General features: G+C 61.3%; 52 protein-coding genes and 1 tRNA gene (1 of these 53 only partly in view). 45 read left to right on the top strand and 8 right to left on the bottom strand.

Going from position 1 to position 57671, the window contains the following annotated elements; genetic code table 11:
* The 5 genes in view from aroC to aroF are tightly spaced (at most 36 nt apart) and all read right to left on the bottom strand, a layout consistent with a single transcriptional unit that may run on beyond the window.
* Positions 1-623 carry the 5' portion of a chorismate synthase gene (gene aroC / locus DXD56_RS03015; RefSeq protein ID WP_117639967.1) on the bottom strand. Its footprint begins 475 nt before the window's first position, so the window shows 623 of its 1098 coding nt (coding positions 1-623); its start codon is at positions 621-623; the stop codon falls past the left edge of the window.
* A gap of 1 nt (position 624) precedes the next feature.
* The gene (gene aroA, locus DXD56_RS03010) at positions 625-1944 is read right to left on the bottom strand and encodes a 3-phosphoshikimate 1-carboxyvinyltransferase (RefSeq protein WP_117639965.1); all 1320 of its coding nucleotides are present in this window, start codon (positions 1942-1944) and stop codon (positions 625-627) included.
* Positions 1938-3044, bottom strand: coding sequence for a 3-dehydroquinate synthase (gene aroB, locus DXD56_RS03005; protein WP_117639963.1), 1107 nt, complete (start codon positions 3042-3044; stop codon positions 1938-1940). The genes aroA and aroB overlap by 7 nt, the downstream gene beginning before the upstream one ends.
* 36 nt (positions 3045-3080) lie before the next feature.
* Entirely contained in the window at positions 3081-3995 is a 915-nt protein-coding gene (locus DXD56_RS03000; RefSeq protein WP_117564237.1) for a prephenate dehydrogenase/arogenate dehydrogenase family protein, read from the bottom strand.
* Positions 3996-3998: 3 nt separating this feature from the next.
* Entirely contained in the window at positions 3999-5021 is a 1023-nt protein-coding gene (aroF, locus tag DXD56_RS02995) for a 3-deoxy-7-phosphoheptulonate synthase (RefSeq protein ID WP_117639961.1), read from the bottom strand.
* Positions 5022-5225: 204 nt separating this feature from the next.
* Between aroF and DXD56_RS02990 the strand changes: the two genes are divergently transcribed.
* The 19 genes from DXD56_RS02990 (at position 5226) to rsfS (ending at position 25104) form a co-directional block, all read left to right on the top strand.
* A tRNA-Arg gene (locus DXD56_RS02990) sits at positions 5226-5302 on the top strand.
* Between the two features lie 76 nt (positions 5303-5378).
* Positions 5379-8102 (top strand): HAD-IC family P-type ATPase, encoded by a 2724-nt coding sequence (locus DXD56_RS02985; protein ID WP_117639959.1) that lies wholly within the window; start codon positions 5379-5381, stop codon positions 8100-8102.
* A gap of 103 nt (positions 8103-8205) precedes the next feature.
* A complete protein-coding gene (locus DXD56_RS02980) occupies positions 8206-9348 on the top strand; it encodes a zinc ribbon domain-containing protein (RefSeq protein WP_158549290.1) in 1143 nt (380 codons plus the stop codon).
* A 107-nt stretch (positions 9349-9455) separates the two neighbouring features.
* Entirely contained in the window at positions 9456-9998 is a 543-nt protein-coding gene (locus tag DXD56_RS02975) for a peptidylprolyl isomerase (protein ID WP_055249980.1), read from the top strand.
* Positions 9999-10009: 11 nt separating this feature from the next.
* A complete protein-coding gene (locus DXD56_RS02970) occupies positions 10010-11314 on the top strand; it encodes a tetratricopeptide repeat protein (RefSeq protein WP_233524911.1) in 1305 nt (434 codons plus the stop codon).
* Positions 11315-11441: 127 nt separating this feature from the next.
* Entirely contained in the window at positions 11442-12473 is a 1032-nt protein-coding gene (locus DXD56_RS02965) for a rod shape-determining protein (protein WP_006236061.1), read from the top strand.
* A 78-nt stretch (positions 12474-12551) separates the two neighbouring features.
* Positions 12552-13493, top strand: a complete 942-nt coding sequence (gene mreC / locus DXD56_RS02960; RefSeq protein ID WP_117639955.1) for a rod shape-determining protein MreC — start codon at positions 12552-12554, stop codon at positions 13491-13493.
* A gap of 11 nt (positions 13494-13504) precedes the next feature.
* Complete coding sequence (locus DXD56_RS02955; protein ID WP_117583249.1) at positions 13505-14071, top strand: hypothetical protein; 567 nt, start codon at positions 13505-13507, stop codon at positions 14069-14071.
* A 13-nt stretch (positions 14072-14084) separates the two neighbouring features.
* Positions 14085-16154, top strand: a complete 2070-nt coding sequence (gene mrdA / locus DXD56_RS02950) for a penicillin-binding protein 2 (protein WP_117639953.1) — start codon at positions 14085-14087, stop codon at positions 16152-16154.
* Between the two features lie 9 nt (positions 16155-16163).
* Complete coding sequence (locus DXD56_RS02945; protein ID WP_055249988.1) at positions 16164-17390, top strand: FtsW/RodA/SpoVE family cell cycle protein; 1227 nt, start codon at positions 16164-16166, stop codon at positions 17388-17390.
* An 18-nt stretch (positions 17391-17408) separates the two neighbouring features.
* Positions 17409-18338 carry a YcjF family protein gene (locus tag DXD56_RS02940; protein WP_006236071.1) on the top strand — a complete coding sequence of 310 codons (930 nt, stop codon included), beginning with the start codon at positions 17409-17411 and terminating at the stop codon, positions 18336-18338.
* Between the two features lie 10 nt (positions 18339-18348).
* Complete coding sequence (locus tag DXD56_RS02935; RefSeq protein WP_117629156.1) at positions 18349-20226, top strand: TIGR03960 family B12-binding radical SAM protein; 1878 nt, start codon at positions 18349-18351, stop codon at positions 20224-20226.
* The gene (locus DXD56_RS02930) at positions 20223-21035 is read left to right on the top strand and encodes a TIGR03936 family radical SAM-associated protein (RefSeq protein WP_099431827.1); all 813 of its coding nucleotides are present in this window, start codon (positions 20223-20225) and stop codon (positions 21033-21035) included. The genes DXD56_RS02935 and DXD56_RS02930 overlap by 4 nt, the downstream gene beginning before the upstream one ends.
* Positions 21036-21102: 67 nt before the next feature.
* The gene (gene rplU / locus DXD56_RS02925) at positions 21103-21477 is read left to right on the top strand and encodes a 50S ribosomal protein L21 (protein ID WP_035138585.1); all 375 of its coding nucleotides are present in this window, start codon (positions 21103-21105) and stop codon (positions 21475-21477) included.
* Between the two features lie 33 nt (positions 21478-21510).
* A complete protein-coding gene (gene rpmA, locus DXD56_RS02920; RefSeq protein ID WP_006236075.1) occupies positions 21511-21768 on the top strand; it encodes a 50S ribosomal protein L27 in 258 nt (85 codons plus the stop codon).
* An 84-nt stretch (positions 21769-21852) separates the two neighbouring features.
* Positions 21853-23319, top strand: coding sequence for a GTPase ObgE (obgE, locus tag DXD56_RS02915; protein WP_187365006.1), 1467 nt, complete (start codon positions 21853-21855; stop codon positions 23317-23319).
* Positions 23320-23322: 3 nt separating this feature from the next.
* The gene (gene nadD / locus DXD56_RS02910; protein WP_117637231.1) at positions 23323-24000 is read left to right on the top strand and encodes a nicotinate-nucleotide adenylyltransferase; all 678 of its coding nucleotides are present in this window, start codon (positions 23323-23325) and stop codon (positions 23998-24000) included.
* An 86-nt stretch (positions 24001-24086) separates the two neighbouring features.
* The gene (gene yqeK, locus DXD56_RS02905) at positions 24087-24620 is read left to right on the top strand and encodes a bis(5'-nucleosyl)-tetraphosphatase (symmetrical) YqeK (protein WP_199411533.1); all 534 of its coding nucleotides are present in this window, start codon (positions 24087-24089) and stop codon (positions 24618-24620) included.
* Positions 24621-24648: 28 nt separating this feature from the next.
* Positions 24649-25104 (top strand): ribosome silencing factor, encoded by a 456-nt coding sequence (gene rsfS, locus DXD56_RS02900; RefSeq protein ID WP_055250002.1) that lies wholly within the window; start codon positions 24649-24651, stop codon positions 25102-25104.
* A 98-nt stretch (positions 25105-25202) separates the two neighbouring features.
* On the opposite strand, the gene dinB is transcribed toward rsfS, so the two are convergent.
* Positions 25203-26456 (bottom strand): DNA polymerase IV, encoded by a 1254-nt coding sequence (gene dinB, locus DXD56_RS02895; protein WP_187365005.1) that lies wholly within the window; start codon positions 26454-26456, stop codon positions 25203-25205.
* A 201-nt stretch (positions 26457-26657) separates the two neighbouring features.
* Here dinB and rpsP point away from each other — a divergent pair, with 201 nt between their 5' ends.
* From rpsP to DXD56_RS02765, 26 genes are all read left to right on the top strand, one after another.
* Positions 26658-26999 carry a 30S ribosomal protein S16 gene (gene rpsP, locus DXD56_RS02890; RefSeq protein ID WP_022094749.1) on the top strand — a complete coding sequence of 114 codons (342 nt, stop codon included), beginning with the start codon at positions 26658-26660 and terminating at the stop codon, positions 26997-26999.
* Between the two features lie 42 nt (positions 27000-27041).
* Positions 27042-27287 carry a KH domain-containing protein gene (locus DXD56_RS02885; RefSeq protein WP_171021534.1) on the top strand — a complete coding sequence of 82 codons (246 nt, stop codon included), beginning with the start codon at positions 27042-27044 and terminating at the stop codon, positions 27285-27287.
* Positions 27288-27291: 4 nt separating this feature from the next.
* Complete coding sequence (gene rimM / locus DXD56_RS02880) at positions 27292-27813, top strand: ribosome maturation factor RimM (RefSeq protein ID WP_117639944.1); 522 nt, start codon at positions 27292-27294, stop codon at positions 27811-27813.
* A gap of 10 nt (positions 27814-27823) precedes the next feature.
* Positions 27824-28582 (top strand): tRNA (guanosine(37)-N1)-methyltransferase TrmD, encoded by a 759-nt coding sequence (gene trmD / locus DXD56_RS02875; protein ID WP_117639941.1) that lies wholly within the window; start codon positions 27824-27826, stop codon positions 28580-28582.
* Between the two features lie 2 nt (positions 28583-28584).
* On the top strand, positions 28585-29148 hold the full coding sequence (gene lepB / locus DXD56_RS02870) for a signal peptidase I (protein WP_117639939.1): 564 nt from the start codon (positions 28585-28587) through the stop codon (positions 29146-29148).
* Between the two features lie 59 nt (positions 29149-29207).
* Positions 29208-30119, top strand: a complete 912-nt coding sequence (locus DXD56_RS02865) for a glycine--tRNA ligase subunit alpha (RefSeq protein WP_117639937.1) — start codon at positions 29208-29210, stop codon at positions 30117-30119.
* A gap of 3 nt (positions 30120-30122) precedes the next feature.
* Entirely contained in the window at positions 30123-32219 is a 2097-nt protein-coding gene (gene glyS / locus DXD56_RS02860; protein WP_117639935.1) for a glycine--tRNA ligase subunit beta, read from the top strand.
* 34 nt (positions 32220-32253) lie between these two features.
* Positions 32254-33117, top strand: coding sequence for a pyruvate, water dikinase regulatory protein (locus DXD56_RS02855; RefSeq protein WP_117639933.1), 864 nt, complete (start codon positions 32254-32256; stop codon positions 33115-33117).
* Positions 33118-33443: 326 nt separating this feature from the next.
* Positions 33444-36194: a pyruvate, phosphate dikinase gene (ppdK, locus tag DXD56_RS02850; RefSeq protein ID WP_117639931.1), complete on the top strand. Its 2751-nt coding sequence runs from the start codon at positions 33444-33446 to the stop codon at positions 36192-36194.
* 209 nt (positions 36195-36403) lie between these two features.
* Positions 36404-36745: a 50S ribosomal protein L19 gene (rplS, locus tag DXD56_RS02845; protein WP_006236098.1), complete on the top strand. Its 342-nt coding sequence runs from the start codon at positions 36404-36406 to the stop codon at positions 36743-36745.
* A gap of 93 nt (positions 36746-36838) precedes the next feature.
* The gene (locus DXD56_RS02840; protein WP_117639929.1) at positions 36839-37627 is read left to right on the top strand and encodes a ribonuclease HII; all 789 of its coding nucleotides are present in this window, start codon (positions 36839-36841) and stop codon (positions 37625-37627) included.
* Positions 37628-37816: 189 nt separating this feature from the next.
* Positions 37817-38302, top strand: coding sequence for a YraN family protein (locus DXD56_RS02835; RefSeq protein WP_035138570.1), 486 nt, complete (start codon positions 37817-37819; stop codon positions 38300-38302).
* Positions 38302-39825, top strand: a complete 1524-nt coding sequence (locus DXD56_RS02830; protein ID WP_117639927.1) for a YifB family Mg chelatase-like AAA ATPase — start codon at positions 38302-38304, stop codon at positions 39823-39825. The genes DXD56_RS02835 and DXD56_RS02830 overlap by 1 nt, the downstream gene beginning before the upstream one ends.
* The gene (locus tag DXD56_RS02825; RefSeq protein ID WP_316242814.1) at positions 39822-40757 is read left to right on the top strand and encodes a DNA-processing protein DprA; all 936 of its coding nucleotides are present in this window, start codon (positions 39822-39824) and stop codon (positions 40755-40757) included. Before DXD56_RS02830 ends, DXD56_RS02825 begins: the two co-directional genes overlap by 4 nt.
* Positions 40758-40771: 14 nt before the next feature.
* Entirely contained in the window at positions 40772-42109 is a 1338-nt protein-coding gene (gene trmFO / locus DXD56_RS02820) for a methylenetetrahydrofolate--tRNA-(uracil(54)-C(5))-methyltransferase (FADH(2)-oxidizing) TrmFO (RefSeq protein ID WP_117639925.1), read from the top strand.
* Positions 42106-43026 carry a tyrosine recombinase XerC gene (locus DXD56_RS02815; protein WP_117639923.1) on the top strand — a complete coding sequence of 307 codons (921 nt, stop codon included), beginning with the start codon at positions 42106-42108 and terminating at the stop codon, positions 43024-43026. The genes trmFO and DXD56_RS02815 overlap by 4 nt, the downstream gene beginning before the upstream one ends.
* Before the next feature lie 219 nt (positions 43027-43245).
* Positions 43246-43974 (top strand): 30S ribosomal protein S2, encoded by a 729-nt coding sequence (gene rpsB / locus DXD56_RS02810; protein WP_006236109.1) that lies wholly within the window; start codon positions 43246-43248, stop codon positions 43972-43974.
* A 45-nt stretch (positions 43975-44019) separates the two neighbouring features.
* A complete protein-coding gene (tsf, locus tag DXD56_RS02805) occupies positions 44020-44889 on the top strand; it encodes a translation elongation factor Ts (RefSeq protein ID WP_022094736.1) in 870 nt (289 codons plus the stop codon).
* 117 nt (positions 44890-45006) lie between these two features.
* Entirely contained in the window at positions 45007-45729 is a 723-nt protein-coding gene (gene pyrH / locus DXD56_RS02800) for a UMP kinase (protein ID WP_040359955.1), read from the top strand.
* 2 nt (positions 45730-45731) lie between these two features.
* Positions 45732-46268 carry a ribosome recycling factor gene (frr, locus tag DXD56_RS02795; protein ID WP_006236112.1) on the top strand — a complete coding sequence of 179 codons (537 nt, stop codon included), beginning with the start codon at positions 45732-45734 and terminating at the stop codon, positions 46266-46268.
* A 1-nt stretch (position 46269) separates the two neighbouring features.
* Positions 46270-47064 (top strand): isoprenyl transferase, encoded by a 795-nt coding sequence (locus DXD56_RS02790; RefSeq protein WP_089573403.1) that lies wholly within the window; start codon positions 46270-46272, stop codon positions 47062-47064.
* A 2-nt stretch (positions 47065-47066) separates the two neighbouring features.
* Positions 47067-47966, top strand: coding sequence for a phosphatidate cytidylyltransferase (locus DXD56_RS02785; RefSeq protein ID WP_233524910.1), 900 nt, complete (start codon positions 47067-47069; stop codon positions 47964-47966).
* A complete protein-coding gene (dxr, locus tag DXD56_RS02780; protein WP_117639921.1) occupies positions 47966-49153 on the top strand; it encodes a 1-deoxy-D-xylulose-5-phosphate reductoisomerase in 1188 nt (395 codons plus the stop codon). The genes DXD56_RS02785 and dxr overlap by 1 nt, the downstream gene beginning before the upstream one ends.
* Before the next feature lie 25 nt (positions 49154-49178).
* Positions 49179-50540 (top strand): RIP metalloprotease, encoded by a 1362-nt coding sequence (locus tag DXD56_RS02775; protein WP_117639919.1) that lies wholly within the window; start codon positions 49179-49181, stop codon positions 50538-50540.
* Positions 50541-50553: 13 nt separating this feature from the next.
* Positions 50554-51636, top strand: a complete 1083-nt coding sequence (gene ispG / locus DXD56_RS02770) for a flavodoxin-dependent (E)-4-hydroxy-3-methylbut-2-enyl-diphosphate synthase (RefSeq protein ID WP_117639917.1) — start codon at positions 50554-50556, stop codon at positions 51634-51636.
* A complete protein-coding gene (locus tag DXD56_RS02765) occupies positions 51637-53358 on the top strand; it encodes a proline--tRNA ligase (protein WP_233524909.1) in 1722 nt (573 codons plus the stop codon).
* Between the two features lie 179 nt (positions 53359-53537).
* On the opposite strand, the gene DXD56_RS02760 is transcribed toward DXD56_RS02765, so the two are convergent.
* Together DXD56_RS02760 and adhE are read right to left on the bottom strand one after the other, a co-directional pair.
* On the bottom strand, positions 53538-54302 hold the full coding sequence (locus DXD56_RS02760; protein ID WP_006236119.1) for an aminoglycoside phosphotransferase family protein: 765 nt from the start codon (positions 54300-54302) through the stop codon (positions 53538-53540).
* Positions 54303-54390: 88 nt separating this feature from the next.
* On the bottom strand, positions 54391-57039 hold the full coding sequence (gene adhE, locus DXD56_RS02755; protein ID WP_117639915.1) for a bifunctional acetaldehyde-CoA/alcohol dehydrogenase: 2649 nt from the start codon (positions 57037-57039) through the stop codon (positions 54391-54393).
* Positions 57040-57671: the final 632 nt, after the last annotated feature.

The following is a 57671-nucleotide window of genomic DNA, read 5'->3' as shown; positions in this document are numbered from 1 at the left end:
TCGAGTTCGTCACGCGCGGCTAGGATTTCCTCGCGCATGCGGCCGGCTGCGGCGGCATCAATGCACGGCAGATCGTTCGTAAGGATCGCCTTGCGGTCGGCCTCGCGATAGACTATGTCGTCCATCGGCAGGTCGGAGATGCCGCCGATCTGCGCCACATGCGCCATCACTTTAATGCCGCGGGCCTCGAGCGCCTGCAGCGCAATGCCGCCGGCGATGCACAGGGGTGCCGTCAGGCGGCCGGAGAAATGCCCGCCACCGGCGACATCGTGCATGTTGTGATACTTCACGCGCGCAGGGAAGTCCGCATGTCCCGGACGGGGCTTGCGGCGCAGCTCGGAGTAATCCTTGGAGCGCGTGTTGGTGTTCTCGATAATCGCAGCGATGGGCGCGCCGGTGGTATGTCCATCGACCACACCGGCGATGATATGCGCGGCGTCGGCCTCGCGGCGCTTGGTCGCGGTCTCGTCGCGACCGGGGGCGCGACGGTCCAAAAAGGCCTGCAGCTGCTCCTGATCCACGGCAATACCAGCGGGGATGCCGTCGAGCGAGCAACCGATAGCGGGGGAGTGCGACTGGCCGAAGATGCTCAGGTGCAATACGTTGCCAAAGGTCGAGGACATGCTATTCCTCCTCGAGCGTGGCCTTGCCGCCCAGCAGACGGTAGTGGTCGAAGAAATCGGGATAGGATTTGTTGACTGCCTCGGCGCCGTGGATCACAACTTCGCCGGTGGCACGGCTCGCGGCGATAGCGGCCATCATGGCGATGCGATGGTCGTTGTGCGAATCGACCTCGCCGCCGGTTAAGGCATCGACACCCTTGATGATGAGGTCATCGCCGGCAATGCGCACCTGCGCGCCCAGCGCGGTGAGCTCGCGGGTGGTCGTGACCAGGCGGTCGGATTCCTTGATGCGCAGACGGGCGCAATCGCGGATAAAGGTGCGGCCCTGCGCCAGCGAGGCTACGGCCGAGATGACGGGCACCAGGTCAGGAATGTCGTGGGCGCTCATCTCAAAGCCGGCGAGCTTGTCGGACTGCACGGTGGCGGCGTTGGTGGAGCGCACGATGCGGGCGCCAAAGCGCGAAAGCGCGGCGAGCACGTTTCGGTCGCCCTGCGCGGAGCTCAGGGATACGCCCTCCACGGTGATGGGGTCGGCGCCGATAGCGCCGGCGCACAGCCAAAAGGCGGCGTTGGACCAGTCGCCCTCGACAGCAACGCTGCCGGGCGTGCGGTACGAGCCGCTGCTCACGCGGAAGTTCGTGACCTCGGGCTGGCCGTCCTTGGCCGGAATACGCTCGACGTTGACCTCGACGCCAAAGGCCTTCATGGCCTGGATCGTCAGGTTGATGTAGGGGCGGCTCTCGATGAGGCCGGTTACCTGCACGCAGGAGGGCTGGGCCAGCAGCGGGGCTGCCAGCAGCAGGCCCGAGATGTACTGCGAGCTCACGTTGCCCGGAAGCACAAAGGTGCCCGGGCGCATGCGGCCGCTCGTCTTGAGCGGAAAACCGCCCAGACCCTGTAGGTCGCAGCCGGCGGCGATGATCTCGTCCGAGAGCGGGGAGAGCGGGCGGGCGCCCAAGCGCCCCTGACCCACAAAAGTTGCTTCTGCACCCAGCGCGCAGGCGACAGGCAGCATAAAGCGCAGCGTGGAGCCACTTTCACCGCAGTCAAGCGTGCCGCCGGCAAGGGCCTTGAGCAGGCCAAACTCAACACTCTTCATGGTGGGGTGGACCTGGAAGCCGTCCTCGACGGTCTCGATGCGAGCACCCAGTGCCGTAAGGCAGCGCACCGTGGCCTCGATGTCGGCGCAGGTGGTGTTGCAGGTGACGTGCGTCTCGCCGTTGGCAAGCGCGGCGCAGATGATGAGGCGATGCGCCATCGACTTGGACGCGATGGCGGGAACGGTGCCCTTAAGCGGGGACGGGGTGATGCGGGCTAGCATGCGGATGCGTCTCCCTTCTGGCCGAGGCCCTCGGCAATGAGTTCGTGGAAAGTGGAAAGCGGCGTGCGGTCGATGCTGCAGCGGCCAATGCCGTGCGGAATCACCAAGTCGATAGTGTCACCGGCGCGTTTTTTGTCGTGCAGCGCCTCGGCAAAGATGGCGTCGGCCGAAAGCTCGCAGCGAGTCTTGAGGCCATGACGGGCGCAGAGCTCTTCGATGCGGCCGGGAAGTTCGACATCACAAATACCGTGCAGGGCCGCGGCGCGCGTGATGATGCCCATGCCGATCGACACGCAGTTGCCGTGTCCGAGCTCAAAGTGCTCGCAGGCCTCGACGGCGTGTCCGGCGCTGTGTCCAAAGTTGAGGAGCTTGCGCTGGTTGGTTTCGCGCTCGTCGGCGACGACCACGGCGCGCTTGATGTCGATATTGCGGGCGATGATGAGCGCTACGCGGGCCACATCGCGGTTGAGCAGCTCCAGCGTGAGCGGGGTCTTCTCCAGCTCGGCGAAAAGCTCCGGGTCGGCGATCACGGCGTGCTTGACGACCTCGCCGCAGCCGTCGGCGAACTGCTCGGGCGTGAGGGTGGCCAGACACCCCACGTCGGCGATAACCACGCTCGGCTGCCAAAAGGCGCCGGCCAAGTTCTTGCCGGCAGCCAGGTCTATGGCGGTCTTGCCTCCCACCGACGAATCCACCATGGCGAGCAGGCTCGTGGGGATCTGCACAAACTTGCAGCCGCGCATGTAGGTGGCGGCTACAAAGCCCGCCACGTCGCCCACGACGCCGCCGCCGAGTGCCACGATCACGTCGGAGCGCGAAAGCTCGTGCTCGGCCACAAACTCCAAAATGGCAACGTAGGTCTCGGCGCGCTTATGGGCCTCGCCGGCCTCGAAGGTGCAGATGCTCACCTCGTAGCCTGACGCCTCCAGGCTCTGCTTAACGGGCATCTGGTAGAGCGGGCCCACGTTGGTGTCCGTCACGATGACGGCCTTGGTGCCGCCGGCGGTGGCGCGCACGAGCGGCCCCGCCTGCTCCAGCAAAAACGTGCCAACATGCACCTGGTAGGGGCGTGCAGTGTCGATATCGATGGTAATCGCCATAAGCTTCGGTCCTTTCGACCTGGCGTGATGGGTTGTCTAGTGGGAGGCCTCGTCGTCGAGTGCGCGCTTAATGCGGTCGCCCTCGGCAAGGAGATTCTCCAGATAGCGCTGGTCGCGGTCCTTGAGCGCGCGGCTGTAGGCGCCAAGCGATTCGATCAGATGGTCGATCTCGAAGGCGAGCGCGTCGGCGTCGTCGATCATGAGCTCGGACCACATCTGGGGGTTGAGGTGCGCCACGCGGGTGAGATCGCGGTAGCTGCCGGCCGAAAAGCCGTGGTGGACCTGGGCAGTGGGGCTTTTGACGTAGGCGTTGGATACCACGTGCGCAAGCTGGCTCGTGAAGGCGATGACACGGTCGTGCTCGGCGGCGCTGGTCACGCTGAACTTGCCAAAGCCCAAGGGGCGCACCATCTCGCGCACCTGGCCCAAAAGCTCCAGCTTGAGCGCATCGTCCACCGCGGGCGGTACGAGCACCAGCGGGGCGCCCTGGAACAGGTCGGCGCGGGAGTGTGCATAGCCCGAGTACTGCGTGCCCGCCATGGGGTGCGCGCCCACAAAGTAAAAGCCGTGCTCGCGGGCAAGCTCAAAGGCGCGCTCGCACACGATACCCTTGACGCCCACCGTGTCAATTACCACGGGGCCCATGATGGCCTCGGTATCGGTGGCGTCGGCGAGTGCCTGGGCGTGTGCCTCGAGCCATTCGATGCAGGCTTCGGGGTAGCAAGCCAGGACGATGATGTCGCATTCGCCGAGTGTCTTGTCGTTGAGCTCTCCGGCGACGGTGCCCATGCTGGCGGCGGTCATGACATCGTCATCGGGATCCCAGGCCAGCACGCGAACGCCCGCCTGCGCATAGCCGCGGGCAAAGCTGCCGCCGATGAGGCCAAGGCCGACGATGCCGGCGCACTTGGGGCCGCCCTGGTTAACGCGCGCGTTTCTCACTGTACCCATGGGCTACTCCATGGTCTCTTGGCAGACGACCTCGCGGATGGCTCGGATGCGACGCATGGTGTCGTCGAACTGATCGGGGGTGAGGGCCTGAGCGCCGTCGGACCATGCGCGGCTGGGCTCGTCGTGGACCTCGATCTCCAGGCCGTTGGCACCGCAGGCGGTCGCGGCGAGCGCCATGGGCTCAACGTAGCGGGTGTAGCCGGTGGCGTGGCTGGGGTCGGCGACGACGGGCAGGTGCGACAGGTGGTGCAGCACCGGCACGGCGTTGAGGTCGAATGTGTTGCGAGTACGGGTCTCGAAGGTGCGGATGCCGCGCTCGCACAGGATGACGTTGTCGTTGCCCTCGCTCATGATGTACTCGGCGGCCATGAGCAGCTCATCGATCGTGCCGGACATGCCGCGCTTAAGCAAGATCGGAGTCTTGGTCTTGCCGACCTCTTTGAGCAGGGGGAAGTTCTGGGCGTTGCGGGCGCCGATCTGCATGACGTCGATCTTCTTGTCCAGGAAGACCTGCACGTCGCGTGGGTCCATGATCTCGGTGACGATCGGCATGTCGAGCTCAGCAGACGCCTCGCACAGCAGGTCCAGACCGGCGGGGCCCATGCCCTGGTAGGCGTACGGGGAAGTGCGGGGCTTGTAGGCACCGCCGCGCAGCATCGTGGCACCGGCGGCCTTCACGCGGCGGGCGATGCGGATGAGGTTCTCGCCCTCGACGGAGCACGGGCCGGCAATGACTTGGAACTGATCGCCGCCGATCTTGACGCCGTGGCCGCAGTCGATGACGGAGTCCTCGGGGTGGAACTTGCGGTTGGCGCGCTTGAACGGCTCGGAGACGCGCTGCACGCGCTCGACGACATCCATGGACTCGAGCAGGAACGGGTCGATCTTGGTCGTATCGCCCACCAGGCCGATGACCGTCTCATTCTCGCCGCGCGAGACATCGGTCTTCAGGCCCTTTTTCTCAATCCAGCTGACGATATGGCTGACGGCCTCGTCGCTGGCGCTCTCTTTTAAAATTGCAATCATGGTGTGCCTCTCACCTCGATGGATAACCCTTGCAAAAACGGCCCGCATCGCGAGCCGTGTATATATGGTGCATGAGAGTTTATACTATCTGATTCGCTTTTGCCTTCTAAAGTGAGCCGTTGCGCCGCGTCTTCCCCGGAATTGCAAAGCTTTTTCTTTTATTTTGATAGCCCGTGGTGCACTTGGGTATAATGCCAAACGTTGGCCCTATTAGCTCAGGGGATTAGAGCGTCTGCCTCCGGAGCAGAAGGCCGTTGGTTCGAATCCAACATGGGGCACCATCGAACGTGAGACCGTCCGAACCTCGCATGGTCCGGGCAGTTTTTCTTATACCGACGCGACGTGATGGGACGTGGTATGGCAGCAACGGATATCGAGCGCGGACTCTCGACCGCCGAGGTCGAGGAGCGCATCGCCGTCGGTAAGATCAACCGCAACATGGAGCTCAAGACCAAGTCGGTCAAAGAGCTCATCATCGAGAACCTCTGCACGCTGTTCAATTTGATCAACGTGATCTTGGCGCTCCTGGTCATTGTGACCGGGTCGTTTAAGAACCTGACGTTTTTGTTCGTGGTGTTTCTCAATACCGCCATCGGTGTCATCCAGTCCATGCGCTCTAAGAAGATGGTCGATAAACTCACGCTGCTGACCTCCAAGAAGGCCATCGCGGTGCGCGACGGCGCCGAGGTGGAGCTCGACCTGGACCAGATCGTGCTCGATGACATCATCCGCTTGGGGCGCGGCGACCAGATCCCCGCTGACGCCGTGGTGGTTTCGGGCGAGGCGCTCGTGAATGAGAGCCTGCTGACGGGCGAGAGCGATCTTATTAAGAAACAGCCTGGTTCTGAGCTCATGAGCGGCAGCTTTATCGACTCGGGCCTGCTGCGCGCCCGCGTGATCCATGTCGGCGCCGACAACTACGTAGCCAAAATTAATAACGAGGCCAAGTACGTCAAAAAGGTCAATTCTGAGATCATGAACGCGCTTAACGCCATCGTGCGGTTTGCGAGCATCATCATGATCCCGCTCGGTTTGGCGTTGTTTTCCTCGAGTGTGAGCGAGCTGTGGGATGCCGCGGGAACCCCGGGCGATAGCGCGCTTTCGTGGTGCTTCTCCGAGCTGCTGGCCGGCCGCGTGCCCTCGTCGGCGCTGCTGTCCACGGTGGGCGCCCTGCTGGGCATGATCCCGCAAGGCCTGGTGCTGCTGACCTCGTCGGTGCTCGCCATCGCCACGGTGCGCCTGGCCCGCCGCAAGGTGCTGGCGCAGCAGCTCTACTGCATCGAGACGCTCGCGCGCGTCGACGTGCTGTGCCTGGACAAGACAGGCACCATCACGTCGGGTCGCATGGAGGTCGAGGGCACGTATCCGCTGCCGATCGAGGGCTTTGGCATGGGCGCGGGGGAGGGCGAAGCCGCCGTTCCCGTCGATACCACGGTGCTCGATTTTGCGCTGGCTAACGTGGCGCGTGCGACTTCGGCCGATGCCAATGAGACCTGCCAGGCGCTGCTCAACTATTACGCAGATCGCCCGGTCGAGGTGTCTGAGCCGCTGTCGGTCATTCCGTTCTCGTCCTCCAAAAAGTGGAGCGGCGCGTCGTTTGCGCAGGGCTCCTATGTGATGGGTGCGGCGCAGTTTGTGCTCTCTGATCGTGCGTTTGCCCAGGTCGAGAACCGTGTCGCCGAGCTTGCCGATACCTGCCGCGTGCTCGTGGTGGCGCGCGTGGACGGCTTTACGCCCGATGGCGATATGGCGGGCGAGGCCGAGCCCGTGGGCTTTGTGACCATCCGCGACGAGATTCGTACCTCGGCGGCCGAGACCATCGGCTACTTTAACGAGCAGGGCGTGACCCTCAACGTGATCAGTGGCGACGACCCGCGTACGGTGTCGTCGATCGCTCGCGTGGTGGGCGTGCCGGGGGCGGACGCTTATGTGGACGCCACGACGCTCGATACGCCGGCCAAGCTCGATGCCGCAGTGGACCGCTACCATGTCTTTGGTCGTGTGACCCCGCAGCAGAAGCGCGAGCTCGTGCAGGCACTCAAGCGCCGCGAGCACACCGTGGCCATGACAGGCGACGGCGTCAACGACGTGCTGGCGCTCAAGGAGGCCGACTGCTCCGTGGCCATGGCGGCCGGCTCCGATGCCGCGCGTAACGTGGCCGAGATCGAACTCGTCGACAACGACTTTGCCTCGATGCCCGCCGTGGTGGCCGAGGGCCGTCGCTCCATCAACAACCTGCAGCGTTCGGCTTCGCTGTTCTTGACCAAGACGCTGTTCTCGATGGGCCTGGCGGCGCTGTGCATCGCGCTGCCGCCGTACCCCTTCGAGCCCATCCAGATGACGCTCATTAGCTTCTTCTGCATCGGCGCGCCGGGCTTTGTGTTGGGCCTGGAGCCCAACAATGCTCGCGTGAAGGGTGCGTTTTTGACCAACGTGCTCAAGCGTGCGCTGCCGGCGTCGCTTGCGGTCATTATGGCCGCGGCGCTCGATATCTTTGTGGCGCGCGTGTTTGGCTTTAGCCAGCTCACGCTGTCTACGATGTGCCTGCTTACGTCGTGCGCGGCGAGCGTCAGCCTGATCTGGCGTATCTCGCAGCCCCTCACACCCTTGCGCGTGGCGCTCTTTGTGTTTGTAGTCGCCAGCATCCTGGTGGGCGTTATCGGATTCCCGGAGCTGCTGTCTATTGCCAACCTGTCGATGGGCCAGATGGTTATCTTGGCTGTCATCGTGGCCTTTACCTGCTCGGTGTTCTTTAAGCTCGCCACGATGATGGATTCGCTTAAGCCGCGTCGTCGTCATGCCGCAACTGGTTTTGGCCGCGGTGTGCGCGTCCGCCTGGGTCGCGGTGGCGGTAAGGTGAGCTCGACGGGTTCGACGGCGGAGCGTTTTGCCATGCGCGTCGCCGCCGACATGGCGCAGCGCCGCGAAGCTCGCACCGTTCGCGAGGCCGAGGCCCGTGCACTCGAGGGCGTGGCGCAGACCCAACCCAAGAAAAAGAAGAGCGCCGGTGCCAAGCGCTCCCGCGTGACCAAATCGGCCCAGGGCATTAAGGTCTCGATGCCAAGCAAAAAGAAGAAGTAACTACGCGCCCTGGCGATGTTGAATTGGTGCCTTGCTCCTGTGGGGCCGTTGCGATGTTATGCTCTAACCTCGATTGTTTGAATTGCTTCGAAAAGAGGATGCCGTGATCTGTCCGCATTGCCTTAAGACCATCGAGGACGGCGCCTCGTTCTGCCCCTACTGCAACGCCTATGTGGGTCCGGGCGATGGTCCGGAGCACACCGAGTTCGTGTTCTGTGAGGGCTGCGGTGCCCGTCTTTCTCCGCATGATCGTACGTGCCCCAAATGCGGACGCCCCGCTCCGGGTATCCTCTCCGAGGACGCGGCAGCATCCGACCTGGCAGCGGGCCGCACGGCGGGCTTTCCGCGCCTAACGCAAGAGCAGATCGATACCGAGGTGCCGCATGCGCCGGCCTCTGCCGCTGCGGTGCTTTCAGACGCCGCCGACCCCAATGAGACCTGCGTGCTGCCGGCTTTTGATAAGGATTTCGGTATCCCCAAGGTCGATATTCCCATGCCCGTTTCCCTGCATGACGATGCTCAAAAACCCAAGCGCAAGGTGCACCCCGACGAGGACGCCTATCACAAGCACAAGCGTCATATTCCCAAGCCGCTTATCGTCATCGCGGTCCTTGCCGTCGTTTGCGGCGGTGCCTATTGGTTCGTGACGACCGATCCCATGGGTGTTATGCCCGGCTTCTACGACCAGTTTGGCCAAGCTGCACAAACCACCTTCCCCACGCGCCAAAAGGGCGAGGCGACTGAGGACGATACCAAGCAGGACGATTCTGCCGAGGTGGTCCAGGAAGAAACCGTGCTCACCGATGATCAGCTCTATACCAGGCTCGACGGTCTGTATCAGACCATCGTGTCCTACGCTGACGAAGACCAGATCGGCGAGGTCATCGATTCCTTTAACAACGGCTATCTCCGAACGCCGCTGTCCACCCGTCAGGAGCTGTCGCAGAGTGCCTACGCCCTGCGTGACCAGATAAAAAAGACGCAAGATGAGCTTAACAACCTGAAAGTACAGGACGATACGGTCTATGCGGATGACATCGCCCACTTAAAGCAGCTTGCCGAGTGGATGTATGAGCGCGTCGACGTGATCTGCCAGAGCTGGGACATCTCGCTGGCCATTCCCGATGGCGAGTCGATGAGTTCCCACCAAAGCGAGATCCTGGCGCCCATCGCGCAGGGTGGCAACAGCGCGCTGAACCAGTACGACGCCAATGTGGGTTCCTGGAAGCCGCAGCAGCGTTCCTAAAATTAGTTCGCCATAGTCGGCATAACCTACGTGCGCAATTGATGTAAGCCCGTGCTTATTGCTACAATTCGTACAAATATGCTTTAAACGCACGAGGAAGGAACCACATGTTTGGTTTTAAGAAAGAGCTCTACACGCCCGAGTATCAGCTTGTCGGCGACGAGTGCGCCGTAATCGAGACGTCGAAGGGTACCATCAAGGTCAAGTTTGACGGCGAGGGCGCTCCCATTCATGTCGCGAACTTCTGCGAGCTTTCCACGATGGGTTTCTATGATGGCCTTAAGTTCCATCGCTATGTGCCCGGCTTTGTCATTCAGGGCGGCGACCCCAATACCCGCGATATGTCCGGCGCCGACGTCGCTGCCGGCCTTGAGGGCCCCGACGGCATGCCCGGTACCGGTGGCCCCGGCTACTGCATCAAGGGCGAGTTTGCCACCAATCCGCGCAACAGCCATGTTGATGGTGCCCTTGCCATGGCACGCTCCATGGACCCCGATTCCGCGGGTTCGCAGTTTTACTTCTGCCTGGGTGCCCAGCATAACCTCGATTCCGGTTACACCGTCTTTGGTACCACGGTCGAGGGTCTCGATGTGATTTCGCAGCTGCGTGCCGGCGACGAGATCGTCCATGTCGAGATCGTTCACGAGTAAAGGGGACTTCCTTGAATAGCCAGCTGATCCAACAGGGCCGCGCCGCTTGCCGCGCGGGTGATTTTTCCGCTGCAGCCCAGATGCTTGGGGCGGCAAAGACTCCCGATGAGATTATGGGCGAGGCAGATCACCTTCGTGGCAACGCCTTGATGCACCTGGGCATGTATGCCGAGGCCGCCGAGGCCTATGCCGCCGCCCTCAACGACGGCACCTACGGCAAGCGCGGCGCGCTGCTCACCAACCGCGGCAAGGCGCTTGCCGCCGTGGGCGACTACACGACGGCCGCTCAGGCGTTCTCTGCTGCTACGCAGGATGCTTCCTATGCCACGCCGTTCAAGGCCTATCTGGGCCTGGGCAATGCGCTGTTCCAGTCGGGCGACTATGCCAACGCAGGAACTGCCTTCCGTCAGGCTGCCATCGACGGCGCCAATCCGGCTCCTGCCGCCGCACTCGGCGAGCTCGGTCGTTGCTTCATTAAGCTCGGCCGTCCGGCGGATGCCGTGGAGACCTACCGCACGGCTATCGACTTTGCCGGCCCCCGCGACGACACGCGTGCGCTCAACGCCGGCATGGGTCAGGCGCTTTCTGCCGCCGGCCGTCCCTCCGACGCACTCGACGCCTTTAACGCCGCTACTGCCGATGGCATCTACCAGCTCACCTCCGAGCAGGCCGATGAGCTTGCCCGCGTGCACGATTCGCTTGCCGCGCTGTCTGCCCAGACGGCTATGGCCACGGCTCCGGCGCCCGCGATGGACGCTCCTGCCGTCGATCCGCTCGATCCTACGGGCGCGACCGGTCAGTTTATGCCCGATCCCTCGGACACCGGCTTCTTTACGCTGTCCGAGTCCGAGATGGTCCAGCAGGACCGTCAGGATCGTAAGCAGGCCAAGGTCCGTCGTCGCCATCGCCACACGGGTCTTAAAGTCTTCATCGTGCTGCTTCTGCTCATTTTGATCGCCGCGGGCGGTCTGGGCTTTGCCTACACGCGCGGCTTTGGCTTCCCGTCTCAGGAGTCTGTCGTTACCGATCTGTTCCAGGCTGCCGGCGACGGTGACGCCGCAAAGGCCGAGTCTTGCCTGGCCTCGAGCCTGTCCGAGGACGCTAAGTCGATGATCATCTCCTCGATTCCGCAGGGTGCCACCGTGTCCGTCGAGGGCATGGATCAGTCCATGACCGAGACGACCGCCAAGGTGAAGGCATCGCTGTCCAAGGGCGGCGAGCAGGAGTACACCGTCAAATTCGTGCGCTCCGACAACCATATCGGCTGGGCCGTTTCTTCGCTTGATATGGATTTCTCGGCTGCTGACAACCAGTAGTGACCTTATGGGATTTAGCTTTGCCCGGCGCTTCACCGCAAGTGAGGCGCCGGGCTTGCCCTAGTATGATGAGCTAGTAGTTTTCCAGCAATCATCCAACACATCAGGAGTTGCGTTGTTTTCTTTGATGGATATGTTCTTCGGTAGCTATGCGGGCGATCTTGCCATCGACCTCGGCACCGCCAATACGCTTGTCTCCGTGCGCGGCAAGGGCATCGTCATTCGCGAGCCCTCTGTTGTCGCCATCGACAAGAACGACGAGCGCATCTTGGCGGTCGGTATCGAGGCAAAGCGCATGCTCGGCCGTACGCCCGGCAACATCGTGGCCGTTCGTCCCCTGAAGGACGGCGTCATCGCCGACTTCGATGTTACCGAGGCCATGCTTCGCTACTTTATCGACAAGGCGTCCGAGAAGCGCTATCCGTGGACTCCGCGTCCGCGTGTTGTCGTCTGCGTTCCCTCCGGTGTCACGTCGGTCGAGAAGCGCGCTGTCTTTGAGGCCACGATCCAGGCCGGTGCCCGCCAGGCCTATCTGATCGAAGAGCCCATGGCGGCTGCCATCGGCGCCGACCTGCCCGTCGAGGAACCCACCGGCTCCATGGTCATCGACATCGGTGGCGGTACCACCGAGGTTGCCGTTATCGCTATGGGCGGCATCGTCGTCTCGCAGTCCATCCGTATTGCCGGCGACGAGTTCGATCAGGCCATCCTCACGCACGTTCGTGATGCCTACAACCTGGCCATCGGCGAGCGTACGGCAGAGGACATCAAGATCAAGGTCGGCTCCGCCGTGCCGCTCAAGGATGAGCTCGACGTCGAGGTCAACGGCCGCGACGTGATCACCGGTCTGCCCAAGACCGTGCGCATCGAGAGCGAGGAGATTCGTCGCGCACTCAACAAGCCGCTCGACGAGATGGCCAAGGCCGTCAAGGACGCACTCGACGCTACGCCTCCCGATCTTGCCTCGGACCTTATGTACTATGGCATTTTGCTGACCGGTGGCGGCGCGCTGCTGCGCGGTCTCGATGTGCGCCTGCGCGATGAGACCGGCGTTTCGGTCAACGTCAGCCCCACGGCGCTCGATAACGTTGTTAACGGCTGTGCCCGCGTGCTCGAGGCCAATGCGTTTGATGGCGGCTTCGTCCAGACCAATGCTTAATTTCCAAAAGGTGGATTCCATTTGGCACGATCTTCGGGTTTCTCCACAAATCTGAATACCAAGCGACAATCAAATGGTATGCGCCCGTTGATTGTTTTCAGCCTGATTTCGGTGTTGCTGCTCACGTTTTACATCCGCGAGGGCGAGGCAGGACCGATTCATGCCGTGCGCTCGGGCGTGACGACGATTACCTCGCCGGTGCGCTTTGTGGGCTCGGCTGTGGCGGCTCCCTTCAATGCGATCGGTAACGTGTTCTCTAACCTTACGGCGTCGCAGGACACGCTTGACGAGCTTAAGAAGCAAAACGAGGAACTGACCTCTAAGGTTGCCGAGCTCTCCGAGGCTCAAAAGACCGCCGAGCGACTGGAGGGGCTGGTCGGCCTGCAGTCGACCTACAACCTCAAATCAACCGCAGCTCGTATCGTCGGCGCTTCGGGCGATGCCTGGACCTCGACCGTCACCATCGATAAGGGTTCTGCCGACGGTCTTACCATCAACATGCCTGTGACGAGTTCTGCCGGTGTCATAGGCCAGATTATCGAGGTCTCGGCCAAGACGTCCACCGTGCGCCTGATTGGCGATGAGAACTCGGGCGTGTCCGCTATGGTGCAGGACACGCGCGCCCAGGGCATGCTGCAGGGTCAGGCTGACGGCACGCTGCGTCTTGAGTACGTGAGCGTCGATTCCGACGTTAAGGTTGGCGACATCATCGTGACCTCGGGCATTGGCGGTGTGTTCCCCAAGGGTCTACCGCTCGGCACCGTCTCGTCTGTTGAGAAATCGGCTAACGACGTGTACTACACCATTGTGGTGCGCGCCCAGACGACGGCCGAGAACAACGAGGAAGTGCTGGTCATTACCTCGCTGACCGACGAACAGTCGGCCTCGGATGAGGACGTGAACACGGCCAACGGCACGCCGCAGGGAACGTCGCGCGATGCTGCGACCAAGACGAAGGACGAGAGCCCGGATGACAGTTCCGACACGTCCGAGACGACCGATTCCGGCTCGAGCGAATAGGGGGCATGTCCATGGATCTACACGAGCAGGGGATGAGCTCCCGCACGTTTGTAATCGCCGCCATTGTGTGCGTGCTGCTGCAGGCAGGCCTGGCACCGCAGATCTCCATTGCGGGCGGTCGCGTCAACTTTATGATTATCCTGGTGTGCCTAAGCGTGTTCTCGGGCGACCCGACCCGTGCCGTCGTGTGCGGTTTTTGCAGCGGCTTGTTCTATGACCTTTCCGCTGCCGTGCCGGTGGGCGTTATGTCGCTCCTGCTGACCGTGGGTTCTTTTGCCCTGGTGCATAGCGCTGCCGGTCAGACGGGCGGTGCCCCGAGTGCGCGCGGCATCACGGTGGGCGCCTTCGCGTTCGTCATTAATGTGATCTACAGCATCATCTTGCTGTTTATGGGTTTGGAGACGAGCTTTGTCGTGGCGATTTTCGGCCATGCGCTGCCGTCTTCGATCCTGACGGGTCTGGTTGCCATTCCGTTTTTGATGTCCGGCGTCGTGCCGCAGTCCGGTTATGGATTCTCCGCACGTGGCGGACGCCAGACGGGCATGCGCTTTAAGCCCAAGACCCGTAAGCTCAAATAGGGGAGGCTCGTAGATGTCTTCCCAGATGACGGTTATTATCGCCGGTATCGTGCTGGTTGTGGCCATCGTGGTCGCACTGGTCATTATGCGTCGCGGCGATTCTCGTTTTACATACGATACGCAGCATGGGACGGCCCCGCGCGCCACCGAGGGCGAGGGCAATACCGCGGCGACCGCCTTTAAGGGCCGCTTCTCCATCCTCACCACGGGTGCGGGCGCGATGTTCGCGGCGCTTGCCGTCAAGCTGTGGGGCATGCAGATGGTCTCGTCGGACTATTACGAAAAGCAGGCTAATAGCAATCAGACGCGCACCGTTACCACACCCGCTGTGCGCGGCCGCATCCTCGACCGCAATGGCGTGGCGCTTGTCCAGAACCGTCCCTCACTTGCTGTCGTGGCCTACCGCGACCTTGCCGAGGATGAGGTTCTGGTTCGCCATCTTGCCAACGTGCTCGGTATGCCCTACGTGGCGGTGCTGCGCAATATTCAGGACAATTCCGAGGGCGCCCAGAGCCTGCATACCATCGCGACGGACGTCCGTCGCTCCACGGTTGCCTATATTCAGGAGCACGCCGGCGAGTTCCCGGGCGTCAAGATTGCCGAGCGTACCGAGCGCCAGTATCCATATGGCGAGACGGCATGCCATATCTTGGGCTATACCGGCACCATTACCTCCGAGCAGCTCGAGGCCCAGAATAAGAAAACCTCTGGTGATGATGATGCTTCTGCTGGCCGGATTACGTACCAGTCGGGCGATATCGTGGGCCAGGCGGGTGTTGAGAGCTACTACGAAAACCTGCTGCAGGGTATTCGTGGCGAGCAGACCGTCAAGGTCGATGCCTCGGGCAATGTGACCGGTCAGGCCGGCGCCGTGCCCGCCAAGGCCGGCTCCGACATTAAGCTCACGCTCGACCTTAAGATCCAACAGGCCTGTGAGACGGCGCTGGCGAGCGCCATCGAGCTTGCCAAGACCACTGGCTACAGCAATGCCGGCAACGGCGCTGTGGTGTGTCTCGATCCCAACAATGGCGAGATCCTGGGCATGGCGAGCGAGCCCAAGTTCGATCCGTCCGTCTTTATCGGCGGCGTCTCAAATGACGTGTGGACCGAGCTCAATGATGACAAGGGTTCGCACCCGCTGCTCAACCGCGCCATTAGCGGACAGTACATGTCGGCCTCGACCATCAAGCCGCTCTCGGCACTGGCCGGTCTTGAGTTTGGAACCTACACTTCAACGCAGACAACCAACTGCACGGGCTATTGGACGGGCCTGGGCAAGGCTTGGGGCAAGCGCTGCTGGCTGACGTCTGGCCACGGCACCATGACGCTGCAGTCGGGTATCGCCAACTCGTGCGACCCCGTCTTCTACGACATGGGCAAGGCCTTCTTTTATGACGAGCAACATTCCGAGGGCCTGCAGGAGGTCTTTCGTCGCTGGGGCCTAGGCAAGACCTGCGGTATCGATCTGCCGAGTGAGGGCGCGGGCCGTATTCCCGATGCCGAGTGGAAAGAGTCGTACTTTACCGACGCCTCTGCCGAGGACCGCAAGTGGAATGCCGGCGATATGACCAACATTGCCATCGGCCAAGGCGACATCTTGGTGACGCCCCTGCAGATGGCGTGCGCCTATATGGGTCTTGCCAACGGCGGCAAACAGTACGTGCCTCACGTGTTTTTGTCTGCCGTGTCGCGCGATGGCGACGGCGATGCCTATAAGTACAACGGCAAGGGCAAGAAGAAGCGCCTGGAGGCCAAGATCAACAGCGATTCGGATTTGACTCTTGTTCGCAACGGCATGCACGACGTGATTTACACGGCATCGACGTCCCTGGCGGCTCACTTTGGCACCCTGACGCCGCAGGTGTACGGCAAGTCGGGCACGGGCGAGAAAAGCGGCGAGGACGAATACGCGTGGTTCTGCGCCTATGCACCGGCCGATGATCCCAAGTATGTCATCGCTACTGTCCTGGAGCAGGGCGGCGGTGGTTCGGATACCGCGATGCATGTCGTGCGCGACGTGCTCGGCGTGATTTATGACGAGCCCGATACCTCTTCGGCCTCGGGCGATTCTTCGGTTCGATAGGAGGTTGCGATGGATTTTTCTCCGGCGGATCTGTTCCGTTCAACCAAGACCGGCTCTCGCAGCAGCCTGGACCGCGTCAACAAGCAACTTTCGGCCTCGCGCGGTACGTTTCGCCAAAAGGTGCATATCGGTGTGCTGCTGGCTACCGTCGCGCTCGTTGCCTATGGCGCCATCATTATTTGGTCGGCGTCACAGTTTAAGGCCGACGCCTCATTCTCGCGCCACCTGCTGGGCATTGGCATTGGCGCGGTGCTTGCGGTGCTCGTCTGGCGTACCGATCTGCGCGGTATTTCCAATTTTTCGACGGCGTTGCTCGTCATCGACCTGATCGTGATCTTCTCGCCCAAGATTCCGGGTCTGTCCTATACGGGCGGTCTGGGCATGACAGGCTGGATCAAGATTCCCGGTATCGGCTTGACATTCCAGCCGGTCGAGCTTGCCAAGCTCATCACCATCTTCTTTATCGCCACGCTTGGCTCGCAGTATAACGGCCGCATCGATACCGTTCGCGACTACGTCAAGCTCTGCGGCATGCTGTCCATCCCGTTTTTGGCCGTCGTTGCCATGGGCGACCTGGGCTCGGGCCTGGTCGTGCTGGTCTCGGGCGCCATCGTCATCTGTATGAGCGGTGCACGCCGCGAATGGGTGCTGTCGACCCTGGCCCTGCTCGTGGGCCTGGTGGCCCTCGTTCTGGCGCTTGATTCGGTCTTTGATTCGTTGCTCGGCCACGATGTGCTCATCAAGCAGTACCAGATGAACCGTCTGACGGTCTTTATCGACCCCGATAATGCCGATTCGGACGATGCCTACAACCTGCAGCAGTCGCTAATCGCCGTTGGCTCGGGCGGCTTCTTTGGTAAGGGTTTGGGCCATGCGACGCAGTCGGCCGGCGGCTTTCTGCCTGAGTTCCACACCGACTTCGTCTTCGCCTTCCTGTCCGAGACCTTTGGCTTTTGCGGTTCCTTTTTGCTCCTGTGCCTCTACGTGCTGTTGATCTTTTCGACGATTCGCGTCGCCTTTAAATGCGAGTCCCTGTTTTTGCGTCTTTCGTGTGTTGGCATCGTTGGCATGTGGGCGTTCCAGACCTTCGAAAACATCGGCATGTGCATCGGCATGATGCCGATTACCGGTATTCCGCTACCGTTTATTAGCTTCGGTTCGTCTTCGATGATGATTCAGCTGCTGACGGTGGGTATCGTACAATCCATATGGCGGCATCGTTCGGGCGCCGCGTAACCGCTGGAGGGGTTTGCTATGAAAATTCCCGTAGATAAGCTGACCCGCGCTTTTAAGATGGGCGCGTCCGTTAAGAAGGATTCCGATACGCCGGTGCGCGTCTCGGTCTATCTGGATTCGTCCGCCTCGCGCTTTCTGGCCGAGACGGTGCGTGATGCCTTTGTGCCGCAGACGACCTCGGGCATTGTGCGCGTCGAGCGTCTGGGGGAGGAGCGAATTGCTCCAAAGACCGATACCGATGTGGTGCTGGTGCTCTCGTGTGGTTCCGACCGCTTGGAGAGTGCCGTGCAGGAGCTCGTGATCGCCGGCGCGCCCGTGTGCGTGCTTGCCGAGTCTGCTGTGGAGGTGCCGTTTATCGAGGAGTCCACGCCCATGCTTGGCGTGGTAGCGGCAACCGATAAGACGTATCTGCTCGAGACGCTTGCCCGCTGGATTCTCGATCGCACGGACAAGGAAACGGCTTTTGCGGCGAACTTTGCCTTCATGCGCATCGCGGCGGCCAACCGCATCATCACCTCGTGTGCGCTCACCAATATGGCGACCGGGGCTTTGGTGTTTTTGCCGGGCGCCGATTATCCCGTTATGGCGCTGGCGCAGGTGGGCATGCTCTTTGAGCTCGCTGCCGTCTTTGGACGCGGCATTAAGCCCGAGCGCGGCTACGAGGTCGCCGGCGTGCTTGCCGGCGGTCTTGTGATCCGCGCGGTCACCCGCGCGCTCGTCAAGCAGACGCCGCATATTGGGTTTGCCGTCAAGGCGCTCACTGCTGCCGCGGGCACCTATGGCATGGGCCGTGCGCTCGTTTCGCTCTACGAGCGCGATGTCGACTACAGCCGTGCCAACGAGGTGGTCACTGCCACGTTCTCCCGCGTTCGCGATCTGGTGACCACGGTCGCGGGCGCTACCCGTCCTATGGCGTCCTATCAGGACGCATCAGATCTCGCTGCTTAGGGGTTTTCCGTTGCGCGTTGCATACCAAGACTGTTTTCATTTAATTGAGCCGTTGCTCGCCAAGGTCGAGAAGCCGAGTCGCTATATCGATCACGAGTGGGGCACGCTTTCCAAGGCCGATGCCGACTACCGTTGCTGCCTGATCTACCCGGATGTGTACGAGGTTGGTCTGCCCAACCAGGGCATCGCCATCCTCTACAACATCCTTAACCAGGCCGAGGGCATCTCCTGTGAGCGCGGCTATGTGCCGTGGCCCGATATGGGTGACGCCATGCGCGAGGCGGGTATTCCGCTGTTGTCGCTCGAGGGTGCAGCGCCGGTCGCTTCGTTTGATATCGTCGGTCTGCATGTGCCGCATGAGATGGCGGTGACGAACTTCCTCGAGGCTCTCGACCTCGCTGGCATTCCGCTGTTGGCGGCCGACCGCACCGAGGACGACCCCATTATCATCGCCGGTGGTCCTTCGGTGTACAACCCCGAGCCGTACGCGGCCTTCTTCGATGCCATCCTCATCGGCGAGGGCGAGGAATCGCTGCTCGAGACCTGCCAGCTGCATCGCCGCCTGCGCGACGAAGGAGTCCCGCGCGAGCAGATTGTTGAGCAGCTTGCATCCATTGCCGGCAACTACGTGCCGTCGCTCTATGAGGTTCGTCACGACGAGCCCTGCTCGCCGCATGGCTACACCGTGCCGCGTGAGGGCAAGGATGCGCCGACCGTGGTCTACAAGCGCGTCGTCGAGGATTTCGGCGCCACGAATCCGCTGTCGCAGTCGTGCGTGCCCTATGCGCAGCTGGTTCACGACCGCCTGTCTATCGAGATCCTGCGCGGCTGCGCCCGCGGCTGTCGTTTTTGTCAGGCCGGCATGACGTATCGCCCGGTGCGCGAGCGCTCGGCCGACCAGATCGTCTCGTCGGTGATTCAGGGTCTGGAAAAGACCGGCTATGACGAGGTGTCGCTGACCTCGCTCTCCACGACCGACCACTCCTGCATTCGCGACGTGCTCGGCAGGCTCAACCGCCGCCTGGAGGATACGGGTATTCGCGTGTCTATTCCGTCGCAGCGCCTGGATTCGTTTGGCGTGGATATGGCCGAGTCGGTCGCCGGCGAAAAGAAGGGCGGCCTGACGTTCGCGCCCGAGGCCGGCAGCCAGCGCATGCGCGACATCATTAACAAGAACGTGACCGAGGAGGACCTGGACCGTGCGGCCAAGGCAGCCTTCGAGGCCGGCTGGAACCGCATGAAGCTCTACTTTATGATGGGCCTTCCCGGCGAGCGCGACGAGGACATCGTGGCCATCGCCAATCTGGCCGATCACGTGCTGGAGCTCGGTCGTTCCGTGGTGCCCAAGGCTCGTCGCGGCTCGATCTCGGTGTCCATCTCGGTTTCGGTCTTTATTCCCAAGGCTGCCACGCCGTTCCAGTGGTGCCCGCAGCTCGACTACGACGACGTCAAGCGCCGCCAGAAGCTGCTTGTCACGAGCGTTCGCAACCGTGCCGTCCGCGTGCATTACCACGATGCCGAGACCTCGCTCATCGAGGCCGCGCTGTCCCGCGCCGGTCGTGACATGACGCCCGTCATCATCGATGCTTGGCGCGCGGGCTCTCGCTTTGACGCTTGGGTAGAGCATTTCTCGCTCGATAACTGGAAGGAGGCTGCTGCCAAAAACGGCATCGACCTCAATGAGCTCGTGCACCTGCCCTACGAGTTGGACTGGCGCCTACCGTGGGAGCATGTGAGCCCCGGCTGCACGCGCGGCTTCCTCGAGCGCGAGTACCGTCGCTCGCTCGAGGGCGTCACGACTCCCGACTGCACCCGCACGTCGTGCACCGGCTGCGGAATCTGCCCCACGCTTCACGCCAAGAATGTATTGATGGGTGATCGCGCATGAGTGAGCGCCTGACCGACAACCCCACGCTCTTTAGACTTCGTGTTCGCTATGGCAAGCGCGATCGCCTTAAGTACCTGGGCCATCTCGAAGTAATCCATACCATTGAGCGCATCGTGCGCCGCGCGGGACTTCCCTATGCCGTCACACAGGGCTTCTCTCCGCACATGCGCGTGGGCTTCTCTTCGGCGCTACCGGTGGGTACGTCGTCGACCTGCGAGTGGTATGACCTGTTTATGACCGAGTTCGTGGCGCTCGACGAGGCGTTTGGGCGCCTGGCTGCGGCGTCTCCGGCCGATCTGGCGCCCATCGAGGCGGCGTACATCGACGTGCGCACGCCGGCGTTGACGGCGCAGCTCACGCGTCTGTCGTATCGCATCGACCTGCACTTGGATCCCGAGGCGCCCGTAAGCGCCGACGAGGTGCGTCGTGCGATCGACACGCTGCGCGCGGACCATGGCATCGACTACGCGCGCGGCAAAAAGAGCAAGCGCTTGGATTTGGATCACACGCTCGTGGGCTATGAGCTCACGGCGGGGGAGCGCCCTGACCATTTGGTGCTCATGCTCGACACCCATGCCGACAACGAGGGCTCCATGCGTCCGGAAATTTTGCTTTCCGCTGCTGATGTTTTGTTGCAGGGCTTGACCCCGGGCGTGGATGCACCTATTGTTTCCACTGGTATGCAAGACCTCGTGACCATCTGCTCCTACGATGTCGAGCGTCAGAATCAAGCATGCGAGGACGACGAGGGCCGACTCGTCAGCCCCATACCTGTGCGAACTTGTGGATTTGCTCCACATACTCGTTGACGGGGGTATTTTCGCCTGCTACTATATTCGGCTGTTGCACTAACTGATGCATGAAGGGCAAGTAAACATGTACGCAATCGTTAACACGGGCGGCAAGCAGTACAAGGTCGCCACCGACGATGTCATCACCGTCGAGAAGATCGAGGGCAATGAGGGCGACAAGGTCACCCTGCCGGTCATCTTCCTCAACGATGGTAAAAAGATCGTCACCGATCCCGACAAGCTGGCCAAGGCCAAGGTTACCGCTCAGATCGTTGAGCAGTTCAAGGGCGAGAAGCAGCTGGTCTTCAAGTTCCACAAGCGTAAGCGCTATCGTCGTCTGAAGGGTCACCGTCAGCAGCTCACCAAGCTGAAGATCGTGAAGGTCCAGGCTACGTCCCGCGCCAAGAAGGCTGTCAAGGCAGAGGCCGAGGCTGTTGCCGAGGCTCCCGTCGCCGAGTAGATTACACTCGTAACGAAAGAGTAGGTATACACAATGGCACACAAAAAAGGACTCGGTTCCTCCCGTAATGGCCGTGACTCCCGCGGTCAGCGCCTTGGCACGAAGCGCTATGCCGGCCAGACGGTAACCACGGGCACGATTCTCGTCCGTCAGCACGGCACGCACATCCACCCGGGTGAGAACGTTGGCCGTGGCAAGGACGACACGCTGTTCGCGCTGGTCGACGGTACCGTTGAGTTCCACAAGGGTATCAAGCACAGGGTCAGCGTACGCCCGCTCGCGAACGCGTAATTCACCCTTCATAGAGCACATATGTGGGAGGCACTTGAGTTTTAGGATTCAAGGGTCTCCCTCTTTTTGTAGGAGGCGATTCTGTTGTCACAGTTCACCGATATCAGCCGCATTAACGTGTGCGGCGGCGACGGCGGAGCCGGATGCATGTCGTTTAGGCGCGAGGCATTTGTCCCCAAGGGCGGCCCCGATGGCGGCGACGGCGGTCGTGGCGGCAATGTCGTCATCCAGGCCGATGCTCAGCTGTCTTCGCTGATCGATTACCGCTTTAAGCATCACTTCCGCGCCGAGCGCGGCACGCACGGGCAGGGTGCCCGTCGTAACGGTAAGAGCGGCGAGGACCTTATTCTCAAGGTTCCCATGGGTACCGTGGTGCGCGAGCTCGACCCCGAGACGCAGACCCCGATGTTCGAGATTGCCGACTTGGTGCATGATGGCGAGCGCGTCGTTGTGGCGCCCGGCGGTGCTGGCGGTCTGGGCAATACGCACTTTGTGACGTCGGTGCGCCGCGCGCCCGCATTCGCCCAGCTGGGCGAGCCGGCCGAGGAGCACTGGATTGAGCTCGAGATGAAGCTCATGGCTGATGCCGCGCTCGTGGGCTTCCCCTCGGTGGGCAAGTCCTCGCTTATCGCGCGCATGAGTGCCGCCCGACCCAAGATCGCCGACTATCCGTTTACCACGCTCGTGCCCAACCTGGGTATGGTGCGTGCCGGCGAGTACTCCTATGTCGTTGCCGACGTCCCCGGCCTCATCGAGGGCGCGAGCGAGGGCAAGGGCTTGGGCCACCAGTTCCTGCGCCACATCGAGCGTACGGCGCTCATCATGCATGTCGTCGACATGACGGGCGGTTTTGAGGATCGCGACCCGGTTGAGGATTACCGCATCATCAACCGTGAGCTCGAGCAGTATGGCGCCGAGCTTTCGGAGCGTCCGCAGATCGTCGTCGCCAACAAGTGCGATGCGCCGGGCACGGCCGACAAGATTGCCGACCTTAAGCGCGCCGCGCTCGACGATGGACATATGTTCTTTGCCGTGTCCGCCGTGACGGGCGCCGGCCTCAACACGCTGATGCTTGCCGTGGGCGAGCAGGTGGCTAAGCTGCGCGCCGAGCTGGCGGTCTCCGATGAGCCGGTCGATCTTCGCGACGAGGAGTGGGAGCGCCGTCGCCTGCAGCGCGAGAAGCGTTTCCGCATTGTTCAGGAAGAGCCCGGTGCCTTCCGCGTGGTCGGTCGCGCCATCGAGCGCATGGTTATCCAGACCGACTGGGAAAACGAGGAAGCCGTCATCTACCTGCAGCACAAGTTTGCGCGCATGGGTGTTGACGACGCGCTCGAGAAGGCCGGCTGCCGTGCGGGCGACGAGGTCCGCATTTGCCAGCGCGCCTTTGACTTTGAGGGCGCCGAGGACTTCTCGGAGTACGAGGAGCTCGAGGACGCTGGCGAGGACGTTGCCGTTGAGGCCCTTGACGTGACCGATGCTCCGGATGAGGGCGTCGAGGTTGTCGATGCGGCGGATGCCGCGGACGATGCCGAGACCTCGGAGGGCGAGTAAGCCATGTCGCTGCGCGGTGGAATCGGTTTGCCCGAGCTGCCCATAAAAGAGGGCAAAGAGTTTCGGCTTGGCATTATGGGCGGCACCTTCGACCCGATTCATTACGGGCACTTGGTGACTGCCGAGCAGGCGCGCGAGTCGCTCGACTTGGACGCTGTGCTCTTTATGCCGGCCGGCTCTCCTGCCTTTAAACTCGACAAACCGGTGACGCCTGCTGAGGACCGTTATGCCATGACGGTTCTCGCCACCGCCGCGAATCCGGCTTTTTTGGCGAGCCGGTTCGAGATTGACCGTCCGGGCGTAACCTATACGGCCGATACGCTTCATGCCCTTCGCGACTTTTATCCGCCGCAGGTAAAGCTCTACTTTATTACGGGCGCCGACGCGATTATTGATATTGTGACCTGGCATGATGCCGAGCGAATTGCTGAGCTTGCTACCTTTATTGCGGCGACGCGACCGGGCTTTGATATCGATACGGCGCGTGCCCGAATCAAAGAGTCGGGGCTGCCGTTCGACGTGCGCTATATTCAGATTCCGGCGCTGGCGATCAGCTCGACGAACATTCGTAAGCGAGTTGCCCGCGGCATGAGCGTGCGCTATCTTACGAGCGAGTCCGTGCTCGGCTACATTCGCAAGCGCAGGCTATATGCCGATTTGGGCCAAGAAGATTTTGAGTGATGGGGGCTACGTTGTCGGTAGAGGATCAGTTTGAGGGCGATGAGCGCGCGCTGCTCAAGCGCATTCAAGAGCTGCTCGATGTTCGCATGAAAGATAAGCGCAAGCGCTATGTGCATTCGCTGGGTGTTGCCGAGACCGCACTTCATCTGGCCGAGGTCTACGGCGTTGACCGCTTTGATGCGGCTGCCGCCGGCTTAATTCACGACTGGGACAAGGTGCTTTCCGATGACGAGCTCGTGGCCCGCGCGCTTCACTATGGCATCAAGGTTGCCGGCTCTCCTTCCGCCGCGACGCCGCTTTTGCATGGCCCTGTTGCCGCCTATGAGCTTCCGCAGCTTTTTCCCGAGCTGTCGCCGGCAGTCTTTCAGGCTGTCGACCGTCACACCGTGGGTGCTTGCGACATGACGCCGCTCGATATGGTGGTCTTTGTGGCAGATGCCATCGAGCCCAACCGCCACGGCGACTATGCCCATGCGCTGCGCAAGATGGTGGGGAAGTCCTCGCTCGACGAGTTGTTCTTCTCCTGTTTTGCGCAGGGTCTGGTCTATGTGATCCAGTCCGGGCGCTATCTTTATCCCACGGCTATTGCGATTTACAACCATTACGCCCAGCTGCGCTAGCTCGGGTGTGTCTAGAAAGAGGTATTCCATGGCCGACGAGACCATGACTGACGAGCAGATTCTTGAAGGTGTGGAGCACAAGAGTTTCGTTGCCACGTCCGACCGCACCGCCGCCTCGCTGTCCGCGAGCGGTGTCGCCGCCGAGGATGTCGCCCGCGCCGCCGCGCAGGCCGCCTACGACAAGAAGGGCGAGGACGTGCAGGTGCTCGACCTGACCGAGCTTTCCGACGTGTGCGACTACTTTGTGCTTGCCACCGGTACCAACAACCGCCAGGTCGATTCTATCGTCGACGAGATCGAGGAGAAGGTCGCCGCGGCTTGCGGCGAGCATCCGTTCTCCATCGAGGGCCGCGAGCAGAAGACCTGGATGCTCATGGACTACGGCTCGGTCGTCGTTCACGTCTTCACTCCCGAAGCCCGCGACTTCTACCGTCTAGAAAAGCTCTGGGGTGACGCCCCCCAGCTCCCCCTCGACCTCCTCTAGTGGCTCATTTGATACGGGGCTTTTAGTTAGCCTCGCGCATTTTGCCGGGCAGTTGCGGTTTTCCGTACCTGCCCAGCTTTCTTTTTGCCCAAAGGCGGTTAATCGTTGAAGCGGGATTGGCGGCCGAAGGATAGCGCGGTGTCGCCGAACTTGTCTCGGACGGCATCGATGGCGACGGAGAGGTCGCGGCGGTCGCTGGATTGGGCTCCGCGGTCATCGATCTCGCAGAACAGGTCGGTTTGGATGCCGCCTTGGTGGTCGAAGTCGCTCATGCCGATGCCTGCTAAGCGCACGTGCATTCCTTCCTGCCAGATGTTGTCGAGCAGTTCGAGTGCAACCGCCACGAAGATGTTCTCATCGTCGGTCGGATGAGGCAGCCGGCGCTGTGCCGAGCGACCGTTTCCATACGAATACTTGAGCTTGAGCGTCACCGTGGCGCCCGTTAGTCCCTGACGGCGCAGGCGGCGTCCCACTGACTCGCCCAGCAGCGCAATCGCCGCCTCAATATCCCCACGCTCAGTCAAATCTTTAGCAAAGGTGCGTTCATTGCTGACCGACTTGACCTCGCGCTCTTCATCGAGACTCGTGACTTCGGAGATTTCAAGTCCCAGCGCACGCTGACGCATACGTTCGCCGTTGACGCCAAAAATAGAGGCCAAGGTGGATTCCGGCGCGCGTGACAGCTCGCCGAGCGTGTAGATGCGCATACGGCGCAGTCGCTCCTCGGCCGAGCGCCCGATGCCGCTCATGGCAGATACCGGCAGCGCGGCCAAAAAGCGCTGCTCGGTTCCGGGGCGCACGATGGTCAGCCCAAACGGCTTATCCCGCTCGCTTGCGATCTTTGCGACCGTCTTGTTGCAGCCCACGCCAATGGAGCACGTCACTCCCAGCGCTGCCACACGGTCGCTTATACGCCGTGCAACCAGCAGTGGGTCCTCGGGCGCAAAGCGACCCGGTGTGATATCGATAAAGGCTTCGTCGATGGATACGCGCTCAACGCGCGGCGTCTCCTCGGCAAGAATCGCCATGACCTGCGCGCTCACCTCGCGGTAGCGATCAAAGTGCCCGTGCGTCCAAATGGCTTGCGGGCACAAGCGCCGCGCCTCGGCCGAGGCCATGGCAGAGTGCACGCCAAAGCGGCGCGCCTCATACGAACACGTGGACACGACGCCACGCGAATCGGCGTCTCCGCCCACGATGAGTGGCTTTCCGCGCCATTCGGGATGATCGAGCATCTCCACGCTCGCAAAAAACGCATCGAGGTCCATGAGGCCCACCGCCGGACCCGTCCAGGGAGGCGGCGTGACGCTCATGGCATCCTCATAACCGTATGTATGTTCGCGTCTTTCCATGTCATGAGTATACCGCGCAGCTCATGTGGGGTGCGTGTATGTGCTTGCAAATCCCGAATTCTTGTCTAAGATATGGATTTGCCCTCGACTACACCGAAGAAGTTGGTCTCACGGACTTCACCTGCCCGCGTCGATGGCGTATTATGTTCAACTGTTTGTTTGTAGTTGCAGCCTAAAGCTGCTTGGTTGGAGGAGTTTCCTTTGGCAGTCAAGATTCGCCTTGCTCGTCACGGCGCTAAGAAGCGTCCGTACTACCGTGTCGTCGTCGCCGATTCCCGCGCCCCGCGTGACGGTCGTATCATCGAGGAGGTTGGCCGCTACAACCCGATGACCGCCCCCAAGACCATCAACCTCGACCTCGAGAAGATCGCCGACTGGCAGTCCAAGGGCGCTCAGCTCACCGACGCCGTCGCCGCTCTGGTCAAGGCCGCCAACGAGGGCGAGAAGACCGAGACCGTCGTCAAGAAGTCCAAGAAGCAGCTCGCCAAAGAGGCCGAGGCCGCTAAGGCTGCCGCTGAGGCCGCTGAGGGCGCCGAGGAGTAAATCGTGCCTGAGGTTGACGCTGCACAGCTCGAGGGTGAGGCAATGCTCTCAGATCGCATCGCCGATCTCGTCGAATATCTCGTTGTTCAGATCGTCGACGACCCGGATTCCGTGAGCCTTGAGGTCATTGATGGTGATGACGCCTCTACGATTGAGGTTTCTGTCGCCGAGGATGACGTCGCTAAGGTCATCGGCCGTCGTGGCCGTACCATCAAGGCCATTCGCACGCTCGCCCGTGCACTGGCCGCTCGCCTCGACACTGCTGTCGAGGTAGAGGTTCTGGGCTAGGACCTTGAGGTCCCAGTACAAAAACATCGCCCGTGTGGTCAAGCCGCACGGAAGGAAGGGGGAGGTCCTCGCGCAGCCGCTGCGGGGGCTTCCTTCTGTATTAGAGCCGGGTATGCGCGTCGCCCTGACGCCGCCGGCGCTCAAGCGCGACCGCTTTTGCACGGTCGTGTCCGTCACCGATACGGGCGATGGCGATCTGGTCTCGTTTGAGGGCATTGACGACTTGACGGCCGCCGAGGGCATCACGGGATGCTATGTGCTGGCAAATCGTGACGACTTTGAGCTCGATTCGCTCGACGCCGCCTATACCGACCTGATGGGTCGCGAGGTGGTCGACGAGCGCTTCGGTTCGCTCGGCACGATTGTCGAGATCATGTCGACGCCTGCCAACGATGTTTGGGTTGTCGAAGGCGATCGGTACGGCGAGGTACTGATTCCCGTGATCGAGCGGGTCGTGCTCGATCTTCCCGATGCAGGAACAATTTCCGTCCACGTGATGGATGGCTTGATCGATATGGACAAGTAGGGAGGACAACATGCTGATTGAGACCCTTTCGGTCTTTCCCGAGATGTTTGAGCCCGTCATGTCCACATCGATTTTGGGCCGCGCCCGCAAGGCCGGCCTTTTTGATTTTAAGGCGTATAACCTGCGCGACTGGACGCACGACCGCCATCGTACCGTCGATGACGAGCCGTACGGCGGCGGGCAGGGCATGCTCATGAAGGTCGAGCCTATCGCCGAGGCCATCGAGGCCATTAGCGCGGAGGGCCCCAAGCCGACGGTGGTGTTCTTCACCCCGTGCGGCGAGCCTTTTACGCAGCATGTGGCCGAGCGCCTGCTCAAAAGCGAGCGCCTGCTGTTTGTGTGCAGCCGTTACGAAGGTGTCGACGAGCGTGCCTATGCGTATGCCGACGAGCGCCTGTCGATCGGCGATTACGTGCTCACGGGCGGCGAGCTTCCCGCTATGGTCGTTGCCGATGCCGTCGTACGCCTGATTCCCGGCGCCCTGGGCGACGAGATGAGCAACGTCGACGAGTCGTTCTCGACCGCCGAGGACGGAGGCCTGCTCGAGTATGCGCAGTACACCCGCCCCGCTGAGTTCAATGGCCAGGGTGTGCCTCCGGTGCTCGTGAGCGGAGATCACGCTAAGGTCGATGCCTGGCGCCGCAAGAATGCCATCGAGCGCACTTGTCGTTGGCGTCCCGATCTGATCGAGACGGCGCGGCTTACGCCCCAGGAGCGCGCATACGCGCAGGAGATTCTGGACGCTTCGTATTCGCAGAGCGAGGAGTGAGAATGGTTCCATCGCAGCATTCCGCGTTGAGGGGCGCCTTTGAGTGGATCGCGGTCATCGCAATCGCGCTCGTGGCCACCTTCCTGATCCGCACCTTTGTGGTCGAGCCCTTTGTGGTGCCCACCGGCTCCATGGAGTCCACGATCGAGATTGGCGACCAGATCTTGGCGCAAAAGGTGAGCCTTGAGCTCGGCCAGCCCGTCAAGCAGGGCGATATCGTGGTGTTTCACAACCCCGATGGCACCTCCGAGCACGATGTTCTTGTCAAGCGCGTTATCGCCACGGCCGGCCAGACGGTCGATTTGCAGGACGGTCGCGTGGTCGTTGACGGCCAGGCGCTCGATGAGGACTATACGACCGGCATGAGCTGGCCGCTTTCGGTCCAAGCGCCTGGCGCCCAGGTGAGTTATCCCTACACCGTTCCCGACGGGTGCGTGTGGGTGATGGGCGACAACCGCGAAAACTCTGCCGACTCGCGCTACTTTGGTCCCGTCGATCGCTCTGATTTGATCGCTGTGGCGCTTGTGCGCTACTGGCCGCTCAACCGCATCGGCGCTATCGACTAAAAACCGCTATAGTACAGTACCTAACCGTGTAATCGTTTCGACGAGGGGATATTAGAGGCATGAACGCTTCATCGCTTTCCTTCCAAGACATCATCCTGCGCCTCCAGCAGTACTGGGGCGAGCAGGGCTGCGTCATTATGCAGCCCTATGACTCCGAGGTCGGTGCCGGTACCTTCCATACCGCGACCACGCTGCGCTCGCTCGGTCCCGCCGAGTGGCGCACCTGCTATGCGCAGCCCTGCCGCCGTCCCGCCGACGGCCGCTACGGCGAGAACCCTAACCGCCTGCAGCACTACTATCAGTTCCAGGTGCTCATCAAGCCCTCGCCGGTCAACGCCCAGGAGCTCTACCTGGGTTCGCTGGCCGCCATTGGCCTGGACCCCAACGACCATGACGTCCGCTTTGTCGAGGATGACTGGGAGAGCCCAACCCTGGGCGCCTGGGGCCTTGGCTGGGAGGTTTGGCTCAACGGCATGGAGGTCACGCAGTTTACGTACTTCCAGCAGGTGGGCGGCATCGAGGTCGACCCCGTGCCCGTCGAGATCACCTATGGCCTGGAGCGTATCGCCATGTATGCCCAGGGCGTCAACTCCGTTTACGACCTGGTGTGGAGCTACCTGCCCGACGGTACGCCCATGACCTATGGCGACGTGTTCCTCGAGAACGAGCGCGAGTTCAGTGCTTATAACTTTGAGGTCGCCAACGTCGAGATGATGCGTCAGAAGTTTGACGACTACGAGGCCGAGTGCCATTCCTGCCTGGAGCGCAAGCTGCCGCTGCCAGCGTATGACTGTGTCATGAAGTGCAGCCACGCTTTCAACCTGCTCGATGCCCGCGGCGCCCTGTCCGCGGTCGAGCGTGCCAACTACATCCTGCGCGTCCGCGCCGTCGCCAAGGCGTGCTGCGAGGCCTATATGGCCGAGGTCGCCGGAGTCAACGAGAATGCCGACCAGGAAGGCGAGGTGGCGTAAGCCATGGCAGACGCTAAGGATTTCCTGTTTGAGATCGGTACGGAGGAAATGCCCTCCGCACCGCTGAACAATGCTGTCAAGCAGCTTGGCACCATGATCGCCAAGGGCCTCGACGAGGCCGGTCTGGCCCATGGCGAGGTCCGCGTGATCTCGAGTCCGCGTCGTCTGGCTGCGCTCGTGGCCAACGTCGCCACTGCGACCGATGAGGTTCACGAGGTCAAGCGTGGCCCTGCGGCCAACATCGCCTTCGACGCTGACGGTAACGCCACCAAGGCCGCCCAGGGCTTCGCCCGCAAGTGCGGTGTGGCTGCCGAGGATCTGGTCCGTCGCGAGGACACCGACGGCCGTGAGTACGTCTTTGCCGAGAAGAACATTCCTTCCGCTCCGGCTACTCCGATCCTGACGGCCCTGTGCGAGAAGACCATCGCCGGCCTGCAGTGGCCCAACTACCGTAGTCAGCGCTGGGGCCACGAGCACGCCACCTTCGTGCGCCCGGTCCGCTGGATCTGCTGCCTTCTGGGCGAGGATGTTGTGCCCGTGTCGTTTGCCGACGTGACGAGCGGCAACACTACGCGCGGCCATCGCGTGCTTGGCCCCGGTGACCACGTTGTCGCTAGCCCCGCCGCCTACGAGCAGGTGCTCGAGGACGCCGGCGTGCTTTCTGCCGAGCGCCGTCGCGAGGCGATTCTAGCCGGTATCGCCGAGGTCGAGGCTGCCCGTCCCGGCTGCCATGTCGATACGCCCAAGAAGGTCTTTGAGGAGGTTATCAACCTCTGCGAGTGGCCGACGGTGCTCGTCGGTACCTTCGATGAGGAGTTCCTCAAGGTCCCGCACGAGATCATCTGCGAGTCCATGCTCACCAACCAGCGCTACTTCCCGATCTATGACGGCGAGGGCAAGCTGACGCGTGAGTTCGTGGTCGTCTCCAACAGCAAGCCCGAGAATGCCGAGCGCGTGATCGACGGTAACGAGCGCGTCGTGCGCGCCCGTCTGGACGACGCTAAGTTCTTCTACGAGGAGGACCTGAAGATCTCCCTCGACGAGTTCCGTGAGCGTCTGTCCAAGGTTGCCTTCCAGGAGAAGCTCGGCAGCGTGCTCGCCAAGTCCGAGCGTATTGAGCAGCTCGCGCTCGCTATTGCCCGCGAGGCTCATTTGGGCGCCCATCTTGCCGCCGACGCTGCTCGTGCCGCGCACCTGTGCAAGGCCGACCTGGTATCCAACGCCGTCGTCGAATTCACGAGTCAGCAGGGCGTGATGGGCGGTTACTACGCCACCGCGATGGGGGAGAACGACGAGGTCGCCCACGCCATTCGCGATCACTATCGTCCCCGTTTTGCCGGTGACGAGCTGCCCGAGGGCACCGCTGGCTGCATCGTGGCCTGCGCCGACAAGCTTGATACCATCGCCGGTATCTTTGCCATCGGCGAGCCCCCGACTGGCTCCTCCGATCCCTACGCGCTGCGTCGTGCCGCTATCGGTATCATCAACATCCTGCGCGACCGTCTGCCGATCGATCCCACGTCGCTCATCGACTTTGCGCTCGAGCTCTATAGCGAGCAGGGCATTGAGTTCGACGCCGCCGAGGTCGCCCAGCAGGTTCGTGACTTCTTCCATGGCCGCCTGGTGAGCATGGCCCGCGACGAAAAGATCCCGGCCGATACCGTTGCCGCCGTCTCCGCGGTGCACATTATCGCCCCGTCCGTCTTCTTCGCCCGCTGCGCCGCCCTCGACGAGGCCCGCAAGAACGACGCTGAGACGTTCGACAACCTGGCGACCGCCTATGCCCGCGCCGCGCATATCTCCAAGCCTGAGCTTGGTGCGGAGTATGACCGCAGCCTGATGGGCGAGGTCGAGCTCGCGCTCGCCGACGCCTCCGAGGCCGCTCAGACCGCTGTCGATGCCGCCCTTGCTGTCGAGGACTACCCGGCCGCATTTGCCGCCCTCGCCGCCCTGCGCGCGCCCATCGACCGTTTCTTCGATGAGGTCATGGTCATGGACAAAGACGAGCAGCTTCGCGATAATCGCCTTAAGCTGCTCAACCGCTTCGAGGCCGTTTTCTCCGGCATTGCCAACATCGGTGAGCTTGCCCGCAAAAAGTAAGCCAGCCTGCGCATAAGCGCAAAAGGAGCCCCGCATGGATTGCCCGGTCACCGCTCGTCCCACCGTTATCGTTATCTCCGACTCGCTCGGCGATACCGCTTGTGAGGTGGTGCTTGCGGCGTCCGGGCAATTTGATGTAGGGGCTTTTCGCGTTTTGCGCCTGCCTAAGGTGACCTCCGTGGAGCAGGTCAAGTCATTTGTGGGGCCGCGCGTCGATGCCGACCATCGCGATATCGCCGTGTTCCACACCATCGTCGATCCGGCGCTTCGCGCCCGCGTGCTCGATTATTTGGGCATGCTGCACATTCGCTCGGTCGACCTGATCGGTCCGACGCTCGCCGTATTGTCGTCGCTCATCGGTGTGCCGCCCAAAGGCGTTGCGGGCGTGATTCACAAGACCGACGATCGGTATTTCCATCGTATCGAGGCCATGGAGTATTTCGTTGAGCACGATGACGGGCGCGGTTGCGACGATCTGTCGGGTGCCGATATCGTGCTGCTGGGTGTGTCGCGTACATCCAAGACGCCGCTGTCGATGTATTTAGCCTATCAGGGCTACAAGGTCGCCAATGTTCCGTTGGCGCATGGCATGGAGCCGCCCAAGTCGATTTACGAGGTTGACCCGATGCGCCTGTTCGGCTTGATTTCGACCGTCGATGTGATTTCCGAGATTCGCGATAGCCGCTTGGGCGACGACTACGCCCGCGCCGTCGCAGGCTCCTATGCCGAGCCTGAGTGCGTGCGCAGCGAGCTTGAGGATGCCCGTGCCCTCATGAAGCGCCTGGGCTGCTTTGTGGTGCGCACCGACGGCAAAGCCATCGAGGAAAGCGCTGCCGAGATCATTGCCCACCTCGAGGAGATCCAGGAAGCCAGAGCCCGCCGCGCTCAACAAAAGTAGCTCACTTGGGACAAGGTTGTTTGGGTAGCTAATTTGGGACGGGGCTCTTTTAGCTAACCAAAGAGAATACTTGGAATTAATGCTGATAAATGGTAAAGCGATTTAGCAAAAACATCGCATCCGACCTGCACTTTCCTTGTAGTGGTATCTTCATAAGGTAACCACCTTTACCTACCGTTTACCGCCGGTTTTAGCACGTTTACCAAACCGCGCACCCTCTGCTCAAGCCTGTCCAAAACCCGCCGTATAGTTCCCTCACGGCCCGCATCCGGCGGGTCGATTCGTTACCACGGTCGTGCGCGTAAGCGCATGGAAGGGGAAGTATCGTGAGCGATTGCAAGAGGGTTTACCGTTTTGGAACCGACGCCCAGGGCACCTGTGTCACTGAGGGCGACAAATCCATGAACTTCGTGCTTGGCGGCAAAGGCGCAAACCTTGCCGAGATGAGCCGCATCGGTCTGCCGGTTCCCGGTGGCTTTACCATTACCTGCCAGACCTGTGTCGAGTACTCCGGTGCCGGCAACGTCTGGCCCGAAGGCGCACTCGATGAGATCGTTGCCGCCGAGGCGGACCTCGAGGCCCGTTGCGGCAAGAAACTCGGCGATGCCTCCGATCCGCTGCTCGTGTCGGTTCGCTCGGGCGCTCCGTTCTCCATGCCCGGCATGATGGACACGGTCCTCAACCTGGGCCTCAACGACGATTCCGTCCAGGGTCTTATCGCGCAGACGCAGAACCCGCGCTTTGCCTGGGACAGCTACCGTCGCTTTATCCAGATGTTCTCCAACGTCGTCATGGGCGTCGACGCCGACCTATTCGAGAACGCCCTGACCCAGGCCCGCCTGGTCGCCGGCGTTCGTGTCGATTCCGAGCTTTCGGCCGAGGACCTGCAGGAGCTCGTCGAGACCTTTAAGGGCATCTTCTCCGAGAACGTCGAGGCGACCCTGTATCCCGAGCTCGAGGTCGCCGACGGTAAGCCCGTTTTCCCGCACGATCCGGAGCTCCAGCTGCGCCTTGCCATCCAGGCCGTCTTTGGCAGCTGGATGAACGAGCGCGCCTGCATCTACCGCAAGCAGCACGGCATTTCCGACGAGCTCGGCACCGCCGTCAACGTCCAGGCCATGGCCTTTGGCAACAAGGGCGAGACCTCTGCGACCGGCGTCGCCTTTACGCGCAACCCGGCCGACGGCACCAAGGAGTTCTATGGCGACTTTTTGGTGAATGCCCAGGGCGAGGACGTCGTCGCCGGCATCCGAAACACCGAGCCCATCGCCGACCTCAAGACCACCTCGGGCCTCGAGTCCGCAGGCGAGGAGCTCGAGCGCGTGTTCCTGACGCTCGAGGATCATTACCGCGATATGTGCGATATCGAGTTTACCATCGAGCAGGGCAAGCTCTGGATGCTCCAGACCCGCGTGGGCAAGCGCACCGCCACTGCCGCCCTGCGCATTGCTATCGAAATGGTCGAGGAGGGCCTCATCACCCGCGAGGAGGCTGTGAGCCGCATCGATCCCGCGCAGCTCGACCAGCTCCTGCACCCGCAGTTCGACGCCTCCAAGAAGTACGAGGCCCTGGCCAGCGGCCTTAACGCCAGCCCTGGTGCCGCCGTGGGCGAGGTCGTGTTCTCGAGTGATGACGCCGTCGCGCGCGCCAACGAGGGCCACAAGGTCATTCTGGTCCGCTGGGAGACCAACCCCGACGACCTGAAGGGCATGGTCGCCGCCGAGGGCATCCTGACCAGCCACGGTGGCAAGACGAGCCATGCCGCCGTTATCGCCCGCGGCATGGGTACGCCCTGCGTTTGCGGCGTTGAGCGCTTCCACATTGACGCGGCAGAGAAGGTCGTGCGCATCGAGGGCAGCGACCGCGTGCTGCGCGAGGGCGATGTCATCTCCATCGACGGCACCCAGGGTATCGTCGTCGACGGCGCGGTCGACCTGGTCTCTGCAGAGCTCACCGGCGACCTGGACACCATCCTGTCTTGGGCCGATGAGATCCGTTTGGACGAGACCGGTGGCCACGCCAACCACGTGCGCGTCAACGCCGACAACCCCGAGGATGCCGAGCTCGCGCTCGAGTTTGGCGCCGAGGCCATCGGTCTGTGCCGCACCGAGCACATGTTCCTGGGCGATCGCAAGAACATCATCCAGAGCTTTATCCTGTCTGACGATGAGGCCGTGAAGCAGCAGGCCCTGGCCGACTTGCTCAAGGTTCAGACCGAGGACTTCCTGGCGATGTTCAAGACCATGTCCGGTCGCGATGTGGTCGTCCGCCTGCTCGATCCGCCGCTTCATGAGTTCCTGGATAATCCTCGCGAGCTCGAGGTCGCCATCACCAAGAAGGAGGCCGCCGGCGCTCCCGAGGAGGAGCTCACTGCCCTGCGCGCCCGCCTGCGTCGCATTGACGGCATGGTCGAGTCCAACCCCATGCTGGGCTTGCGCGGCGTGCGCCTGTCCGTCGTCTTTGGCGATCTGCCGCTCATGCAGGTTCGCGCCGTCGCCACGGCCGCTGCCCGCCTTATCAAGGAGGGTGTCGACCCGCGCCCCGAGATCATGGTTCCGCTCGTTTCCATCACGGCCGAGCATGTCCAGACCCGCGAGGTTATCGAGCGCGTGATCGCCGAGGTTTCCGCCGAGGAAGGCGTCGAGCTCAATATTCCCGTGGGCACGATGCTCGAGCTGCCGCGTGCCTGCATGGTCGCTGACGAGATCGCCCATCATGCCGACTTCTTCTGCTTTGGCACCAACGACCTCACCCAGACGACCTTTGGCTTCTCGCGCGATGACGCCGAGGCCAAGTTCATCCCGCTGTACATGCATAAAAAGATCCTGAAAGACAACCCCTTCGAGACCATCGACGCGGCGGTGCTGGAGCTCGTGCGCTTGGCCGTCGAGAAGGGCCGCGCCACCAATCCCGACATGCACTTTGGCGTGTGCGGCGAGCACGGCGGCGACCCCAAGTCCATCAAGGGCCTGTTTAACGTGGCCGACGTGGACTACGTGTCCTGCTCGCCCTATCGCGTGCCCCTCGCGCGCCTGGCTGCCGCTCAGGCCAAGCTCGAGGCCAAGCGTTCCGCCTAACGTTTTGGGTTTAGACGCCTAGCGTAGCCCCCTTCATGCCGCCCGTCTCATTCGTGAGACGGGCGGTTATCATGTGCGGGTTTTGTCTTTTTGTCTGCGCAAAAAATTGTTCTTGCAGCAGAAACCCGCGCGTGTATACTCGAATACGTTTGTTCAACTACGTGCCGGCCAAGGTGGTACGGCACCTCTAGAAGAGTAAGGAATTGCACATGGATTACATCCGCGCAATCGAGCGTCAGCAGATCCGCGAGGACATTCCTCAGGTTCGCGTCGCCGACAACGTCAAGGTTCACTACCGCATTAAGGAAGGCGACCGCGAGCGCATTCAGGTCTTCCAGGGCGACGTCATCCGCATGGCCGGCGCCGGTGCCCGCGAGACCTTCACCGTCCGCAAGATGTCCTTCGGTGTCGGTGTTGAGCGTACCTTCCCGCTTCACAGCCCCAAGATCGCCAAGCTCGAGGTCGTTCGTCATGGTCGCGTCCGTCGCGCCAAGCTGTACTACCTCCGCGACAAGGTGGGCAAGGCTGCTCGCATCCCCGAGAAGCGCTAAGAAGATCGCAGCGTCTGTCCACTCGTTTGGACACAAGGGTCACCTTCGGGTGGCCCTTCTTTTTATCTGATTTGCATGCAAGGAGGGCCTGGTATGGCCAATATGACGAGCTCGGTTTCGGCATCGCAGGTTGCCGGTGAGTTGGCGAGCGCTACGTTTGAGGAGATCCCCGCCCTCGTGGAGCATTATCGCGAGGACCCGCGCCAGCAGGTGATCAAGGCTTGCGAGCGTGCTCTTAAGCGCCATGCCAAGGAACTTGCCGAGCGCGAGCGCGTCAATGACATGTACGAGCTTATGCATGAGCTTGGCGGCGATGGGGTAGTCGTTGGTGTCGACGAGGTGGGTCGCGGATCGGTGGCCGGTCCTTTGACGGTATGCGCCGTCTGCCTTCCTATGGAGCCGCGCGTCTGGGGCATCAACGATTCCAAAAAGCTCACGCCGGCGCGCCGCGAGTTGCTCTCAGTGAAGATTGCCGAGGTGGCGACGGCAATTGGTTTTTGCCATATCGCGCCTAAGGATATCGATGAGATGGGCATGGCCCGCGCCATTCGAGCCGCTGTCGCGGGCGCCGTGGCCGATACGGGGCTCGAGCCCGATTGCGTGCTTATGGACGGTAACCCCTTGGGCGCCGTTCCCAACGAGCGCGACGTGGTGAAGGGCGATGCCAAGATCGCCTGTATCGCCGCGGCGTCCATCATGGCCAAGGTCACGCGTGATGAGATGATGGTCGAGTACGATGCCGAGTATCCCGAGTACCATTTGGCCGAATCGAAAGGCTACGCAAGCCCCGAGCACATCGAGGCCATTCGCAAACATGGACTTTGTCCACTGCACCGCGTGAGCTTTTGCGGAAACTTTCTGCAGACTGAGCGCCTTTTCTAGGTCAATTGTGGAGACAGGGACCTCAGGGGTTTTATAAACCTGCTGGCAGCGGGCCGTATGCAACAGCATTGCTGCGTACGGCCCGTTTTTTGACGGCATTTGGTCAGCTTTTGGTTTGCTTCCGGTACTTACCCGCATGAAAGGTGCCCTCATCATCGGGGCAATGCAGTGTGCGGGAAAGGAGACCCCATGAGTGCCGCAAGCAAAAAGAGCAAGACGCAGCAGCTCAAGGAGCGTTGGGAAAACGGCGAGCTCGACTGCGGGGCGATGACGCCCGAGTTTATCAAGGGACTCAGTCCCCGCGAGCTGGGCATGCTGGGCGAGCTGATCACCATCGACTACTTTAACGAGCGCGGCTACACCTTGCTGGAGCAGGGTTATCGTTGCACCGAGGGCGAGGCCGATCTGGTGCTGCTCGATGAGCTCGACGATGTCGTGGTGATGGCCGAGGTCAAGACCAGACGCGTCGCACTGGATTGCAGCACGCGGGTCTTTCCCGAGGAGGCCGTGGACGCCCAAAAGCAACGCCGCTACCGCCGCATCGCAAGTTGCTATCTCATGGAGCATTATCCGCTCAAGGCGATTCGCTTCGATGCCGTGGGCGTCACCATTCGTGGCGGGCATATCGCCGAGATCGAGCATCAGTACAACGCGTTCGATTGGCAGGTGTCGTGATGGCGTTCGAGACGTTTGCCGTTCACGCGGCCTGCATCCGTGGCGTCGAGGCGATTCACGTCACGGTCGAGGTCTCGCTTGCCGGCGGCGTTCCGGGCATTCAGATGCTCGGCATTCCGAGTATGGAGGTGATGGAGTCACGCGGTCGTATTCGCTGCGCGATGCGCTCCGCCGGGTTTGAAATCCCGCGCTCGGGCATTACGGTCAATCTGGCGCCTGGCGATATTCGCAAGACCGGTAGCGGCTTTGATCTGCCCATCGCCATCGCGGTATTGGCGGCCGATGGTCAGATTCCCCGCGACAACCTCGATCGTTGTCTTATCGCAGGTGAGCTTGGCTTGGACGGTACGGTGCTTCCTGTCAAGGGCGAGGTGGCGTTTCAGCTATTGGCGCGTGATATGGGGCTGTCTTTTATCGCCGGCAGGTCAGACCAGCATGTGCCACTCGCGGGCGTGGATTGTGGATTCATCGATCATTTGTCTCAGCTTGCCCATGGCATGGGCGATGCCGCGCGGCACTACTTGGATTCTGAAGTGCTCGAGGCGACCTTTGAGCCCGAACTCGACTATGCCGACGTACTGGGGCAGGAAGTCGCCAAACGCGGCATGGCGCTGGCGGCAGCGGGTGAGCTCGGTTTGCTTATGGTCGGGTCCCCGGGATCGGGCAAGACGATGCTCGCCCGTCGTATGACCGGCATCCTGCCCGAGCTTTCCGTTGAGGACCAGCAGGAGGCGCTGTGCATCCATTCGGTCTTGGGCGAGAACATCGATGGCTTATTGGCAGGTCATCGGCCATTTCGAAGTCCCCATCACAGCATATCAACGGCTGGCCTCATTGGCGGAGGGCGCCCGGTGCATCCGGGTGAGATCAGCCTGGCTCATGGCGGCGTGCTCTTTTTGGACGAGCTTGCCGAGTTTCCCACGAGTGTGCTGCAGACGCTGCGTCAGCCCATCGAGCGCGGCTACGTCAGGATCGTACGCGTCGACGGGGTTTTTACCTTCCCGTCGCGCTTTCAGCTGCTGGCTGCGAGCAATCCCTGCCCCTGCGGCTTTTTGGGCGATCGTGAGGTACCGTGTCGCTGCTCGGCGGCGATGGTCGAGCGCTATCGGTCAAAGCTGCGCGGTCCTTTGGCCGACCGTATCGACATGATGATCGATGTGACCCGTCCCGACCCCCAAGTGATTATCGAGGGTGCGGAGGGTATGTCGTCTGCCGAGTTACGTGACTACGTTGTGCGCGGTCGCGCTTTTCGCGCTTGGCGCGAATCCCGTATGGACGATGCGGATGCCGAGGTCGAGGATGACGAGACGCGGTCCATTGACGGCGTCGTTTCGACCTTTGAGCTCGATGATGCGGCGGAGAAGTGTGTACTCGGCCTGTCGAAGCGCACACATCTCACGGGTCGCGGTATCGTGCGCCTGGTGCGTATCGCTCGTACAATCGCCGACGTCGCCGAGAGCGAGCAGGTGACGCAGGACCACGTGCTCGAGGCGGCGATGTACCAGGGAAGGAGGGACCAATGATGGCCGAGGGGACCTTTGAGCTGCATCCAGGTGATACGTTGTATCCCGAGACCGTTTTGGAGCTTTCTGATGTACCCCAGACGCTCTATGTGCGCGGCAACCCCGAGGTGCTTTCGACGCCCGCGCTCTCCATCATCGGCGCGCGCAAGGCCTCGCCGTATGGTCTTGCCGTGGCAGAGCTTGCGTCAAAGGTGGCGGTCGAGGCGGGCGTGACGGTAGTCTCGGGCGGCGCGGTCGGTTGTGACCAGGCCTCGGGTTGGGCTGCGGTCAACGCTGGCGGTAAACACGTCGTGGTGCTGGGGACGGGCGCCGACGTGGTCTACCCGCGTTCGAGCGCGGGGCTTATTACGCGCACGCTCGATACGGGTGGCGCGGTCGTGTCGATCTCTCCGTGGGGCATGGGTCCGCGCAAGTTTGCCTTTCCGCGCCGCAATCGCGTAATCGCGGCCTTGTCGCAAGCCCTCTTTGTATCCGAGGCGGGTATGCCTTCCGGGACGTTTTCTACAGCCGAGGCTGCTATGGATTTGGGGCGAGAACTTCTTGCCGTGCCGGGGTCGATCCTATCGCCCGAGTCGCGTGGCACGAATTACCTCATTGCGAACGGTGCCTGCTGCATCATCGACGAGGAATCTATCGAGATGGCTATTTCACGCATCTACGGCACCCTGCGCTACTCGCGCCCCGATGCTCCCGGCATTGCCGACCTGGATCAAACACAGCAGACCGTGATGCATGCACTCATCGCCTCTCCGCTCAAGGTCGACGACATCGCGGCACTCGTCTCGCTCGATGCCGTTGGCGTACTTAAGCTCCTGGGTTCGCTTGAGCTCGAGGGCCTTATCGAGCGCATGATGGATGGAAGGTATGCGCCCTCCAAGTTTGCTCTTCACGCCCAGACACCCTTCGGTCACAATGGAAAACATGTCAATTAGAAAGGTGTTTGCAGATGCTGTTTGATCAGGTGACGGTTATCGGTGGCGGTCTGGCGGGTTCGGAGTGCGCGATTCAGCTGGCGGATCGCGGGTTTTCCGTAAAGCTGTGCGAGATGCGCCCCCAGGTGAGCTCCCCGGCCCACCATACCGATCACCTGGCAGAGCTCGTCTGTTCCAATTCGTTTAAGTCGACCCGTCCGGATTCCGCGGCTGGTTTGCTGAAGGCCGAGCTTAAGCGCATGGGTTCAGTCCTGCTCGATTGCGCCCATCGCGCGGCTGTTCCCGCCGGCGGTGCCCTGGCGGTCGACCGCGTCAAGTTTTCCGAGCTTGTCGAGGCCGAGGTTGCCGCCCGTCCCAATATCGAGGTCGCGCACGGCGAGGTCACGCAGATTCCCGAGGGCCACGTGGTCATTGCCGCGGGCCCGCTGTGTTCACCGGCGCTGAGCGAAGAGGTCATGAAGCTCGTCGGTGGCGACGCCCTTGCGTTCTTCGATGCCGCGGCGCCGATCGTCGATGCCTCCACGCTCGATATGGACGTGCTGTTTTCGCAGTCGCGCTACGAGGAGCAGGGGAGCGGCGACTATCTCAACGCTCCGCTCAACAAGGAGGAGTACGAGGCCTTTATCGAGGCACTTACCACGGCCGACCGCGTGGTGCTCAAAGACTTTGAGGGCGGCGATCTGTTCCAGGCCTGCCAACCTGCCGAGGAAGTTGCGCGCACCGGCAAGGACGCCATTCGCTTTGGCGCCATGAAGCCCGTCGGCCTCACCGACCCGCGTACCGGACGTCGCCCCTGGGCGGCGATCCAGCTGCGCGCCGAGAACAAGGAGAAGACCGCCTATAACCTGGTGGGCTTCCAGACCAACCTGACCTTTGGCGAGCAGAAGCGCGTCTTCCATATGGTGCCGGGCCTGGAGAACGCTGAGTTCTTCCGCTACGGTGTCATGCACCGCAATACCTTTGTCGACGCCCCGCACGTGCTCGATGGCACCTTCGCCGTGCCCGGTACCGGTGTGCGCCTGGCCGGTCAGATCACCGGCACCGAGGGGTACATGGAAGCCGTGGCGACAGGTCTGCTCGCGGCGCTCAACACCTATGCCGATGCTATCGGTGCCGCGGGCGTCGAGTTGCCGCGTGTGGGTGCCCTGGGTGCGCTCGTGGGCTATGCGACCGATCCTGCCACCGTGGGCTATCAGCCCATGCATGTCAACTTTGGCCTGGTGCCGCCACTCGAGGATGGTAAGCGCCACAGCAAGCGCGACCGCTACCAGGCCTATACGGACCGTGCGCTCGAGGCCCTTGATGCCTATCTGGCCACTCGTCCTGATCTGTTTGGAGGCGACCGGTCATAGCCTTTGACCTGTACGACACCGTCGACTCGTTTATCGCCTATATCTCACGTGTCGAGGGACTTTCTCCCAACACGGTGACGGCCTATGGCTCGAGGCTGGAGCGCTTTGCTGCCTGGTGCGAGCGCGAGGATATCGATGCTTTCGCTGCCGACGTGCGCACCATTCGCCGCTATCTTGCCGAGCTTTCGCGTGAGCAGGTGGCTCCCCGAACGCTTGCGGCGCATCTGTCGGCTATCCGATCGCTCTATCGATGGATGGCTGCCGAGGGGGTCGTGGAGGGCGATGTGGTCTCGGCAATTTCCTCGCCCAAGCTCCCGCGCGATCTACCCGGTGTGCTGACGACCCAACAGGTGGAGGCGCTGCTCAAGACGCCTGATACCTCAACACCCGCGGGACTGCGCGATGCGACGATGCTCGAGCTGCTCTATGCCTCGGGCGCCCGTATCTCTGAGCTCGCAGCACTCAATGTGGAGTCCATTGCGTGGTCCGAACGCACGCTGCGCCTGTGGGGCAAGGGGAGCAAAGAACGTATCGTCCCTCTGTATCGTCGTGCGCTCGAGGCGACGCGTCTCTATATTGAGGAGGGGAGGCCGGAGTTGCTCGCTCAGGCAAAGCGTCGTGACCCCGTTACCGGGCCGCATCCGCTGCTTATATCGGCGCGCGGTAATCGCATGAGTGCCGCCATGCTCAGGCGGCGGTTTCATACGCTGGCGACGCTCGCCGGCATGCCTGCCGACATCGCCCCGCATGCGATGCGCCATACCTTTGCGACCGACTTGCTCGAGGGCGGTGCGGACCTGCGCTCGGTTCAAGAGCTGCTGGGCCATGCGAGCCTGTCCACGACGCAGATCTACACGCATCTCACACCCGATCGGCTTAAGCGGGCTGTGTCCCAAGCCCATCCCCGCGGCGAATAGTGGCTGGGACGTCCCGCGCCGCGCTCAGGTGTGTGGTTTTGATTGCGGGTTGGCAGGAAGATGCATTCCTGCTATCATTCATCGGGTTGCTTCACGGCAACAGGTTTTTATCACGCACGCGCGGCTACTTCATACCGTGGTGCCCGGGCTTTGGTAGCACATGTCCGGGTTGGTTTTGGAGGATGACCCCGCGCGGAGGCAAACCACAGGAGGTTTAACATGGCTACCAAGATTAATATCCGCACCCTGCTCGAGGCCGGCTGCCACTTCGGTCACCAGACCCGTCGCTGGAACCCCAAGATGAAGCCGTTCATCTTCGGTGAGCGCAACGGCATCTACATCCTCGACCTCAAGCAGACCATCCTCGACGCCGACCAGGCCTACACCTTCGTCAAGAACGTCGCCAAGGGCGGCAACGTGCTGTTCGTCGGCACCAAGAAGCAGGCTCAGGAGGCCGTCAAGAACGCTGCTGAGCGCGCCAACATGCCTTACATCAACCAGCGTTGGCTCGGCGGCATGCTTACCAACTTCGTCACCATCCGCTCCCGCATCAACCGCATGGAGGAGCTCGAGGCCATGGTCGAGGACGGCCGCATGGCAGTGCTCCCCAAGAAGGAGCAGGCTGTTCTCGGCAAGGAGCTCACCAAGCTCCAGACCAACCTCGGTGGTGCCCGCGACATGAAGGGTCTGCCCCAGGCTCTCTTCGTCATCGACACCAAGCGCGAGGAGAACGCCATCAAGGAGGCTCAGCGCCTGAACATCCCCGTCGTCGCTCTGATCGACACCAACTCCGATCCCGACGAGGTCGAGTACGGCATCCCCTGCAACGATGACGCTATCTCTGCTGTCACCCTTATGTGCGAGCTCATGGCTGACGCCTGCCTCGCTGGCTCCGGCAAGGAGCAGGTCTCCGAGGCCGAGATGGCCGCTGAGCCCAAGGCCGAGTAAATCAGTCTTAGTTAATTCTTTTTCATCTCTTTGAAAGGAACCACAATGGCACAGATTACCGCCGCTATGGTCAAGCAGCTCCGCGAGATGACCGACTCCCCGATGATGGAGTGCAAGAAGGCTCTCGTCGAGGCTGACGGCGACATGGACGCCGCTGTCGACGTTCTGCGTAAGAACGGCCTTGCCAAGGCTGCCAAGAAGGCTGGCCGTGAGACCAACGAGGGCGCTGTCGCCGCGTTCGTCTCCGAGGATGGCAAGACCGGCGCTCTGCTCGAGCTCTCCTGCGAGACCGACTTCGTTGGCTCCAACGCCAAGTTCACTGGCTTTGCTTCCAAGGTCGCTGAGGTTGTCGCTACCACCGAGCCTGCTGACGTCGACGCTCTGCTCGAGAAGCCGATGGGCGAGGAGACCGTTTCCTCCGAGCTCACCGAGATGATTCACATCATGGGCGAGAACATGAAGATCTCCCGCTTCGCTGCCCGCAAGGCCGAGAACGGCGCGCTCGCTTCTTACATCCACATGGGTGGTAAGATCGGCGTCCTCGTCGAGTTTGCTTTCGAGAAGGCCGAGACCGCTCAGGCTGAGTCCTTCAAGACCTTCGCTCACGACGTTGCCCTTCAGGTTGCCGCCGTCGCACCGATCTGCGCCACCCGCGATCAGGTTCCGGCCGAGACCGTCGAGCACGAGAAGCAGATCTACATGGCCCAGGCTGCCGAGTCCGGCAAGCCCGAGGCTATCCAGGAGAAGATGGCTGTCGGCCGTCTGGAGAAGTTCTACAAGCAGTCCGTGCTCACCGAGCAGGAGTTCATCAAGGACAGCTCCCTCACCATCAAGAAGTACGCTGAGCAGGTCTCCAAGGAGCTCGGCGACACCATTACCGTCGTTGCCTTTGACCGTCTGGTCCGTGGCGAGTAAATAAGCTCTTGTAGCTGGTAATGAGCAGGCTGTGGGTTTTACTCACAGCCTGCTTTTTCATGGCTCTTATCAGAGCCTTTGATATCATATTGAGAGTCTAATTAAAGGAGGATCGCTTTGTCCGACATCCGATATAAACGCGTGCTTCTTAAGCTTTCCGGCGAAGCACTGATGGGCGACGGCCAATATGGCATTGACCCCAAGGTTACCGACCATCTTGCCAAGCAGGTCAAGGAGCTGCTCGCCGTTGGCCATGAGGTCGGCGTCGTTGTCGGCGGCGGCAATATTTTCCGTGGCATGGCCGGCGCTGCCGGTGGCATGGAGCGTGCTCAGGCCGACTACATGGGCATGCTGGCAACCGTTATGAACGCGCTCGCCCTGCAGGATGCCTTCGAGCACAACGATGTTCCCTGCCGCGTGATGAGCGCTATCCAGATGAACGAGATCTGCGAGCCCTATATTCGTCGCCGCGCTATCAACCATCTGTCCAAGGGCAACGTCGTCATCTTCGCTGCCGGTTCGGGCAATCCGTACTTTACGACCGACACCGCCGCGGCTCTTCGTGCGTGCGAGATCGGCGCCGAGATTCTGATTAAAGCCACCAAGGTTGACGGCATCTACGACAAGGATCCCGTCAAGTGCGCCGATGCCGTCCGTTTTGACAAGATTACCTATCACGAGGTTCTCGTTCGCGGCCTGCAGGTTATGGATTCCACGGCTACGGCTCTGTGCCAGGATAACCGTATGCCTATTTTGGTCCTCAACATCGATGGCGAGGACACCGTCAAGCGCGCGCTCGCGGGTGAGCCCGTCGGCACGCTCGTCTATCAGGAGGATTAAGCATGGCAGAGAACATCACCGCCCATATGGACAAGTCGCTCGAGTCCCTCAAGCATAACTTCTCCAAGGTCCGTACCGGTCGCGCCAACGCCAACATTCTGTCCGACATCACCGTTGATTATTACGGTGTCCCCACGCCGGTCACGCAGGTTGCCGCCGTCAAGACCCCCGAGGCTCACATGCTGCTCATCGAGCCGTGGGACAAGGCGCTCATCAACGCTATCGTCAAGGCCATCGGCGCTTCCGATCTGGGCATTACCCCCAACTCTGATGGCACCGTCGTTCGTCTGCCGTTCCCGGCGCCCACTGAGGAGCGCCGTCGCGAGCTCGTCAAGGAGTGCCGCGAGTACGCCGAGCAGGCTAAGGTGTCTATCCGTAACATCCGTCGCGACTTCAACAATAAGCTCGAGCGCGATGAGGAGCTCACCGAGGACGATGTCCGTCGCGAGCAGGCCAAGGTCCAGAAGCACACCGATGAGTATGTCGCCAAGGTCGAGGAGCTTCTGAAGGAAAAAGAAGCCGAGGTCATGGAGATCTAAGGTGCAATACGACGAGCATAAACTGGTCGAGTACTTTGCCGACGCCCCTGCGGGCGTCGGTTTTTCCGACCTTGACCTCAATAACATTCCGCACCATATCTCGTGCATCATGGACGGCAACGGTCGTTGGGCCACGTCGCGCGGTCTTGCACGCACCGAGGGTCATAAGGCAGGTATCCTCTCGCTGCGCGAGATCATTACCGCCTGCGTGCGCCTGGGCGTCGACGTGCTTTCTGCCTATGCGTTTTCTACCGAAAACTGGAACCGTCCGCAGCATGAGGTCAACGTCTTGATGCATCTGTTTGCCAAGACGTTTATCGACGAGCTGCCTCTTCTGAAGCGCGAAAACGTGCGCGTTGTCTTTTTGGGCGACATTTCCGCGCTGCCCAAGAAGACCCGCGACGTTTTTGAACGCGGTCTTGCCGAGTGCGCCGATCACACCGGTATGACGCTGGCGCTTGCCGTCAACTACGGCGCGCGTGCCGAGATTACCCGCGCTGTCCGTCAGATTGCACTCGACGCTGCCGCCGGTAAGATCGATCCTGCCGCAATTGATGACGACATGGTGGCTTCCCACCTCTATACTGCCGGCCTTCCCGATCCTGAGCTTGTGATTCGCACCTCTGGTGAGCTGCGCCTTTCGAACTATCTGCTGTGGCAGGTGGCTTATTCCGAGTTCTACGTCACCGATACCTATTGGCCCGACTTTGATCGTTGGGGCCTTGTCGACGCCATTTTGGCCTATCAGGGCCGTGACCGTAGGTTTGGTGGACTGAGCAAGACCGAGGAGGCTTAATCGTGTCCGATCGTCCCAAGGCATCTGCTCCCAAGACGCCTGCGCGCAAAGCTGCCACTGCGGGAGCGCCTGCAGCGAAGAGCGGCACCGGTTCGTGGCTGGCGGGCTTTATTACCCGTGCCGCCGCCGGTATCGTCTACGCCGTTGTCTTTATCCTGTGCCTGGTTTTGGGTATCGTGCCCACGGCCATCTTTGTTTCTGTCATGAGCGGTCTGTGCTGCTATGAGTTTTTCCGTATGACAAGGCTCGATGGCAAGATGGCTAACGAGCGCATGGGTATCGCTGCCGCCGTACTCTTTCCGCTGTCGGCGTTGGGCGATTCGATGTTGCTGAATGCCCTGCTTTTTGCCCTGATGCTCGCTGTGGGCATTTGGTATGTCTGGTCGCCGCGTACCCGCATCTCTGATGTGGCAGTGACGCTCATGGGTCCCATCTACACTGGCTTTATGCTGTCGGCTATCGTGCTGCTGCGCGATGCCGTGCCCGGTTTTGCCGGTGCCCTGCTTTCAGTGGGCGTTTGCGCGTCCCTTTGGGTCTCCGATTCGTTTGCCTACATCGTGGGCAGCCGTATCGGCAAGCACAAGATGGTTCCCAAGATTTCTCCCAAAAAGAGCTGGGAGGGGTTTGTCGGCGGCATCCTGGGCTCGGTTTTGATTTGGCTCATCCTGTGGGCGACGCACTTCTACAAGCTCAGCCTGCCCTATGCGCTGCTGTGCGGCGTGGTTGTGTCCATTCTGGGCGTTATCGGCGACCTTATCGAGTCGCGCATCAAGCGCGGTGTGGGCGTCAAGGATTCCGGCAACCTTATCCCGGGCCACGGCGGCATGCTCGATCGTAGCGATTCGCTTATCTTCGGCTGCATCACCGCGCAGCTGTTGCTGATGATCGGAGGCGTGCTGTAATGTCTTTCCAGACGACGTATGGCTCCGATGGACGTCTCCGCGTTGCCATCCTGGGCTGTACAGGCTCTATCGGCACCCAGGCGCTCGATGTGTGCCGCCAGCATGCCGATCGCCTGCAGGTGACGGCGCTGTCCGTTAACTCCAGTACCTCTGAGCTCGTTGCCGCTGCCCGTGAGTTCTCGGTTCCGGCGGTTGCCGTGGCCGATGCCGCTCATGGCGATGACGCCGTGCTGCAGGAGTTGCCCGAGGGAACGAAGCTCGGCGTTGGCGCGCAGGCGGTTTGCGAGCTCGCGCGTCGCGACGATGTCGACTGCGTGCTCGTCGCTATTGTGGGCGCCGCCGGTCTCGAGGCGAGCCATGCGGCCTTGACCTCGAATAAGCGCCTTGCCCTTGCCAACAAGGAGTCCCTCGTCGTCGGTGGCGACTTGCTTATGCCGTTGGCACAACCGGGCCAGCTTATTCCGGTCGACTCTGAGCATTCCGCCATCTACCAGTGCTATCTGGGGGAGAACCCGCGCGAGGCCCACTGCATTTGGCTCACCTGCTCGGGCGGTCCGTTCTTTGGCCGCACGCGCGACGAGCTCGATCGCGTGACGCGTGCCGATGCCCTCGCGCATCCCACGTGGGCCATGGGTGCCAAGATCACCATTGACTCCGCCACCCTCATGAACAAGGGCCTGGAGCGCATTGAGGCCATGCATCTGTTTAACTGCGACCTCGATTTCATTAACGTGGTCGTGCAGCGTCAGTCCAAGATTCACTCTATGGTCGAGTTCGCCGACGGCTCCGTGATGGCGCATCTCGGTGCATCCGACATGCGTATTCCCATCCAGTTCGCGTTCTCGTATCCCAAGCGTTGGGATACCCCGGCGCCTCGTATCGATTTCCGCGAGCTGGGGCAGCTCACGTTTGATGCTGCCGACATGGATACCTTCCGCTGTCTGGCACTGGCCGAGCGTGCCGGCAAGACGGGTGGCACCATGCCGTGCGTGCTCAATGCCGCCAACGAGGTTGCCGTCGATGCCTTCCTGCACGATGGCTGCAGCTTTACCGATATCGATCGCATTGTGGAATCCTGCATGGACGCCCACGATATGCAGGCGGTCGATTCGTTTGAGCAGCTTCGCGACATCGATGCGTGGGCGCGTGAAAAGGCTGCGCAGGTGCTCGCCGCAACCCGTTCCTAACCCATAAGGATTGCTTTTTCGTTTTATGGATACTGTTCTGAGCGTTCTCTCATCGGTCTTTTGGGGCCTGCTGATGCTTTCCGTCCTCGTGTTTTTGCACGAGGGCGGCCACTTTTTGGCGGCGCGTGCCTGCGGCGTCCGTGTGACCGAGTTCTTTTTGGGTCTGCCGTGCCGCTTTGACATCCATTACACGTCGCGTCGCATTGGAACCAAGTTTGGCGTGACCCCGCTGCTGCTTGGTGGCTACGCTGCCATCTGCGGTATGGATCCGACCGATGTTTCGTGCGCCGATCGCGTGCTCGCGGCTATCTATCGTCATGGTCGCGTGACCGTGGCCGACCTTGCTGTCGAGCTCGAGCTTTCCGAGGAGGTTGTGCTCGAGGCATGCGCCCTTTTGCTGGGCTGGGGCTCCATCGCGCCCTGGTATGAGGAAGGGGAGAAGCCCTCGCCGAGCTACTATCCCACCAAATATCAGACGTTGCCGCGAGACACGGCAGGCTATACCACCTTTGATGGTCGCCATTTCGATCGCGAACATGCGACTGCCGAGGGCGATGTGTGGGAGCTGCCGTGCGGCGAGGCCGAGTTCCTTGCGCAAGAGCGCTCGCACACCTATCTTGGCCAAGGCTTTCTCAAGCGCGCCTTTATGCTGCTCGCGGGCATTATCGTCAATATCTTGACGGGTTTTTTGCTCCTTATGAGCATCTATTCCATTGCGGGTGTCACCGTGCCGATGGATACCAACGTGATCGGTCAGGTTGACGAGGGGTCTATTGCCGCCAAGGCGGGTATCGAGGCCGGTGATGCGATCCTTTCGGTTGACGGTGTCTCATGTTCCACTTGGATGGATGTCTACGATGCCATCGGCAAGGCCGCCGGTAAGGACGATATCGCCATCGAGTACGAGCGTGACGGCAAGCAGCATTCGACCACGGTTGCGCTCAAAGAGGACGAGCGCCTAGGTGTGTATGCCTCTACGCAGGTGGTCCGTTTAGACCCCATCACGTCGGCTCGCCTGTCGTTCTCCTATGTCGTGCAGACAGCGGATGGCGTGATGCGCCTGCTCCAGCCGCAGCATACGATGGAGATTCTCGATCAGTCTTCTTCGATCGTGGGTATTAGCGTTATGTCCTCACAGGCCGCTGCTGCCGGCCCTGCCACGTTCCTTTCGTTTGCCGCCCTCATTTCGTTCTCGCTTGGCTTTATGAACCTGCTGCCCATCCCACCACTCGATGGCGGCAAGCTGGTCATCGAGATCATTCAAAAGATTGCGGGCCGCGAGCTGCCGCTCAAAGTACAGACAATCGTCAGCTATGTCGGCATCGCGCTCTTTGCACTGCTGTTTGTTTATATGCTTCGTTCCGACATCCTTCGATTTATTCTGTAGGGGAGTGTTTGGATTGTCCTTATCCCATCCTTTGCCTCGCGAGTTGACGCGCCCTGTGCATGTGGGCGGCGTGCAGATCGGTGGTGGCGCTCCGGTCGTGGTTCAGTCTATGACCTGCACCGATACCGCTGATGCCCAGGCAACGCTTGCGCAAGTGTGCGCGTTGGCGCAGGCTGGCTGCGATATCGTGCGCGTGAGCGTGCCTACCGAGGCCGCGCTTGAGGGTTTCCGCACCATCTGTGCCGAGTCTCCGGTGCCGATTGTCGCTGATATCCACTTTAACCATAAGCTCGCCATTGGTGCCGTTGAGGCCGGTGCCGCCAAGCTCCGCATCAATCCCGGCAACATTGGCGATTGGGCCAAGGTCGATGCCGTGATCGATGCCGCGGGCGCTGCTGGGTGCGCGATTCGCATTGGCGTGAACGCGGGCTCGCTTGAGCAGGATATCGCCGAGCGCGAAGACCTCACGCAGCCCGAGAAGCTCGTGATGTCTAGCGAGCGCTTTGTGCGGCACTTTGAGGACCGCGGCTTTAAGAACATTGTGCTTTCGGCCAAGGCCCATAGCGTGCAAACGACGCTCGATACCTATCGAGCCCTGTCGCGTGAGATTCCACACGTTCCGCTTCACCTGGGCGTGACGGAGGCGGGGACCAAGCTTCAGGGCACCATCAAGAGCTCTGTAGGCTTGGGTATCTTGCTTTCCGAAGGTATCGGCGACACCATGCGTGTGTCGCTCACGGCCGATCCGGTTGAGGAGCCGCCGGTCGCCTGGGGAATTCTACAGTCGCTGGGCCTGCGTCGCCGTGGTCCCGAGATTGTCTCGTGCCCCACGTGCGCCCGCTGCCAGGTTAACCTCATTCCCATCGCCGAGGAGGTCACCGAGCGGCTTAAGAACTATTCCGCGCCGCTTTCGATTGCCGTCATGGGATGTGCCGTTAATGGCCCCGGTGAGGCTTCTGATGCCGACCTAGGCGTTGCTTGCGGACGTGGTCAGGCCTTGCTCTTTTCGCATGGCCAGATCATTGGTAAAGTAGCTGAGGACCAAATTGTCGACGCGCTTATGGCAGAGGTCGACAAGCTTATTGAGGAGAAATAAATGACCCGAGCAATGTATATGTCTAAGCTCTATGCGCCGACGCTTAAAGAGGATCCGGCGGGCGCTGAGCTCGCCAGCCACCGCCTGCTGCTCCGTGCCGGCATGATCCGCAAGGAGGCCGCCGGTCTGTATTCCTACCTGCCGCTCGCATGGCGCTCGATTCGCAAGATTGAGAACATCGTGCGCGACGAGATGGACGCCGCCGGCGCCCAGGAGCTTATGATGCCTATCATGGTCGATGCCGAGTTGTGGCGTGAGTCCGGCCGTATCGATGCCTATGGCAAGGAACTTGTGCGCTTTGACGACCGTCATGGTCGCGAGTTCGTGCTGGGCCCCACGCACGAGGAGACCGTCACGGCCCTGGTGCGCAACGAGCTGCGCTCCTATAAGCAGCTGCCAGTGAACCTCTATCACATCCAGGATAAGTTCCGCGACGAGTTCCGTCCCCGTTTTGGCCTAATGCGCGGTCGCGAGTTCATCATGAAGGATGCCTACAGCTTCTCCGCCACGCAGGAGAGCTTGCAGGAGGAGTATGACAAGATGAAGCAGGCCTACGCTAACATTTGCGAGCGCTGCTACATCAAGGCCTTGCCCGTCGTTGCCGACTCCGGCGAGATCGGTGGCGATACCTCCGTCGAGTACATGGCTTTGGCCGACGCCGGCGAGGCTTCTCTCGTCTATTGCGATGACTGCGGTTTTGCCGCCGATGATGAGGCTGCAAGCACCAAGGTCGTCGTGACTGAGGGTCCCGGTGACGGTACGCTTACCAAGGTCGAGACTCCGGGCATGGGCACCATTGAGGCCGTTGCTAAGTTCTTTGGGTTCCCCGAGAACGGCACGCGCAAGTCCCTGGCGCTCATCGATGCCGAGGGCAAGCCCGTCGTGGCCATCGTCCCGGGCGATCATGAGCTCAACGACTGCAAGGCCGAGCATGTCTTTGGCAAGGGTTATCGCATGATGACGGACGAGGAGCTCCAGACCTACGGTCTGCACAAGGGCTTTATCGGACCGGTTAACTTGCCCGAGGGCATCCGTCTGGTGTGCGACGAGAGCCTGCGCGAGTCCAAGCAGTGGGCCTGCGGTGCCAACGAGGTCGATTATCACTTTACCGGTGCCTGCCCCGAGCGCGACTTTACCGTCGATGAGTGGGCAGATCTGGTCACCGTCGTTGCCGGCGATCCCTGCCCGCACTGCGGCAAGCCGCTCTCTGCTGCTCGCGGCATCGAGGTCTCGCAGGTCTTCCAGCTGGGTACCAAGTATTCCGAGGCCATGGGCGCCACCTTTATGGACGAGGACGGCAAGGAGAAGCCGCTTATCATGGGTTGCTACGGCGTGGGCGTGTCCCGCTCGCTTGCTGCCGTCGTGGAGCAGCACAACGACGAGCACGGTATCGTCTGGCCGGTTTCCGTTGCCCCGTACGAGGTCGCTGTGATTCCGCTCGATCCCAAGAAGGAGGAGTGCGCAACCGTCTGCGACCAAATCGTCGAGGGCTTGTGCGCCGAGGGTATTGAGGTCGTCGTCGACGATCGCGATGAGCGTCCCGGCTTTAAGTTTGCCGACAACGACCTTATGGGCTTCCCGTATCAGGTCGTTCTGGGCAAGCGTGGCCTCAAGAATGGCACGGTGGAGCTCAAGGACCGTGCTACCGGCGAGCGTGAGGACGTGGCGATCGACGAGGTCGTCGATAAGGTCGCCGAGCTTGTGAAGGCTGCCCGTCGCTAATCGACGTTTCTGCTATTTGACGCAATTGCGAGACTGCCCCGTATCTCTCTTAGGATGAGATGCGGGGCAGTCATTTTTTGTTGTAGGGATTAGTTCGACGGGTAAGAGAAAACCCCACAGCCCATATGAGCTGTGGGGTTTCCCTTTGTGCCTCCGATGCGAAGTGAATCGCTCAGATTTTACTGATAATCGACGACGTCGATCCAGTTCTTCAGGAACTCATCGTTCACGTTGCGCTTACGAGCGAGCTCGGAAGCGGCGACGATGCTCGTCCACTGACGCACGACCTGCATGGGCATGTCGGCGCGGTCGCAGTAGAGCTCCAGGTAGGCCTCAGCCTGATCCTTGCTGTTGAGGGCGAAGAGCAGGTAGGTGGTGGCAACGTCGGCAGCAGGGGAGCCCTGGGTGGCGTGTGCCCAGTCGCACACATAGAGCTGGCCGTCGTCGCCGACGATGACGTTGGAGGGGTTGAAGTCGCCGTGGCAGACCTTGAACTCCTTGGTCATGCCGTCCAGACGCTCCTGAAGGTTGTAGCGCGTGGTGGCATTGAGCTGATCAAGGCTGTCGATCATGCGGGCGAACTTGTCGCGCTGACGGTTGAGCAGCGGGGAGGTGTAGCCGTGGATCTCGATCTGGAGGTCGACGAACATCTCGAGATACTCACCAAAGCGCTGGGGCTCGGCAGTCATCTTCTCGGCAAGGGTGGTGCCCGGAACCTTCTCGGTCACGAGCGCCCAGCCGTTGGCGTTCTCGAGCTGGGAAACCTCGAGAGCCTTGGGGCTGCGGATGCCGCACTCATTGATGCGGGCAAGATTCAAAGCCTCGTTGAACACGTCGGAGACAGGCTTGGTCTCGTTAAAGACCTTGACGATCTTGTCGCCCAGGTCGTAAACGACCTTGTTGCCACGGCGGACGAGCTCGGTCTTGGAATCGGGTAGCAGCATGGTTGCATCCTTTCAACGATGCGATAGAAGCGACGGCGGGGGTGTGTGAAACACCCGTGCACCCCCGCCGTTAAAAACCGTGCTAAAACTAGCAGACGGCGTAGTCCTGAGGCTCGCGGCCGTAGTAGGCGTCCAGGTAGAGCTCCTTGATCTCGCTCATGAGCGGGTAGCGCGGGTTAGCGCCGGTGCACTGGTCGTTGAATGCCTGCTCGGTCATCTCGTCGAGGGTGTCGAGGAAGTACTGCTCGTCGACACCGTAGTCGGCGATGGTCTTCTTGACGCCGATGAAGTCCTTGAGCTCCTCGAGCTTCGTGATGAAGTTCTCGAAGACCTCCTTGTCGTCCTTGCCCTCGATGCCGCAGTACTTGGCCATCTCGGCGTAGTTGTGCAGTGCGTTGGGGTAAGGATACTGGGAGAAGGTACCCATCTTGACGGGAGCCTCGGCGGCGTTGTAGCGCATGACGCGGGTCAGGATGACGGCGTTGGCGAGGCCGTGAGGCAGGTGATGGAAGGCGCCGAGCTTGTGGGCCATGGAGTGGTTGAGGCCCAGGAAGGCGTTGGCGAAGGCCATACCGGCCATGCAGGAGGCGTTGTGCATCTCCTCGCGGGCATGCGGGTCCTTGGCGCCGTTCGTGAAGCTGGAGGGCAGGTTCTCGAAGACGAGCTTAGCAGCGCGCTCCGAGAGACCCTTGGTGTAGTCGGAAGCCATGATGGAGACGTAGGACTCGATGGCGTGGGTCATGACGTCGATGCCGGAGGCAGCGGTCAGGCCGCGCGGGGCGGTCATGCAGTTGTCGGCGTCGACGATAGCCATGTTGGGGAGCAGCGCGTAGTCGGCGAGCGGCCACTTGATGCCGGTCTCCTTGTCGGTGATGATGGCGAACGGCGTGCACTCGGAGCCGGTACCCGAAGAGGTCGGGACGGCGACGAAGTAGGCTTTCTTGCCCATCTCGGGGAAAGTGAAGATACGCTTGCGGATGTCCATGAAGTCCATGGCCATGTCCTCAAACTTGCACTCGGGGTGCTCGTACATCATCCACATGATCTTGCCGGCGTCCATAGCGGAGCCACCGCCGACGGCGATGATGACGTCCGGCTCAAAGAGAGCCATCTGCTTGGCGCCGCGACGTGCGCACTGCAGCGACGGATCGGGCTCGACGTCGTAGAAGCAGTCGTGGGCGATGCCCATCTCGTCGAGCTTGGCCTCGATGGCGCGGGTGTTGCCATTCTTGAAGAGGAACTGGTCGGTGACGATGAAGGCGCGCTTCTTGCCCATGACGGTACCGAGCTCGTCGAGGGCGACGGGCGTGGAACCCTTCTTGAAGTAGACCTTCTCAGGAGCGCGGAACCACAGCATGTTCTCACGGCGCTCGGCCACAGTCTTAACGTTGATCAAGTGCTTCACCCCAACGTTCTCGGAGACGGAGTTGCCGCCCCAGGAGCCGCAGCCCAGGGTCAGAGACGGCTTCATGCCAAAGTTGTACAGATCACCGATGCCGCCGTGCGAGGACGGGGTATTGATGACGATACGGCAGGCCTTCATGACGTGCTCGAACAGGCTGATCTTCTCGGCCTGGGCGGGGTGCACGTACAGAGAGGCGGTGTGGCCCGGGCCACCGGCGAGCACCAGGTGCTCGGCCTTGTCGACGGCCTCCTGGAAGTTCTTGGCGTGGTACATGGCCAGGACCGGGGAGAGCTTCTCGTGGGAGAACTCCTCCTTGGCGGGGTCGGTGGAGGTGACCTCGGCGATCAGGATCTTGGTCTTGGCGGGAACCTCGATGCCTGCGAGCTCGGCGATCTTGGCGGCAGCCATGCCGGGAATGCGGTGATCGAGGGCGCCGTTCTTGAACATGGCGGCACGCAGGGCCTCCATCTCGGCACCCTGCTTGACGAAGTAGCAGCCGCGCTTCTGGAACTCGGCCTTAACCTGGTCATAGATGGTGTCGATGACGGTCACGGACTGCTCGGAAGCGCAGATCATGCCGTTGTCGAAGGTCTTGGAGTGGATGATGGAGTTGACGGCGAGCAGCACGTCGGCGGTGTCGTCGATGACGACCGGGGTGTTACCGGCGCCAACGCCCAGGGCGGGCTTGCCCGAGGAGTAGGCGGCCTTGACCATGCCCGGGCCACCGGTGGCGAGGATGATGTCGACGTCGCGCATGACCATGTTGGTCAGCTCGATGGAGGGGACATCGACCCAGCCGATGATGCCCTCGGGGGCGCCGGCCTTGACGGCGGCGTCGAGCACGAGCTTGGCGGCGGCGATGGTGCACTTGGCGGCAGCCGGGTGCGGGGAGATGATGATGGCGTTGCGGGTCTTCAGGCTGATCAGCGTCTTGAAGATCGCAGTGGAGGTGGGGTTGGTCGTCGGGATGACGGCGCCCACGATACCGATGGGCTCGGCGATCTTGGTGATGCCATAAGCCTCGTCGCGCTCCAGGACACCACAGGTCTTGGTGTTCTTGTAAGCGTTGTAGATGTACTCTGCGGCGTAGTGGTTCTTGATGACCTTGTCCTCAAGAACGCCGCGGCCGGTCTCCTCGATGGCCATCTTCGCCAACGGGATACGAGCCTTGTTGGCGGCCATGGCGGCCTCATAGAAGATCTTGTCGACCTGCTCCTGCGTGTACGTAGCAAAAAGCGCCTGGGCCTCTCGCATCTGAGCGAGCTTAGCCTCAAGCGCCTCTACGTTGTCCACAATTGCGGGAGTAGTGTTTTCCGGTGACTTTTTCACCATTTGTGTCTCCTTGCGATCGGAGATTTACCCTACGTCTTGCATGATAGCAATAAATAATTCGGTGAGTGGTAAGATTCCTGTAAAAGGCACACTAAAACGCTTCAATAAACTGAAGCGTTTTAACTATTTAACTAAAAGCCGAACGTCTTCTCCGGGCGAATTCCTAGTTTCCCCATGGCTATGGTGTGGAGTTTGTTCATTGTTTGTTCATTAGGTCTTAGGAAATTAATGCACATCGATCAATTCTGGCTGGTCGTGACACTAATTTTTGGTCGTTTCTATTTCATGGCAATAAACGCGTTCTCTTGTCAGACAAAACACTGGTATTAAACTAAAACCAATGTGCCAGACAGTACATTCAGTAAGAGTGAAATATATGCCTTTGCCTCTGGGTATTTTGTCGCCCTTTACCGGTTCATGTCAGTTGAGTAGAAAGGGCGGTTTGTGAGATTGCCACGCTGCAGGCGAGCTCTCGTTTGGCTCGTCTCTTTTTTGTTCGTGTTTAATACGATTCCTACGAGCGTATTTGCTGACGTAGTAGTGAATAATGACCCTCAGCAAAACACGACTTCGGAGAATCTGTCTAATGAATCTGCTGATAGTGATTCTGGGTCAAGGGGGGGGGGGGGGGG

Origin of the sequence: Collinsella sp. TM06-3, from assembly GCF_003436395.1 — a bacterium.
Taxonomy (GTDB): domain Bacteria; phylum Actinomycetota; class Coriobacteriia; order Coriobacteriales; family Coriobacteriaceae; genus Collinsella.
Note: the sequence above shows the minus strand (reverse complement) of the source record. Positions and strands in the feature narration are given on the sequence as shown.

Coding starts and splice junctions, on each gene's coding strand:
- DXD56_RS02825 (WP_316242814.1), top strand. CDS start 39,822: ATGATGGCCGAGGGGACCTTTGAGCTGCATCCAGGTGATACGTTGTAT.
- DXD56_RS02830 (WP_117639927.1), top strand. CDS start 38,302: ATGGCGTTCGAGACGTTTGCCGTTCACGCGGCCTGCATCCGTGGCGTC.
- DXD56_RS02865 (WP_117639937.1), top strand. CDS start 29,208: ATGAACGCTTCATCGCTTTCCTTCCAAGACATCATCCTGCGCCTCCAG.
- DXD56_RS02965 (WP_006236061.1), top strand. CDS start 11,442: ATGGATATGTTCTTCGGTAGCTATGCGGGCGATCTTGCCATCGACCTC.
- tsf (WP_022094736.1), top strand. CDS start 44,020: ATGGCACAGATTACCGCCGCTATGGTCAAGCAGCTCCGCGAGATGACC.
- DXD56_RS02955 (WP_117583249.1), top strand. CDS start 13,505: ATGGATCTACACGAGCAGGGGATGAGCTCCCGCACGTTTGTAATCGCC.
- rplS (WP_006236098.1), top strand. CDS start 36,404: ATGGATTACATCCGCGCAATCGAGCGTCAGCAGATCCGCGAGGACATT.
- DXD56_RS02765 (WP_233524909.1), top strand. CDS start 51,637: ATGACCCGAGCAATGTATATGTCTAAGCTCTATGCGCCGACGCTTAAA.
- lepB (WP_117639939.1), top strand. CDS start 28,585: ATGGTTCCATCGCAGCATTCCGCGTTGAGGGGCGCCTTTGAGTGGATC.
- trmD (WP_117639941.1), top strand. CDS start 27,824: ATGCTGATTGAGACCCTTTCGGTCTTTCCCGAGATGTTTGAGCCCGTC.
- mreC (WP_117639955.1), top strand. CDS start 12,552: ATGCGCCCGTTGATTGTTTTCAGCCTGATTTCGGTGTTGCTGCTCACG.
- aroA (WP_117639965.1), bottom strand. CDS start 1,944: ATGCTAGCCCGCATCACCCCGTCCCCGCTTAAGGGCACCGTTCCCGCC.
- aroB (WP_117639963.1), bottom strand. CDS start 3,044: ATGGCGATTACCATCGATATCGACACTGCACGCCCCTACCAGGTGCAT.
- DXD56_RS02835 (WP_035138570.1), top strand. CDS start 37,817: ATGAGTGCCGCAAGCAAAAAGAGCAAGACGCAGCAGCTCAAGGAGCGT.
- DXD56_RS02760 (WP_006236119.1), bottom strand. CDS start 54,302: ATGCTGCTACCCGATTCCAAGACCGAGCTCGTCCGCCGTGGCAACAAG.
- aroF (WP_117639961.1), bottom strand. CDS start 5,021: ATGATTGCAATTTTAAAAGAGAGCGCCAGCGACGAGGCCGTCAGCCAT.
- nadD (WP_117637231.1), top strand. CDS start 23,323: ATGTCGCTGCGCGGTGGAATCGGTTTGCCCGAGCTGCCCATAAAAGAG.
- DXD56_RS02840 (WP_117639929.1), top strand. CDS start 36,839: ATGGCCAATATGACGAGCTCGGTTTCGGCATCGCAGGTTGCCGGTGAG.
- DXD56_RS02975 (WP_055249980.1), top strand. CDS start 9,456: ATGTTTGGTTTTAAGAAAGAGCTCTACACGCCCGAGTATCAGCTTGTC.
- DXD56_RS02775 (WP_117639919.1), top strand. CDS start 49,179: ATGGATACTGTTCTGAGCGTTCTCTCATCGGTCTTTTGGGGCCTGCTG.
- rplU (WP_035138585.1), top strand. CDS start 21,103: ATGTACGCAATCGTTAACACGGGCGGCAAGCAGTACAAGGTCGCCACC.
- yqeK (WP_199411533.1), top strand. CDS start 24,087: ATGAAAGATAAGCGCAAGCGCTATGTGCATTCGCTGGGTGTTGCCGAG.
- trmFO (WP_117639925.1), top strand. CDS start 40,772: ATGCTGTTTGATCAGGTGACGGTTATCGGTGGCGGTCTGGCGGGTTCG.
- glyS (WP_117639935.1), top strand. CDS start 30,123: ATGGCAGACGCTAAGGATTTCCTGTTTGAGATCGGTACGGAGGAAATG.
- DXD56_RS02930 (WP_099431827.1), top strand. CDS start 20,223: ATGAGTGAGCGCCTGACCGACAACCCCACGCTCTTTAGACTTCGTGTT.
- DXD56_RS02985 (WP_117639959.1), top strand. CDS start 5,379: ATGGCAGCAACGGATATCGAGCGCGGACTCTCGACCGCCGAGGTCGAG.
- rpmA (WP_006236075.1), top strand. CDS start 21,511: ATGGCACACAAAAAAGGACTCGGTTCCTCCCGTAATGGCCGTGACTCC.
- dxr (WP_117639921.1), top strand. CDS start 47,966: ATGTCTTTCCAGACGACGTATGGCTCCGATGGACGTCTCCGCGTTGCC.
- DXD56_RS02940 (WP_006236071.1), top strand. CDS start 17,409: ATGAAAATTCCCGTAGATAAGCTGACCCGCGCTTTTAAGATGGGCGCG.
- mrdA (WP_117639953.1), top strand. CDS start 14,085: ATGTCTTCCCAGATGACGGTTATTATCGCCGGTATCGTGCTGGTTGTG.
- DXD56_RS02855 (WP_117639933.1), top strand. CDS start 32,254: ATGGATTGCCCGGTCACCGCTCGTCCCACCGTTATCGTTATCTCCGAC.
- DXD56_RS03000 (WP_117564237.1), bottom strand. CDS start 3,995: ATGGGTACAGTGAGAAACGCGCGCGTTAACCAGGGCGGCCCCAAGTGC.
- DXD56_RS02945 (WP_055249988.1), top strand. CDS start 16,164: ATGGATTTTTCTCCGGCGGATCTGTTCCGTTCAACCAAGACCGGCTCT.
- rpsB (WP_006236109.1), top strand. CDS start 43,246: ATGGCTACCAAGATTAATATCCGCACCCTGCTCGAGGCCGGCTGCCAC.
- dinB (WP_187365005.1), bottom strand. CDS start 26,456: ATGGAAAGACGCGAACATACATACGGTTATGAGGATGCCATGAGCGTC.
- DXD56_RS02885 (WP_171021534.1), top strand. CDS start 27,042: ATGCTCTCAGATCGCATCGCCGATCTCGTCGAATATCTCGTTGTTCAG.
- rsfS (WP_055250002.1), top strand. CDS start 24,649: ATGGCCGACGAGACCATGACTGACGAGCAGATTCTTGAAGGTGTGGAG.
- frr (WP_006236112.1), top strand. CDS start 45,732: ATGGCAGAGAACATCACCGCCCATATGGACAAGTCGCTCGAGTCCCTC.
- adhE (WP_117639915.1), bottom strand. CDS start 57,039: ATGGTGAAAAAGTCACCGGAAAACACTACTCCCGCAATTGTGGACAAC.